Below are 42177 nucleotides of genomic sequence, written 5' to 3'. Positions count from 1 at the left end.
GCCCTTGTTCGCTGCCGCACAGGCAGCTCAGAAATTCTGCAGCTACAGCAGCACGACCCTGCGCAAGTTCGCTGCCGCACAGGCAGCTCAGAAACCATATTGGCCCACTTGCTATCGCTATTCGACGTTCGCTGCCGCACAGGCAGCTCAGAAAGCGCAGGAACGCCTTGCGCGGATCGAGATCGGGTTCGCTGCCGCACAGGCAGCTCAGAAAAGCTCGCTCGGCATCCTCGGAATCCAAACCATGTTCGCTGCCGCACAGGCAGCTCAGAAAGAAGGTAGGCAGCGGGTACACGTAGTGCGTCAGTTCGCTGCCGCACAGGCAGCTCAGAAACGCAGCGGCGATGCAGTTTGAGTTGTCTCATTGTTCGCTGCCGCACAGGCAGCTCAGAAACGCAGCGGCGATGCAGTTTGAGTTGTCTCATTGTTCGCTGCCGCACAGGCAGCTCAGAAATTCAACCCCCTGATGCTCATCGCCGCAAAGCAGTTCGCTGCCGCACAGGCAGCTCAGAAAACAGCCGGTCGCCGGGCTGGCCATAGGGGCTTGTTCGCTGCCGCACAGGCAGCTCAGAAAATGACCCCGCGCCGCCGCCTTTTCCACGCAGCGTTCGCTGCCGCACAGGCAGCTCAGAAAGTGTACACGTGGCCTGCGGTGACGACTTCCAAGTTCGCTGCCGCACAGGCAGCTCAGAAAAGCCGAAGTTCACGTTGGATACGCCGGTCGGTGTTCGCTGCCGCACAGGCAGCTCAGAAAAATGGCATGAAGTTCCAGATTTTCCACTTGCCGTTCGCTGCCGCACAGGCAGCTCAGAAAAGCAAAAGCTGCTGGTGAAGAAGCGGCCTGAGGTTCGCTGCCGCACAGGCAGCTCAGAAACACTGCAGGCCCAGCCAGGCACCAAACGGCTCGTTCGCTGCCGCACAGGCAGCTCAGAAAGATGAGCAAATCGGCCATCTGGCGCAGGCTGCGTTCGCTGCCGCACAGGCAGCTCAGAAATCGAAAGCAACGGTTTCGCCCGATGCGGGAAAGTTCGCTGCCGCACAGGCAGCGCAGAAATGCGGGTCCAGCTGGGTGACCTGCGAGAGCTGGTTCGCTGCCGCACAGGCAGCTCAGAAAGTCCTGTCCATGCCCAGCACCAATTTGTCGATGTTCGCTGCCGCACAGGCAGCTCAGAAACCAACAACACCCTCGAGCAAAACAAAGGGGCCATCGGCCCCTGTGTTTTTGTATTCCGGCAGGGTCAGTCCCCACCCGCCCTCAATGCGCTTGGGGCCACCTTGCTCACGATCAGGATCAGCGACAGGGTCAGCAGCATCAGCAGGCTGGAGATCGCGTTCACTTCCGGGTTGAGCTTCACTGGCACTTTCACACGGCTGTAGATTTCCAGCGGCAGCGTGTTGGAGCCGACGCCGGCGGTGAAGAAGGAGATCACGAAGTCGTCGATCGACAGCGTGAACGCCATCAGCGCACCGGCGATGATGCCCGGCATGATCAGCGGCAGGGTAATGCGGCGGAAGGCGGTGATCGGGCTGGCGCCCAGGTCGCGCGCGGCTTCGACCAGCGATTCGTCCATGCCCTGCAAGCGCGAGCGCACCACGATGGCGACGAAGCCGATGCAGAAGGCAATGTGCGACAAGGTGATCGATACCAGCCCCAGGGTCATGTTGAGCATGACGAAGAAGATCAGCAGCGATACGCCGGTAAGGATTTCCGGAATGGCAATCGGCGTGAGCACCAGCACCGGCAGCAGGCGCAGCCGGTACTTGTACATGGCATAGCCGGCCAGGGTGCCCAGCACGGTGGAAACCACGCAGGTGACAAAGCCGATGGCCAAGGTATGGCTGGCGGCTTCGATCATCACGTCGTCGTGGAACAGCTGCTTGTACCAGTCGAGGGTGAAGCCCACCCATTCGGCGTTGAGCGCCGAATCGTTGAACGAAAACACCACCACGATGGCCAGCGGCAGATAGAGGAAGGCGTAAACCAGAGAGGCCGCGCCCCATACCCAGCGGGAGACTTTCATGCGCGCTCCTTCTTGCGGCTGCCGGCCCAGCCAGCGATGGCAGCCATCAGCAATACGGCAAGGGTGAGCATGATGGACAGCGTCGAGCCGAACGGCCAGTCGCGGCTATCCAGGAATTGTTGCTTGATCAGATTGCCGATCATGCCGGTATCTGTGCCCCCCAAGAGATCGGGGATGGCAAACATGCCCAGCGCCGGAATGAATACCAGGGCGGTACCCGCCCATACGCCCGGCAGGCTGAGCGGCCAGGTGATGCGCCAGAAGCGCTGCCACGCGTTGGCGCCGAGGTCTTGCGCGGCATCGAGCAAGGCCATGTCGTGCTTTTCCAGATTGGCATACAGCGGCAACACCATGAAGGGCAGGTGCACGTAGACCAGACCGACAATGACGGCAAACTCCGAGAACAGCATGGTGACCGGCGCAATGCCGAACAGCGCCAGGAATTTGTTCAAGCCGATGCTGAAATAGCTCTGCGGGCCGAGGATGATCATCCACGCATACACGCGGATCAAAAAGTTGGACCAGAACGGCAGGATGACCAGCAACACCAGCAGATCGCGCGTCTTTTTGGCGCTGCGCGCGATCAGCCATGCCAGCGGGTAGGCCAGCACGATGCAGATGACGGTGGTCAGCCCGGCATACCAGAACGACTTCAGAAACAGCTGCGCGTAGATGCTGTCTTCAAAGAAGCGGCCGAAATTCTCGAAGGTAATGAAGTCATGCCAGTTACCGGCATTGATCAGCACCTGCGTATGGCCGGCATCATCGGTTTGCACCATGGGTACCAGGCCACCGTAATCACCGGGAATACGGAAGGCGGCAAACACCATGATCAACGACGGTGCGGCAAAGAAGATCAACAGGTACAACAGCGGCGGGCCGGAAATCAGCCAGCGGCTGAAACGGGTGGAGAGATTGCGCATCACGCCCCCCTTAGCCGAGCAGGAAGTGGCCGGCGTCGTAACGCCAGGCCAGCTCCACCGCATCGTTGTCGTCGAAGAAGCGCGCACGGCCCGGCGCCGAGTTGGGCAACATGGTTTCCACCAAGGTGCCGTTATCCAGCTCGACGATATAGATGGTCACGTCGCCCAGATACAGGCAATCGTGCACCTTGCCCGTGAAGTGCACTTCGTCGGCATCGTGCGCCACGCTGGCAGCCAGACGGATTTTCTCCGGGCGCAGGGTGAGCGTGCCGCTCTGGCCGACCTGTGCACCGTCCACCGGCAGCGTTTCGCACACACCCACGCCGGGGATTTCCACCTTCATGCGCTCGCCGCCTACCTCGACCACCTTGGCGTCGAGCAGGTTGCACTGGCCAATGAAGTCGGCCACGAAGCGATTCTTGGGGTAGCTGTATATCGTTTCCGGCGCATCAAGCTGCGCCACTTCGCCCTTGTTCATCACCGCAATGCGATGGCTGAGCGCCAGCGCTTCACCCTGATCGTGGGTCACATACACGAAAGTGATGCCCACTTCCTTCTGCAGGTTGATCAGCTCCAGCTGCATTTCTTCACGCAGCTTGGCGTCGAGCGCGGACAGCGGCTCGTCCAGCAACAGCAGACGCGGGCGGTTGACCAGTGCACGGGCAATGGCCACGCGCTGGCGCTGGCCACCGGACAACTCGTGCGGAAAGCGCTTGGCAAACTGCTGCAGGCGCACGTCTTCCAGCACCTCGGCCACGCGGGCCGGGATGTCGGCCTTGGCCACGCCGGCCATCTGCAGCGGAAAGGCGATGTTCTGCGCCACCGTCATGTGCGGGAACAGGGCATAGCTCTGGAACACGGTATGCACCGGGCGTTTTTCCGGCGGCACCTGGCTCATGTCCTTGCCGTCGAGCAGGATCTGGCCCGAGTTCGGCTGCTCGAAACCGGCCAGCATGCGCAACAGGGTGGTCTTGCCGCAGCCCGACGGGCCCAGCAGGGTAAAGAATTCGCCGGCTTCCACCGACAGGCTGACGTGGTTGACGGCAGTAAAATCGCCGAAAGTTTTCACCACGTCACGGATTTCGAGCAGCGCCATCGCAGCAATCGTCCCAAGTCTTGAAATTTTGCGGGCGATTCTAACAAAAACCACCCGGCCGGGCAGGCCCAAACGAGTGTTTTCCTGCCAGCCGGATCAAGGGCTTGCGTGTGCCCTGCCCCGTTTGCGCCCCGCCATGGCAATACGGCACGCAAACCCGTCGCGGCACGCGCATATAATCGATCCCTCTCACATGGCAGCGCGCGGAGTACCCCGGCTCATGATGGACTGGCAGCAACTGCTTTCGGCACACCGACTGGGCGCCGAGCCCGGCGACGACACCCCGCTGCAAAGCGGCCGCAGCAACTTCCACAAGGATCACGACCGCATCGTGTTCTGCTCGCCGTTCCGGCGCATGGGGCGCAAGACGCAAGTGCACCCGATGACCGAGAACGACCACGTGCACACGCGGCTGACGCACAGCATCGAGGTGGCCTGCGTGGGGCGCTCGCTGGGCGTACTGGTGGGCGAAGCACTGCGCGACAAGCTGCCGGCCGGCATCAACCCGTATGACCTCGGCGCCATCGTGCAGGCGGCCTGCCTGGCGCATGACATCGGCAACCCGCCGTTCGGCCATGCCGGCGAATACGCGATCCGCGACTGGTTCCGCCGCGACGAGCACGCCTATCTGCTGCAGCACCTGAACGCCGACGAACGTCGCGACCTGATGACCTTCGAGGGCAACGCGCAGGGCTTTCGCATCATCACCCAGCTGGAAAACCACCGTTTTGAAGGCGGGCTGCGGCTGACCTATGCCACGCTGGGCGCCACCTTGAAATACCCGTGGAGCAGCGATCATGCCGGCGAGAAAGGCAAATTCAGCTGCTACCAGAGCGAAACCCAGCAACTTGCACACGTGGCGCAGCGACTGGGCCTGCCCCAGCTGGAAGATGGCCGCTGGGCACGCCACCCGCTGTCTTACCTGATGGAAGCGGCCGACGACATCTGCTACGCCATACTCGATCTGGAAGACGGCATCGAGATCGGCATGTTGTCGTTCGAGACCGTTGAACCCATTTTGCTGAAGATCGTCGGTGGCGATGCCGCGCTGCTGGCGCTGGAAGTTGCCGCCGCGCCGTCGGTACGGCGCAAGATTTCGCTGCTACGCGGCAAGGCCATCGACCGCTGCGTGCGCGATGTGGCTGCCACCTTCATCGCCCAGTACGACAGACTGATGGATGGCCGCTATCAGGGCGACCTGCTGAACGACTGCCCGGCGGGCATGCGCCACGGCATCAACGAGGCCAAACAGCTGGCGCGCGACCGTATTTTCAACGAACGGCGCAAGATCGAAATCGAAGTCGGCTCATTCACCTGCCTCGACATCCTGCTGGATGCCTTTTGCAAGGCGGCCTACCAGCAGAAAGTCAGCAGCGAAATGCCGTTCCGCCTCAAGCGCGTGCTCGACCTGATGGAATACAACGCCCCCAGAAAGGAATGGCCCATGTACGAAACCTACCGCCGCGTGCTCGACTTCATCGGTGGCATGACCGACAACTACGCCACCTATCTGGCGCAACAAGTAGGGGGGATGGGGCGATGAAACTGCATATCGCAATCAGCGCACTCTTGCTGGGCAGCACGCTCAGCGGCTGCGCCGTGGTCAGCACGGCGGTGACTGTTGGCGCCACTGCCGTGAACGTGGCCACCACCGCAGTCAACGTCAGCACCACGGCAGCCGGCGTGGCATGGGACGTGGGCAAGGCTGGCGTGAATACCGCCGGCAAAGTGGTCGATCTGGCGGCGGATGCCGCACAGAACAGCCCGGCGCCCGCAGCCCCGGCTCGCGCCATCGGCGGCAATGCCAATACGCAGCAGCTCAAGCAAGATTGAGCTAGGGCCTGTTAACACTTATTTCGCGCTTGCGCTGGGCCGCAAAGAGGTCAGCTACAAGGCACGCAACGCGGCAATAACCGGTTATTGCCAAGGCGCGTAACGCCGTAGATGGCCTCTTTGCGGCCCAGCCCTGCGGGTTCGGGGTATTTCGGGCGGTTCGCTGCGTTGCAAACCGCTTGCGGTACCCGTACCGCGGCGCGTTCTGCGCCTTGCGCTCCATCCCGAACTACCCCGAACGCAAGCGTGAAATAAGTGTTAACAGGCCCTAATCACAACACCGGATGCCCACCGGCCACCTCCAGCGGTAAGTTGATCGTTGGTAGCCTCACCACAGAATATATCCATGACCACACCACTGAATGTTGCCCTGCTGGGCTACGGCTATGCCGGCAAGACCTTCCACGCCCCGCTGATCGCCGCCACGCCCGGCCTGCACCTGACCGCAGTGCTATCGTCCAGCCCGGCCAAGGTGCATGCCGATTTCCCGGCTGCGCAGGTGCATGCCGAAGCAGCGGCCATCCTGGCCGACCCGCTCATCCAGCTGGTGGTGATAGCCACGCCCAACGACACGCATCACCCCTTGGCCAAGACCGCATTGCTGGCAGGCAAGCATGTGGTGGTCGATAAACCCTTCACGCTGACCGTGGCCGAAGCGCGCGAGCTGGAGCAGATTGCCGGCGAACGGGGGCTGCTGCTGTCGGTGTTCCACAACCGCCGCTGGGATGCTGACTTTCTGACGGTGAAGCACCTGATCGAATCGGGCCAGCTGGGCCGTGTGGCGCAGTTTGAATCGCACTTCGACCGCTTCCGCCCAGAGGTACGCCAGCGCTGGCGCGAGGGTGCCGGGGCCGGCGCGGGGCTGTGGTATGACCTTGGCCCGCACGTGATCGACCAGGCGCTGCAGCTGTTTGGCAAGCCGCAAGCGGTATACGCCGATCTGGCGGTGCGCCGCGATGGCGGCCTGTCGGTGGACGATGCGCATGTGCTGCTGCGCTACGCCGACAAGCGGGTGATCCTGTCGGCCAGCATGCTGGTGGCCGGCGGCAGCCCGCGCTTTGTCGTGCACGGCACGCGGGCCAGCTTCGTCAAATACGGACTGGATACGCAGGAAGACATGCTCAAGGCCGGCCTGCAGCCCGGCTGCGCCGGTTGGGGCGACGACCCGCGCCACGGCGAACTGCTGATCGGCACCGCTGGTGAGCCACAGCGCGAAAGCGTGCCCACGCTGACTGGTGATTACCGCGCCTACTATGGCGGTGTTCATGCCGCCATCACACAAGGGGCCGCCAATCCGGTGCCGGCCGATCAGGCCATTGCGGTGATGGAGATACTGGAACTGGCGCTGCGCAGCAGTGAGGCGAAGCGCGAGCTCTCCCTGTAAAAGCAGGATTGCGCTGGTGCAATCGAAATGCCATTCGGTGCCACTCACGAGCGGCAGCGAGGCGCCCTCGCGGCGGCGAGGGCGGGGGCGTGGAGTCAAACAGTGTGAGCGCAGCTGTTTCGCCAGCCCCGACACGTGAGAACCCGGCTTGGCCGGGTTCTTGATGTCGCTTACTTCTCGGCAACGGGAGCCAGATCGCAGGCGCTCACAACACCACGCTACGCCCGCCATCCACTGGCAACACGACACCGGTCAGATAAGGCGCATTGAGTAAAAACTCGATCGCCTGTGCCAGATCATCCGGCGCGCCAATGCGCTGCAGCGGGATGGTGTCGAGGATGCGTTGCTGCTCGGTGGCGTCAAACGCCTTGCCGTGCTCGGGCCAGATATTGCTGCCGGGGGCGACGGCGTTCACACGCACGGTGGGTGCAAGCTCGCGCGCCAGGCCGCGTGTCATCGCCACCAGCCCGGCCTTGGCGGCCGTGTACAGCATGTATTGCGGATAGGGGCGCTCGGTGTGGATGTCGGCGATGCTGATGATGCAGCCATGGGTTTTGGTCAGCTCGGGCGCGGCGGCTTGCGCCAGGAACAGCGGTGCCTTGAGGTTGGAGCCGAGCAATTCATCCCACGCGGTTTCGCTGAACTGGCCAATGGGCGTGGCGTAGAAGGTCGAGGCATTGTTGATCAGCGCATCCAGCCGGCCAAAGTGTGCGATGGCGGCAGCCACCAGCTCGGGCAGGCGTGCGGTATCAAGCAGATCAAGCTGCACGGTGATGACCGAATCCGCGCGCTGTGCGTTCAACTCGGCCGCCAGCGCATCGGCATCCGCGCTGCTGGCGCGGTAATGCAGCACAATGCGCCAACCGGCCGCATGCAATCGCCGGACAATGCCGGCCCCCACCCGCCGTGCGCCACCCGTGATCAGCGCCACGCGCGCTGCGCTACCCTCTGCCTGCTCCGCCATCTCGCCCTCACGGTTTACAATTCGGTTAAACCAAGGATTTTCACGCGATGATGCAGACCCCGCAACTCCCCGCCCCCACACCCGAAGCGCTGGCCGCCAGCAACGTACTGCTTGAGCGCATCCGCAGCGCCATCGAAGCCGCGGGCGGCTGGCTGCCGTTCAGCGATTACATGCGCATGGCGCTGTATGAGCCGGGCCTCGGTTATTACTCGGGCGGCGCGACCAAATTTGGCGAAGCGGGCGATTTTGTGACCGCGCCCGAGCTCTCACCGCTGTTCGGCGCCTGCATTGCCGAGACCGCCGCCGCCGTGCTGCAGGCGCTGAAGGGCGGCGACGTGCTGGAGTTCGGCGCCGGCACTGGCGTGCTGGCGGCGCAAATCCTGGCCGGGCTGGAACGGCTTGATGGCCTGCCCGATCACTATTACATCGTCGATCTGTCTGCCGAACTCAAGCAACGCCAGCTGCAGACGCTGCAAGCGCGCGTGCCGCACCTGGCCGACCGTGTGGTATGGCTGAACGAGCTGCCCGATCATCTGCATGGCTTTATCGTCGCCAACGAGGTGCTTGATGCCATTCCCTGCAGCCTGATCCACACCAGCGATGCGGGCGTGAGCGAGCGCGGCGTGAGCTGGCAGGCCGGGCAACTGGCGTGGGCCGACCGGCCGGCCGGCATCGCACTGCAAGAAGCCGTGGACGAACTGGGCCTGCCGCCCGGCTATACCACCGAGGTCTCGCTCGAAGCGCGCGGCTTTACCGCCAGCCTGGCCACCGTGCTGGAGGCCGGCGCCGCGCTGCTGATCGATTACGGCTTTCCGGCGCGCGAGTATTACCACCCCGAGCGCCATATGGGCACCTTGATCGGCCATTACCGCCACCACAGCATTCATGACCCGTTCTTTTTGCCGGGGCTGACTGACCTGACCTGCCATGTCGATTTCTCGGCCATTTTCGAGGCCGGCAGCGATACCGGCCTGATGCTGGAAGGCTATGTGAACCAGGCGCAATACCTGCTTGATACCGGCATCCTGGCCAAGCTGGAAGGGCTGGGCGCTGATAACGCCAAGCTCTACCTGCCCGCTGTAGGCGCAGTGCAAAAGCTGACCAGCCCGGCCGAAATGGGCGAGTTGTTCAAGGTCATGGCGTTCTCGAAGAATCTGGCATTGCCGGCGCTGCTGCCGGGTTTCCGGCAGGCGGATGAATCGTATCGGCTCTGAGGGTCTTGACAGCTCATTTGAATTCAAAGAGAATCGCCGGCTCTCATGGCTATGTAGCTCAGTCGGTTAGAGCACAGCACTCATAATGCTGGGGTCGCAGGTTCGAGTCCCGCCATAGCCACCAAGATGTAAAGCCCGAGTCCAGCAGGACTCGGGCTTTTTGCGTTGACGGCCTGTGCGCATGCCGCGTGCTACCATCATGGAAAACACCTTCGTTTCCGGAGACGACCATGCGCAAGATATTGTGCCTGCTGTTCTGCCTGCCGCTGCTGTGCTTTGCCGCACGCCCGCTGCCGCTCAACGCCACGCTGGGCGACATGGCAAGCTACAGCCCGCAAAACATCAAGATAGACGGCAAGACTTATCAAGGCGGCGCCGGGCTGCGGGTGTACAACACCGATGGCCTGATCATCATGCCGGCTGCGGTACCGCAACGCAGTCCGGTACTGTTCCAGCTTGAGCCTGCCGGCTACGTGTGGAAAATCTGGCTGTTGACCGATGACGAAGCAAAGTCCGTCAAGCAAGCCCAACAAGCCGCCAAAGAGGCAGCAGCACAGCAATGAGCAAGAAAGTATTCATCAAGACCTTCGGTTGCCAGATGAACGAGTATGACTCGGACAAGATGGTTGACCTCCTCAACGCCACCGAAGGGCTGACCAAGACCGACAAGCCGGAAGAAGCCGACGTCATCCTGTTCAACACCTGTAGCGTGCGCGAAAAAGCGCAGGAAAAGGTGTTCTCGGACCTCGGCCGCATCAAGGAACTCAAGCTTGCCAACCCGAATCTGGTGATCGGCGTGGGCGGCTGCGTGGCCAGCCAGGAAGGCGAAGCCATCGTCAAACGCGCACCCTATGTGGACGTCGTGTTCGGCCCGCAAACGCTGCACCGCCTGCCGGAGCTGATCGCAAAGAAGCGCGCGTCGGGCGTGTCTCAGGTGGACATCAGCTTCCCGGAGATTGAAAAGTTCGACCACCTGCCACCTGCCAAGGTGGAAGGCGGCACAGCGTTCGTCTCGATCATGGAAGGTTGCTCCAAGTTCTGCTCGTTCTGCATCGTGCCGTATACGCGCGGGCAGGAAGTGTCGCGCCCGTTCGAGGACGTGCTGACCGAAGTGGCGCTGCTGGCGCAGCAAGGCGTAAAGGAAGTGACGCTGCTGGGCCAGAACGTGAATGCCTATCGCGGCAAGATCCTGGATGGCGAGGAAGGCGACATTGCCGACTTCGCCATGCTGCTCGAATACGTGCACGACATTCCGGGCATCGAGCGCATGCGCTACACCACCAGCCATCCGCGCGAGATGACCCAGCGCATCATCGACTGCTACCGCACCTTGCCCAAGCTGGTGTCGCACCTGCATCTGCCGGTGCAGGCCGGCTCGGACCGCACCCTGGTGAACATGAAGCGCGGCTATACCACGCTGGAATACAAGTCGCTGGTGCGCAAGCTCAAGGAAGCACGGCCGGGCATCTGCCTGTCGAGCGACTTCATCGTTGGCTTCCCCGGTGAAACCGAAGAAGACTTCGAAAAGACCATGAAGCTGATCGAGGACGTGCAGTTCGACGCCAGCTTCAGCTTCATCTACAGCATGCGCCCCGGCACGCCGGCAGCCGATCTGCCGGACGACGTACCGCCCGAGGTCAAGACCAAGCGCCTGATGCGCCTGCAAGCGCGCATCGAAGAGTTCGCCCAGCAGGTCAACCGTGACATGGTGGGCACCGTGCAGCGCGTGCTGGTGGAAGGCCATGCGCGCAAGAACGCCGACGAACTGGCTGGCCGTACCGACAACAACCGCATCGTGAACTTTGCCGGCAACCCGCGGCTGATCAACCACTTCACCGAAGTGCTGATCACCGAGGCGTATCCGCACAGCCTGCGCGGCGAGATCGTGACCAAGGAAAGCGTCGGCGCGTAATGGCCGGCGCGGGAGCCACCAGATGCGCCGCGCCACCATCCTCTATCTCAAGCGTCATCCACTGGCTGCCGTGCTGGTGATGGCGCTGGCTTTCGTTACGCTCACCGCCAGCTCGGTCAACCTGCTGATGCTGCTGCACGCCAACCTCGATTTCATCTGGCGCAGTGGCTGGTGGGCGCTACGCGAAGGCGCCCTGCTGCAGTTGCTGGGCCTGCTGCTCAGCGCGATCATTGCGCTACTGAGCTACCTCGTTTTCAAGACCTGCGAGAAACTGCTGGTCGAAAAAATCACCGACATCTCCGTGCCGCCAGCGGCGGCCGTTCCCGAAAAGCCCGCAAAGGACGCCACGCATGGCCAAAGACCTTGAACTGATTGCCCCGCTGACTGAAAACGAGCTCGACGAACTCGCTACCTTTCTGGAATCGGATGCCGCACCCGAGCAAGCCATGGACCTGTCCATGCTGCACGGTTTTCTGACCTCGCAACTGGTGGCACCGGAAGAGCCACTGCCCGATGCCTGGTTCGGCATGGTGTGGGGCGAACATGGCGAGAAACCACAGTGGGCGTCGGTGGCGCAACAGCAGCGCATCGAAGACCTGATCCTGCGCCTGTACAACCAGCTTTCCGACGAAATCCGCGCCGAGCCGCCCAGCTTCACCCCCATGGTGTATCTGGATGAAGAGCGCCAGCTCGATATCGTGCAGCAGTGGTGCTATGGCTTCATGCTGGGCACTTCGCTCGATCAGGCCGGCTGGCAAGCCATGCTGGACGACGATGACGGTGTCGAGCTGATCGCCCCCATCATCGACTGCGCCGACGAAGAGGCACGGGCCTCGCTGGAGGAAGCCGGCGACGATCTGGCCCAGTTCGAGCACGAGCTGGCCGCAGCGCTGCCGGAAATCGTGCCGGCCATCGCGCACTACTGGCAGGAACGCCGCGCACCGGCCAAGCGCCCGGGCCGTCGCAGGTGAGAGCCTTGCCCCTGTGGCACCCATGATTGGTGCAGAAACCGCATCAAGAACCCGGCCAAGCCGGGTTCCTGCCAGATTTTGCAGGTGATGCTGCGGCTCTCTCTTGATTGATTCCACGCCCCCCGCCCTCGCCGCCGCGAGGTAGCCTCGCCAAGGCTCGCCAGTGGCACGGGCTTGGCCTTGCTTGAATCAAGCACCGCAAGCATGGCGGACATCAGGAACCTGTTACGATCTGGCAGCGTCAGGTTCACGCTCACCAGCATCACAAACAAGCAACGAGGTTATCAACGCCATGGAAAGCTGGGTCATCTACGCACTGCTTTCCGCGCTGTTTGCCGGCATGGTCGCCGTATCGGCCAAGGTCGGGCTGGCGCACATCAGCGGTGATCTGGCGCTGGCCATCCGCACGGCGGTCATTTTCGTGCTGGTGGCAGTGCATACGCTGATCGGCCGCAGCTATGTCGATGCCGGCAAGCTCAGCCCGCGCGAATGGGGCTTTCTGATCTTCTCCGGCGCGGCCACCATGCTGTCGTGGCTGTGCTATTACCGCGCGGTCAAGCTTGGCCCGGTGTCGGGCGTGGCGCTGATCGACAAATCCAGCGTGCTGATCACCGTGCTGCTGGCCATCTGGCTGCTGGGCGAGCCGCTGACCTGGCGGCTGGCTGTCGGCGGTGCGCTGATGCTGGCCGGTTTTCTCGTCCTCTCGCTGCGCTGATTGCCTACCTTGACCACACGCCCGTTCCGCTCATTGCTCCCCGCCCTGCTCCAACTGCTGGCCGCCGTTGTCCTGATCGCCGTTGGTGCAGGTTGGGATCAAGTTGGCTGGGTGGCGTATCGCGCACCGTGGCTGCCCGTTGCCGCCATCGCCAGCGTGCTGCTGGCCATTCTCATCGTCGCGCTGCGGCGGCGCTACTGGCTGGCGCTACTGCTGCCGGCCCTGCTCGCCATCTGGCTGAATACCGGCTGGTGGGCCAGTCACGCATGGCAGCGTCAGCAGGTATTGCGTGCCGACCCGGCACTGGCACAATCCATAGGGCGGCATTTCATTGTGGGTTACACCGATGCGGCCGAGCTGGACTTGCTGATCGAGCGTGGACTGATTGGCGGTGTCTTTCTCACCAAACGCAATCTGGTCGGGCTGGATGCAGCCGGCATCACCCGGCTGACCACGCACTGGCAAACCCTCAGCCAGCAGCACGGCTACGGCCCGCTGTTGATCGCCACCGATCAGGAGGGCGGCATCGTGGCGCGGCTGTCGCCACCACTGCCCAAGCAACCGCCACTGGGCAGGTTGCTGGCTGCGGGTGGTGACACGGCGCTCATCGCCAACACCTATGGCAAAGAGCAAGGCAGCGGTTTGCAGGCGCTGGGCATCAACCTCAACTTCGCCCCGGTGGTCGATCTGGATCATGGTGTCGACAACCCGGATGACCGCTACTCGCGCATCAGCAGCCGCGCACTGGCCAGCGATCCGGCCACGGTGGTGCGTGCTGCTGATGCCTATTGCGCGGCGCTGGCCAGCTACCGGGTGCGCTGCACGCTCAAGCACTTTCCTGGCCTTGGCCGCGTATTCGAGGATACGCATGCCGACAGCGCCACCATCACCACGCCGCTGGCCGAGCTGCAGCGCAGTGACCTGCTGCCCTTCCAGACGCTGATGCAACGCCCCGACATCGCCGTGATGCTCACGCATGCGCGGCTGGCCGCGCTGGATGCCACTTATCCGGTATCCAGCTCCACCGCCGTGGTGCAGCAGCTGTTGCGCCAGCAATGGCATTTCAACGGTCTCTTGGTGACCGATGACCTGAGCATGGCCGCCGCGCGCGAACAAGCCGGCGGCCTGCCGCTGGCGGTGCGACGCTCGCTCAATGCCGGCGTGGATGTACAGCTGGTGTCATGGGACCCGGCCTTGTATTACCCGCTGCTGGCCGCATTGATTGAGGATGCCCGCAGCGGCAGGCTGGACACGGCAGCGCTGCAGCAAAGCACCCAGCGCCTGACCCGCATGGCCGGAGGCCGCCCGGTGGTACTGCCGGCCGCACGCTGATTTCTGGGATAATCCCGACCTACCGCACCACGAGCGCAAGAGAAGCCGCACTTTGATATCCGATACGATTTCTTTCCTCCCCGCCGACAACACCCGCCTGGCCAATCTGTGCGGGCCGCTGGATGAAAACCTCAAGCAGATCGAAACCGCGCTGGACGTGGGCATTGCGCGCCGCGACGCCAATTTCCGCATCAGCGGCAAGCCGCGCCAGATCAAGCTGGCGCTGGATGCACTTGAATACTTCTACAACGAGGCGTTGCTGCCGCTCGATATCGATTACATCCAGCTTGGCCTCGTCGAGCTGACCCGCTCGCCGGACGACATGGAAATCGACCCCGATGCGCCGGTGCTGAAAACCCGCCGCAGCGACCTGCGCGGCCGCACACCGCGCCAGACCGAGTACATCAAGGCGGTGCAGGCCCATGACATCACCTTCGGTATCGGCCCGGCCGGCACCGGCAAGACCTATCTGGCCGTAGCCTGTGCGGTCGATGCGCTGGAGCGCGATGTGGTGAAGCGGCTGGTGCTGGTGCGCCCGGCGGTGGAAGCCGGCGAGAAGCTGGGCTTTCTGCCTGGCGATCTGGTGCAGAAGGTCGACCCCTATCTGCGCCCGCTGTACGACGCGCTGTACGACCTGATGGGCGTGGACAAGGTCACCAAGCTGTTCGAGAAGGGCATCATCGAAATCGCCCCGCTGGCCTTCATGCGCGGCCGCACACTCAACCATGCCTTCGTGATTCTGGATGAAGCACAAAACACCTCGCCCGAACAGATGAAGATGTTCCTCACTCGGATCGGCTTTGGCTCCAAGGCCGTCATCACTGGCGACCCGACCCAGATCGACCTGCCCAAGCACCAGAAATCGGGCCTGATCGATGCGCAGGAAGTGCTGGACGGCATACGCGGCATTGCACTGCATTACTTCACCAGTGCCGACGTGGTGCGCCACCCGCTGGTGCAGAAAATCGTCGATGCCTACGACCGCAAGGGCAAGGAACGCGAAGCGCAAGCAGCGCAGAAGAAAGCCGAGCGTGATGCTGCACGCGCCGGCGAAGGGGAGCAAGCATGAGCAAGCGACTGAAACTGGCGCTGCAGATCGAATCACAAGCCGAAGGGCTGCCGGGCAAGCTGCAGCTCAAATGCTGGGCCGAGACCGCACTGCAGCCGGGTGTAAAGCGCGCCGAAATCACCGTGCGCCTCGTTGACGAGGAAGAAGGCCGCCAGCTCAACCGCGACTATCGCGGCAAAGACTACGCCACCAATGTGCTGAGCTTTACCTTCGACGAGGACCTGCCGGAGATCGAGGGCATGCCGCTGTTGGGTGATCTGGTGCTGTGCGCGCCGGTAGTGGCCCGCGAAGCCGCCGAGCAGGGCCTGTTGCTGGCCGCACACTACGCACACCTGATCGTGCACGGCATGCTGCACCTGCAAGGCTTTGACCATATCGACGATGTGGAAGCCGATGCAATGGAAGCGCTGGAAACACGCTTGCTGGCTGCGCTGGGCATCAATGACCCGTATGCAAGCGAGAAAGACGGCGCCATCGATGATTGATGGCTGACTGAGCGAGCAGCACCGCATGACAAAACGCCCGGCAAGCCGGGCGTTTTGCTTTTGCGATAACTAGGGCCTGTTAACACTTATTTCGCGCTTGCGCTGGGCCGCAAAGAGGTCAGCTACAAGGCACGCAACGCAGGCAAAACCGGTTTTGCCAAGGCGCGTAACGCCGTAGATGGCCTCTTTGCGGCCCAGCCCTGCGGGTTCGGGGTATTTCGGGCGGTTCGCTGCGTTGCAAACCGCTTGCGGTACCCGTACCGCGGCGCGTTCTGCGCCTTGCGCTCCATCCCGAACTACCCCGAACGCAAGCGTGAAATAAGTGTTAACAGGCCCTAGCTCCGTGCCACGAACGAGCGACAGCGAGGCTCCCTCGCGGCGGCGAGGGCGGGGGGCGTGGAATCAAACAGAGAGCGCTGCTGTTTCACCTGCCCGAACAAAAAAGAACCCGGCTATGCCGGGTTCTTGATGCCGGTTATCCGCAGACAACCGGCACGGGGCACATCAAGGCGCTCACTTCTGCGTGAAATCCAGCGCAGCAGTCAGGTCACCCATCGGCTTGAAGCCGTTGCTCACCAGCGCGGTATCACGGTCAACCAGACCTTGCAGCGGGGTCAGGCCGAAGCGGTGCGTGATGAAACGCAGTGTCGACGCGGTGTCGTACTGGGTGTGGTCGATGAAGCCCTTCTTGGCATACGGCGAGATCACGATGGCCGGGATACGTGTACCCGGGCCCCAGCGGTCAGCCTTGGGCACCTTGGCGTGGTCATAGAAGCCGCCGTTTTCGTCGTAGGTCACCACGATCAGCATGTTCTTCCACTGCGGGCTGGCCTGCAGCTTGGCGATCACGTCGGCAATATGGTTGTCGCCATCGGCCACGTTGGCATAACCGGCATGCTGGTTCAGGTTGCCCTGCGGCTTGTAGAACGTGACCGGCGGCAGCTTGCCCGCAGCAGCATCAGCCAGGAAGGATGCGTCGAAGTCCTTCAGGTGGGCAGTACGTTCCGCGGCACCAGCAGTGGTGTTCGGATCGAAGCGGTTGTAGTAGTTGAACGGCTGGTGGTGCGGCTGGAACTGCGTCTTGCCGGCATAGATCACCGAACGGGTTGCATTCGGCGCATCGGCGGTTGCCGCATTCCACGCACCGCTGTACCACGCCCAGTCGATCTTCTTGGCAGTCAGCAGGTCACCGATATTGGCCTGGCTCTGCGCCGGCATGGTGCTGGCCTTGCCCGGATCGGCATAGGCAGCCACGCCGCTGGCGGCAGCGGTATTGCCGCTGGGCTGGTACGGCGGCTGCATGGTGTTGACTGCGTAGAACTTGCCCGAGGCATCCTTCGGCGTCAGCGTGCTGTCGTTCTTGTAGGTCGGCGCGCCGTTCAGCACCGAATTCGTTGCAGTGGCAGCCGGCGTCAGGCGTACGAAGTTGCCGTTGGCATCCACATCGATGGCCGAGATGCTGTTCTTGGCCGGCGAGGTGTCGGCATCGGCATTCGGGTAGACCGGCGCACAGGCGCAGATCAGGTACTGGTGGTTCAGGAAGGAACCGCCGAACGCGCCCTGGAAGAAGTTGTCGGCCAGCGTGTATTGCTGTGCCACCTTCCACATGGCCATCTTGCTGCCGTCGTAGTAGCCCATCGACAGGCCGCCGGCGTCGGAGTACGCCGCGTACTTGTCGTTCTTGCCACCGTTGATCTGCATCTGGTTGTTGTAGAAGCGGTGCACCAGGTCACGCGTGGTCACCGATTGCGACACCACGATGCCGGTGCCGTTCACGCCAGCAGCGTTATCGATCTGGAAGGGCTTGTTGGCCCAGCCGGTGGTTTGCGCTTGCGTCACGGTCACGCTCTGGCCGGCGGCGGTCAGGCCACCCCAGGTCGGCGGCAGCACCGACAGCGTGCTGCCGTCGAAATCCTTCTGCGGCTCGGCAGCGGCGGTATCGGAAGTCGGATTCACGCCCGGCACGCCGTTGGCGCCCGGGAACAGGCCGTACAGGTTGTCGAAGCCACGGTTTTCGGCGTAGATCACCACCACGGTGTTGATCTTGTCCAGCGCCAGGCGGTTGCGCAGCGACTTGGTCACGTCACCGCTCTTGCCAGCTTCGTTCACGGCGTCGGCAATACGGGCCAGGGTCTGGTCGATTTCGGTCTTGATGACTTGCTTGGCAGTGGCATCGGTCAGCTTGTTGTGGTCGGTCACGAGCTGATCGGCGCTCACGCCCAGGCGGGCGGCCAGTGCGGTCTTGGCAGCGTTCAGGTCGCCGCCGTTGTCGTCCATGATGGCAGCCAGTTCGGTGCTGATGGCGCTGACCACGGTATTGGCCGAGGCCGGCGCGCGGAACACCAGCGGTGCGGTCACGACGGTGGCAACCTTGCTGTCCGGATCATAGCGGGTGGCGTCGGTGCCGATTTCGGCCACAACGGCGCCAGTGCCGCTCAGCGTGAAGGCGCCGTTGTCGTCGGTGTAAACACTGGTTTCGCCGCTGTCGCAACGACCGTTGTTGTTGGTGTCCAGGCAAACCTTGGCATGGCGGTAGTAGCTACCGGTGACCACGCCGCTGGTGCTTGCCGTCGTCGTGCCCGACGACGACGAATCACTGCTGCAGCCATAAAGGCCAGCCGCGATCGCCGCAGCGATCGGCAGCAAGGTGTATGCGCGTTTCATCTCTGTCATAACCTGTGTAGTTGTAGAAAAACGCGGCGATTATGTGAATGCGCTTGTTACGTTTCGGTTTTACGTACATTTCAGAGGGCAAATGAAATGTACGAAACTTACAACTACATTTCAGTCACAAATCCGTCATTTGCACTCCCTAGACTCGGCCGCTCACGACATCCCTGAGCGAAAGGTCGCCCCATGCGCGGACGCTTCTTCACCCCGGCCATGCCCTTGCGTACTCCGCTGCTGCTGGCCGCTGCACTGGCGCTGACCATGGCGCTGAGCGCCTGCAAGGGGCAGGATGCACAGCAGGCAACGGCCGCCAGTGCTCCACCATCGGCCAATGCCGACTACGCCCCCACCCTCAAGCATCAGCCGACTGCAGCCCAGCTCACCACCATGGGCCGCCAGCTGTTCTTCGACCGCACGCTGTCAGCCTCGGGCCAGATGTCGTGCGCCACCTGCCACGATCCCGGCCATGCTTTCGGCCCGGCCGGCAAGCAGGACGTGCAGATGGGTGGCGCCGACGGCAAGCTGGCCGGCACACGCGCCGTGCCGTCGCTGCGCTACCTGCAGACCGTGCCGCCGTTCAGCGAGCATTTCTTCGACAACGACGGCAACGACAGCGAAGACGCCGGCCCGACCGGTGGCCGCACTTGGGATGGCCGTGCCCGTTCGGCACACGAGCAGGCCCGCCTGCCGCTGCTGGCCAGGAACGAAATGGCCAATGCCAGCCCGGCGGACGTCGCCGACAAGATCATGCACGGCCCGAATGCCGCGCTGTTCAAGCAGACTTTTGGTGACGACATTTTCGACAACAAGGACAACGCCTTCCGCTGGGCGACCATGGCGCTGGAAGTGTTCCAGGAAAGCCCGGCCGATTTCTATCCCTACACCAGCAAGTACGACGCCTTCCTGCGCAACCAGGTGAAGCTCAGCGCGCAGGAAATGCACGGCCTGCAGCTGTTCAACGCCGACGACAAGGGCAACTGCGCGTCGTGCCACATCAGCCAGCCGACCGCCGACGGCGCCTTCCCGCAGTTTTCCGACTTCGGCCTGATCGCGCTGGGCGTGCCGCGCAACGGCAAGCTGCCGGCCAATGCCGACAAGAACTACTTCGACCTCGGCCTGTGCGGCCCCGAGCGCACCGACCTGAAGGATCACAAGGAATATTGCGGCCTGTTCCGCACCCCGTCGCTGCGCAACGTGGCGCTGCGCCAGACCTTCTTCCACAACGGCAGCTTCCACAGCCTGGAAGATGTGGTGCGCTTTTATGCCACGCGCGATACCAACCCGGAGCGCTGGTATCCCAAGGATGCGCACGGCAAGGTCATCAAGTACGACGACCTGCCGCAGCCCTACCAGGCCAACGTCAACAACGAAGCTCCGTTCGGCCGCAAACCCGGCGACCGCCCAGCGCTGACCGAGGCCGAGATCAGGGACGTAGTCGCCTTCATGAAAACGCTGACCGATGGCTACAAGGTCGAGCCGAGCAAGCAGCAGACTGCACAGCGCTGACTCCGCTGCTGCGCCCGGCAAAAAGCCCCGGTCAACCCGGGGCTTTTTCTTGATGCAACTGACTGATTAACCAGCCAGATAAACCTTGGCCTCACGCGGGTTCAACCACACGGCCTCGCCCACCTTCCAGTCGCCTTCGGCATAGCGTTCGCGCGTCAGCTCGACCTCGACCGCATCGTGCTCGGCCACCTCGACCTCCAGCCGCACGGTCGAGCCCAGCAGCCGGATGTGCGACACCACGCCGGCAATGCTGCTGCCCGCCGCGACGCGGCTCAGGTCGATTTCGTGCGGGCGCACATACAGCGTGGCGTTGGCCGCGTTGGGTTCATCGGTCTGCGTGATGCGCGCGCCAGCCACTTCGGCCCAGCCGTCGTGCACGCGCGAGTGGAACAGGTTGATGTCACCCAGGAACTGGTACACAAACGGCGAGGCCGGTGTGTCGTACACCTCGGCCGGTGTGCCCACCTGCTCGATTTTGCCCTTGTTCATCACCACCACGCGGTCGGCCACTTCCAGTGCTTCTTCCTGATCGTGGGTCACGAAAACCGAGGTGACATGGATTTCGTCGTGCAGGCGGCGCAGCCAGCGGCGCAGCTCCTTGCGCACCTTGGTGTCGAGCGCACCGAACGGCTCGTCCAGCAGCAGCACGCGCGGTTCTACCGCCAGCGCACGCGCCAGCGCGATGCGCTGGCGCTGGCCGCCGGACAGTTGTGCCGGAAAGCGGTCGGCCAGCCAGTCGAGCTGCACCAGCTCCAAGAGGCGATGCACGCGCTTCTTGATCTCGGCCTCGGACGGGCGGGTTTTCTTGGGGCGCACGCGCAGGCCGAAGGCGACGTTCTCGAACACGGTCATGTGGCGGAACAGCGCGTAGTGCTGGAACACGAAGCCGACCTGACGCTCGCGCACATGGGTGTCGGTGGCGTCTTCGCCGTGGAACAGGATCTGCCCGTCATCGGGTGTTTCCAGCCCGGCAATCACGCGCAGCAGGCTGGTCTTGCCGCAACCGGACGGGCCCAGCAGCGCCAGCAGTTCGCCCGACGCCACTTCGAGGTTGATGTTGTCCAGCGCCTTGAACTCGCCGAACTGCTTGGAAATATTCTTGATTTCGATACTCATGACTGTTCCTTATTCCACCGCATCTCGGCGGGCGGCGGCGGCTAATTGCTCGGTACGCCATTCCACCAGCGACTTGGCCGCCAGCGTCACCAGTGCCAGCAGCGCCAGCAGCGAGGCGCAGGCAAAAGCGCCGACGAAGTTGTATTCGTTGTACAGAATCTCGACATGCAGCGGCAGCGTGTTGGTCTCGCCACGGATATGACCGGACACCACCGATACCGCGCCGAACTCACCCATCGCCCGCGCATTGGCGAGGATCACGCCGTACAGCAGACCCCACTTGATGTTGGGCAAAGTGACGCGCCAGAAGGTTTGCCAGCCCGATGCGCCCAGGGTCATTGCTGCCTGTTCTTCCTCGCTGCCTTGCGCTTCCATCAGCGGAATCAGCTCGCGCGCCACGAAGGGGAAGGTGACGAACACGGTAGCCAGCACGATGCCGGGAATGGCGAAAATGACCTTGATGTCGTGATCCATCAGCCACGGCCCCCACCAGCCCTGCGCGCCGAACATCAGCACATAGATCAGGCCCGCCACCACCGGCGATACGGCAAACGGCAGATCGATCAAGGTGATCAGCACGCTCTTGCCACGGAAATCGAACTTGGCGATGGCCCATGCGGCCGCCACGCCGAACACGAGGTTGAGCGGCACGGCAATCGCGGCGGCGGTCAGGGTGAGCTTGATCGCCGACAGCGCATCGGGTTCGACCAGCGCGGTCAGATACAGGCCCCAGCCCTTTTTCAGTGCCTCGTAGAACACCGTGAACAGCGGCAGGACCAGGAACAGGCCGATCAGCAGCAGCGCCAGCGTAGTCAGCGTATAGCGCACCCACGGCACCTCAGTGGTGACGATGGAGCGTTGAGTCAGTGCAATCGTCGCCATCGTTTATCTCCGTCCCAGGCGTTTGGCCGACCACCACTGCAGGCCGTTGATCAGCAGCAGCAGCCCGAAGGACACCACCAGCATGACCACGGCAATCGCGGTAGCGCCGAGGTAATCGTATTGTTCGAGTTTGGAAATGATCATCAGCGGGGTGATTTCCGACACGTAGGGCATATTGCCCGCAATGAAGATCACCGAGCCGTATTCACCGATGGCACGTGCAAACGCCAGCGCAAAACCGGTCAGCAGCGCCGGCAACAGGGTCGGCAGGATCACTTTCCAGAATATCTGCAGACGAGTGGCGCCCAGGCTGGATGCAGCCTCTTCAAGCTCCACCTCCAGATCCTGCAGCACCGGCTGCACCGTGCGCACCACAAAGGGCAAGGTGATGAAGGTGAGCGCCAGCACGATACCCAGCGGGGTAAACGCCACCTTGATGCCCAGCGGCGCCAGCAGCTCGCCCATGGAGCCATTCGGCGCATAGATGGTGGCAAGTGCAATGCCGGCGACGGCGGTAGGCAGCGCGAACGGCAGATCAACCAGCGCATCGATGAAGCGCTTGGCCGGGAAGCTATAGCGCACCAGCACCCAGGCAATCAGCAGGCCGCTGAACAGGTTGATGAGCGCCGCCAGCAGCGATGCGCCAAAGGTCACGCGATAGCTAGCCAGCACGCGTGGTTCGGTCACGACGGCCCAGAAGGCATGTGCGGTCAGCCCGCTGCTCTTGAGCAACAGCGCCGACAGCGGCAGCAGCACGATGATGGTGAGATAGAGCAGCGTGTAGCCCAGCGACAAGTTGAAGCCGGGCAGCACGCTATGTTTCTTGAAAGCCATGACGGGCGTAATCCTTGTTTGCGCGCTTATTTCTTGGCGATGGCGGCGGCGATCTGGTCATAGATGCCACCATCATCGAAGTGCACTTTCTGCGCCTTGGCCAGGCCGCCGAACTCGTTCACGCCGAACAGCTTCACCGGCGGGAACTGCTTGGCATACTTGGCGGCAATGCCGGCGTCACGCGGGCGCAGATAGTTTTGCGCAGCGATCTCCTGGCCTTCCGGGCTCCACAGATACTTCAGGTATTCCTCGGCGGCCTTGCGGGTGCCCTTCTTGTCCACCACCTTGTCGACCACCGCCACCGGCAGGTCGGCATCGATGGACACGCTCGGGTACACCACCTCGAAACCGCCACGACCGAACTCACGCGCAATCATTTCGGCTTCGTTCTCGAAGGTCACCAGCACATCGCCGATCTGACGCTGCATGAAGGTGGTGGTGGCAGCACGGCCACCAGCATCCAGCACCGGCACATTCTTGAAGACATCAGTGACGAACTGGCGCGCCTTGGCGTCGTTGCCGCCCGCCTGCTTGAGCGCATAGCCCCACGCGGCCAGATAGGTGTAGCGGCCGTTACCGGATGTCTTGGGGTTGGGCACGATCACCTGCACGCCCGGCTTCACCAGATCGTTCCAGTCCTTGATGCCCTTGGGGTTGCCCTTGCGCACGATCAGCACCTGCAGACTGGAGAACGGCGCAGCCTCATTCGGCAGCTTCTTGTCCCAACCCGGATTGATCTGCTTGCCTTTCTCGACGATGGCGTCGATATCGGTGCTCTGGTTCATGGTCACCACGTCGGCTTCCAGCCCGTCGATCACCGCGCGCGCCTGCTTGCTCGAACCACCGTGCGATTGCTGGATGGTGAGCTTGTCCTTGAACCTGGCGTCGTAATACTTGGCGAAGGCCGGGTTGTAGTCCTTGTAGAAGTCGCGCATCACGTCGTAGCTGACGTTGAGCAGCGTGGTATCGGCCAGTACCGGGGTGGCCAGCGCGAGTGTCAGCAAAGCGGCGAGCAGGCGGGACATGGGTTTACTCCTGTAAGCAATGTACGGATTGTCGCCAAAGCGTTTAGAACCACAAAGACGATTGTGTTCTCATCACAAAGCGGAAAGGCATAAACAAACAGGGGCGCGGTTTGCGCCCCTGTTGTGCTGTTCAAAACCCAGCAAGCCTGACGACCATTTACAGATTGCCATGCGGAAAACACGCGATTTAACAACGACCTGCCGTCCGTGCCACCGGCACGGCAAGCAGCGCAGTTTCAGCCCCCGGACAAACAAGAACCCGGCATTGCCGGGTTCCGGGTACAGCGTGAAGCATGCAGGAATTACAGCGTGGCAATCGATACTTCGGTCGATTTCACGAAGGCGATCACTTCGCGGCCCGGCTTCAGGTCCAGCTCCTTGACCGAGCGGGTGGTGATGACCGAGGTCACGATGCCGGACGGGGTGGTGACATCGACTTCCGACAGCACCGGGCCTTCGATGATTTCCTTGATGGTGCCACGGAACTGGTTGCGTACATTGATCGATTGAATCGCCATGATGATGCTCCTGAATGAAAGTGATCGTTGAAGCTGCTTGGGCAGCAAGCTGCGTACGTTTCAACATTAACAACAAGCAAATATCTCTCAAAGTAATTTGATATTTGCTTGTTATTTCTTTTTGATATTAAACATTATTGCTGTGAGGCTGGTGCGCGCCCCACAAAACCCGGCACAACGCAGCCAGCAGGATTGACGCGGCTAGAGCGCCCAGCGCAGCGCCCCCAATGCCACCGGTTCCGGCTCAGGAATGGCCTCACGATCCGGCAAGGCGAGCACACGCGACAGCACGCGCTCTTCCAGCGCGGCAAAACCGGCCGAGCCACGCACCCGGCTGCGTGGCAGCGGCACCGGCAAATCAAGCCCCACCCGCCCCTCCTCGATCAGCAAGACGCGATCGCCCAGCGCCACCGCCTCTTCCACGTCATGCGTCACCAGCAGCACGGTAAAGCGGTGCTGTTGCCACAGGCGTTCGATCAACTGCTGCATCTCGATGCGCGTCAGCGCATCCAGTGCGCCCAGCGGCTCGTCCAGCAGCAGCAATTGCGGCTCGTGGATCAGCGCACGTGCCAGCGCCACACGCTGCCGCTGGCCGCCCGAGAGCTGGCTGGGCCATTTGTGTGCGTGCTCGGCCAGGCCGACCTCGGCCAGCACCGCACGCGCCTTGTCCTGCCACGCGCCACTCAGACCAAGGCCGACGTTCTGCAGTACGCTTTTCCACGGCAGCAGCCGCGCATCCTGAAACATCAACCGGGTATCGAAATGACCGGTGTCCAGCGGGCTGCCGTCGGCACGCACGTCGCCCGTCGAAGCGGACTCCAGCCCGGCAATCAAACGCAGCAAGGTGGATTTGCCGCAGCCTGAGCGGCCAACGACGGCAACGAATTCACCGGCACGGATATCCAGATCAAGCGCCTGCAGCACGGTCTGATCGCCAAAGCGCTTGGACAGATTGCGCAGGGTGAGCGCCACGCCGGCCGAGGGGGTTACGGTGGTTTGTGTCATGGTCATCCCCTTATTGGTAGGCCGGGTGCCAGCGCAACCACACACGCTCCAGCTGGCGTGCGCCGTAGTCGCTCAGTTTGCCGAGCAAGGCATACAGCAGGATGGCCAGCACCACCACGTCGGTCTGCAGGAATTCACGCGCGTTCATCGCCAGGTAGCCGATGCCTGAACTGGCCGAAATGGTTTCGGCCACGATCAGCAGAATCCATGCAAAACCCAGTGCAAAGCGCACGCCAACCAGGATGCTGGGCAGCGCCCCCGGCAGGATCACGTCGCGAAACAGCGGCCAGCCGCGCAGGCCGTAGCTGCGCGCCATCTCGACCAGGTCTTTATCGACCGAGCGAATGCCGTGATAAGTGTTGATGTAAACCGGGAACAAGGTGCCGAACGCCACCAGGAACAGCTTGGCGGCCTCGTCGATGCCGAACCAGAGGATGACCAGCGGAATCAGCGCCAGCGGCGGCACGTTGCGTATCATCTGCACCGTGGTATCGAGCAGCAGCTCGCCGCGCCGTGACATGCCGGTAATCAGCCCCAGCAGCAGGCCGATGCCGCCGCCGATGCCGAAACCGATGGCGGCACGCCAGAAGCTGATCTTCAGGTGCGCCCACAGCTCGCCGCTCTGCCACAGCCGGCTGCCGGCCTCCAGCACGGCCAGCGGCGCCGGCAGGATGCGGCTGGTCAGCACGCCGTGCGTGGCTGCCCATTGCCACAGCAGCACCAGCAGCGCTGGCACGATCCACGGTGCGCTGCGTCGCCAGACCGGCACGGCCAGAGTCGAAATCGCGCTCGCCATGGTCAGCTCGCGGCGGCCAGCACCGGGGCCGGTGTTGGCTCCAGGGCAGCATCCGGCTTGGGCAACGTACTGGGCAGGATGTCATTGGCAATGATCTCGCCAAACGGCCCGGTCAGGTTGACCTGGCCCGCCGGCTTGACGTGATCCAGCGGCAACAGCGGGAACAGCAGCTCGGCGGTGCGGTAGGCTTCTTCCAGATGCGGGTAGCCCGAGAAAATGAAGGTCTCGATGCCCAAGGCCGCATATTCCTTGATCCGGTCAGCCACTTCCTGCGGGCTGCCCACCAGGGCTGTACCTGCGCCACCGCGCACCAAGCCGACCCCGGCCCACAGATTGGGCGAGATTTCCAGGTTGTCGCGGCGGCCGCCATGCAGCTCGGCCATGCGGCGCTGGCCCACCGAGTCGAAACGGGCAAACGCCTGCTGTGCCTTGGCGATGGTTTCATCGGTGACGTGGCTGATCAGTTCGTCGGCCGCCTGCCAGGCTTGCTGGCTGGTTTCGCGCACGATCACGTGCAGGCGGATGCCGAAGCGTACTTTGCGACCCAAGGCATCGGCCTTGTCTTTCACCGCCTTGATCTTCTCGGCCACTGCCGCCGGGGGTTCACCCCAGGTGAGGTAGACATCGACCTGCTCGGCAGCCAGATCAACCGCCGCTTCGGACGAGCCACCGAAGAACAAGGGCGGATAGGGTTTCTGCACCGGCGGGTAGAGCGTCTTGGCGTTTTCCACCTTGAGGTGCTTGCCTTCGAAATTGACGCTCTCTCCGGCTGCGACACCACGCCAGATCTTGAGGAACTCGTCGGTGACTTCGTAACGTTCGGCATGGGTGAGGAAGCTGCCATCGCCATGCTGTTCATCCGGGTCACCGCCGGTCACCACATTGATCAGCAAGCGGCCATTGGAAATGCGGTCCAGTGTGGCCGCCATGCGCGCCGAGACGGTGGGCGAAATGATGCCGGGGCGGATGGCGACGAGGAATTTGAGTTTCTCGGTAAACGGCGCCAGGGATGAAGCCACCACCCACGAATCCTCGCATGAGCGACCGGTGGGGATCAGTACCCCTTCAAAACCCAGCTGGTCGGCAGCCTGGGCAATCTGCTTGAGGTAGGCGTGATCGACGGTGCGCGCACCGACCGAGGTACCCAGATAGCGACTGTCGCCATGCGTGGGCAGGAACCAGAACAGTTTCATGATTGTTTACTCCTGGGCTGCCGCAGCGTCATTGCGGCGGCAGCACGATGTCTTTGACGGTAATGGTCTTGGGTATGAGCTTGAGCTCGGCAAAGCGGTCGGCGATGCGCTGCTGGTCGGCGGCCACTTGCGGCGTCAGCCAGCTCACGCGGAAGCTGGGGCGGCGGCTCACCACGGTTTCGAAAGTAGGGACATCCAGCCCGATGGCCTTGCTGAGGATTTGCGCGGTTTCCCTGGGCTGCTTGTCGAGGAAGTCGTCGTTGTCGCTCAACGCATCGAACACCTGCTGCAGCTGCTTGCCCTGCTGGGCAGCAAACTGCCGCGAAGCCAGATAGAAGGTGTAGTTGGCACTCAGGCCCTCGCCGGTGGTCAGCACACGCGGCTTGAGCGCACGCTCGGCAGCGGCATAATACGGGTCCCAGATCGCCCACGCATCGACCGCCTTGCTCTCGTACGCGGCACGCGCATCGGCCGGGGCAAGAAAAACGGGCTGGATGTCGTCCCACTTCAGCCCGTTCTGGTCCAGCGCGCGCACCAGCAGCCAGTGCGCGCTTGATCCCTTCTGCAGCGCGATCTTCTTGCCCTTCAGGTCAGCCAGTTTCTTGATAGGTGAATCGGCCGGCACCAGGATGGCCGATGCCTGCGGCTTGGGCGGCTCGTAGCCAACGTAGACCAGTTGCGTGCCACCGGCCTGCGCAAAGATGGGCGGGGTATCGCCCGTCATGCCGAAGTCGATGCTGCCAACGTTGAGCGCCTCCAGCAGTTGCGGCCCGGCAGCGAACTCGGTCCACTTCACCGTGTTGCCCTGCGCCGCCAGCTTCTTTTCCAGCAGGCCACGGCTTTTGAGCACGATGAGGTTGAGCGAGCTTTTCTGGTAGCCGATATGGATTTCGGCCGCAGCAGCAGTACCGGCCAGCGCCAACGCCAGCAGTGCGGCGCCCAGTTGTTTGATCGATGGCATGACGTTCCCCCCGCCTGGCTGCGCTTACTTGCCGGCGACCAGTGCATCCTTGATCTGCACCGGTTTGGGGATCAGCCCCAGTTTGTGGAAGGCATCGGCGATCTTCTGCTGGGCTTCGGCGGTTTTGGCGTTGATCGGCTCGACGTTGTACGAGTAGCGCGACACGGCCAGCGCGACGATATCCGGCGACAGGCCCAGCAGCGGCGACAGTTCCTTTACCACTTCGGCCTGATTCTTGCTCGCCCAATCGTCGGTCTTGTCGAGTTCATCCAGCAGCGCGGCGATGACCTTGGGGTTTTTCTCGGCATACGGGCGGGCAGCGAGGAAGAATTGGGTGTTGGCCACCAGACCCTTGCCATCAACCACGATCTGCGCGCCCAGCTGTTTTTCGGCGGCAGCCAGGAACGGATCCCAGATCACCCAGGCATCGACCGAGCCACGCTCGAATGCGGCGCGCGCATCGGCCGGCGCCAGGTAAACCGTCTGGATATCGGTGTAGGCCACGCCGGCTTTTTCCAGCGCCTTCACCAGCAGGTAGTGCACGTTGGAACCCTTGTTCAGCGCGATCTTCTTGCCCTTCAGGTCGGCCACGCTCTTGATGGGCGAGCCCTTGGGCACAACGATGGCTTCGGCAGTCGGCGTGGGCGGCTCGTTGCCGACGTAAACGAGGTTGGCACCGGCAGCCTGGGCAAACACAGGTGGCGCTTCACCGGTCGTGCCGAAATCGATGGCGCCGACATTCAGCCCTTCCAGCAACTGCGGGCCAGCCGGGAACTCGGTCCACTTCACGTCCCAGCCCAGTGCCTTCAGGCGCGGTTCCAGCGTGCCGCGCGCCTTGAGGATGGTAAGCGTGCCGTATTTTTGATAACCGATGCGCAGGGTCTCGGCGTGTGCCGCAGTGGCTGCCAGCAGCCCGGCAGCAATCAGCAGCAGGGAAGCAATCGTTTTCTTCATGGTGGTTCTCGCTTTTGCAATTAATGTTGTTTTGAGTGGCCGGGCTGTACCGGCAGGCCCGGCACGACGCAGCCAGCAGGGTTGGTTGGCAATCGCTAAACGGAAATGCCGCCGATGCGGATCTGTGCATTCAGCGCGTGCGGGTCCAGCTGCACCACGCCGGGGTTGGGCAAGTGGGCAATGAAGCGGGCAACAGCCGTGTTGAGGCGTGCGGCAATGTCGTCGGCAACGACCAACTCGCCGTTGTCGCCCCACACCAGCTCTTTGTCGGTGGCATAAATACCGCCCAGGATGTGGCGCGCCTTGAGCGCGGTCAGCACCGGCTGCAGGGCATAATCGACGGCCAGCATGTGGGCCGGGCTGCCACCGGTGGCCAGCGGCAGTACTGCGTGCTGCGCCAACGAACGCTCGGGCAGCAGGTCGAGGATCACCTTGAGCGCACCGCTGTAGGCAGACTTGTAGACCGGCGTGGACACGATCAAGCCGTCAGCCTCGGCCACGGCCTGCTGCAGGCGCACAATGGAAGGGTGGTCGAAATGCGCGTAAAGCAATGATTCGGCGGGGAAATCGGCCAGAGAGAATGCCTTGATGGTCACCCCGAACGATTCAAGCAGATGGACAGCGCGGCGCAGCAGGCCATCCGAGCGGGAGCGGACGCTGGGACTGCCGGAAATGGTGACGACCGTGGGCATGGCTAATTCCTTTCAGAGCTGAATGTGTTATTTGATGTGCTCGGAAGGAATTTATGGGAACGCCTTTATTCCCACAAATACTTTTAAATTAATTCGAAATAACCATTGTTGATTATTAAACAGCGCTTGCCGACCGACGGCAGCGTGCGCTATTGAAATTAATAAACTGGATTATAATAATCATGGATATGAAAAAGCCGGACTTCACCCAGCGTTTTGGCTTTCTGGTCAACGACGTGGCGCGGCTGCATGGCCGCCGCTTTGACCAGCGGGTGCGGGAAATCGGCCTGACCCGCGCGCAGTGCCGTGTGCTGGGCACGCTGTACATGCGTGATGGCCAATCGCAGGCCGCACTGGCCGAGCTGCTGGAGCAGACGCCGATGGCGATCGCCCGCATGACCGACCGCATGGAAGCCGCCGGCTGGCTGCGGCGCGAACCGCACCCGGATGACCGCCGCATCAAGCTGCTGTTTCTGAACGACGCCGCCGAGGGGGCACTGCGCGAGGCCATGCGCATTGGTGACAGCGTGCAGGCCGAGGCGCTGGCCGGCCTGAGCGACGACGAAACCAGCCAGTTGCTTGCGCTGCTGCAAAAGGCGCGCACCAACCTGGCCCAACTGGAAAGGCCGGAGTACGTACCACCGGACGATTGAGCATCAATGAGCGAACAGCACCACTACAACGTTGCCCACAAGGGCATGATCACCCTGTCCATCATGCTGGCCACCATCATGCAGGCGCTGGACACCACCATTGCCAACGTGGCGCTGCCGCACATGCAGGGTGCGTTGCAGGCGTCGCAGGATCAGATCACCTGGGTGCTGACGTCGTATATCGTGGCAGCGGCCATTGCCACGCCGCTCACCGGCTGGCTGTGCGGGCGCTACGGCCGCAAGCAGGTCTTTTTGATGGCCGTAGTGGGCTTTACCGTGGCATCCGCGCTGTGCGGGCTGGCCGAATCACTGGTGCAGATCGTGCTGGCGCGCTTGCTGCAGGGCATATTCGGCGCTGCGCTGGTACCGCTGTCGCAGGCCGTTTTGCTGGACATCAATCCGCGCGAGAAAGTCGGCCAGGCCATGGCGCTATGGGGTGCCGGCATCATGGTCGGCCCCATCATGGGGCCCATGCTGGGCGGCTGGTTGACCGATGCGTATGACTGGCGCTGGGTGTTCTACATCAACCTGCCGGTGGGCCTGTTTGCCTTCTACGGCATCTGGCGCTATCTGCCCGACAGCCGGCCAGCCAGCAGCAAGCTCGACCTGTTCGGCTTTGCCATGCTCAGCCTGTCGGTCGGCTTCCTGCAGATGTTTCTGGATCGTGGCGAGCAGCTGGACTGGTTCAGCTCGGCGGAAATCTGCATCGAGGCCGTCGGCGCCGTGGTCTGTTTTACCTATTTCGTGCTGCATACGTGGACGGCCGGTGCGCAATCCTTCTTCAACCGCGCGCTGCTGCTGGACCGCAACTTCGTCACCGGGCTGGTTTTTGCCTTCATCGTCGGCGTGATCCTGTATGCCACCATGGCGCTGCTGCCCTCGTTGCTGCAGGGCTTGCTGGGCTATCCTGTGGTGGAAACCGGCATCATCACCGCGCCGTCCGGTGTGGGCACCATGCTGGCGATGATGATCGTGGGGCGGTTGATCCACCGTTTCGACATCCGCGCCATCATGGCCTTCGGCTTTGCGCTCACCGCGTTCTCGCTGTGGCAGATGGCGCAGATGACGCTGGACATGGGCGTGAGCCTGGTGGTGTGGTCGGGCTTCATCCGCGGGCTGGGCATCGGCTTCGTGTTCGTGCCACTCTCGACCGCCACCTTTGCCACCCTGGCACCGCAACTGCGCAACGAGGGCACCCCCATCTACAGCCTGCTGCGCAATCTGGGCAGCAGCGTGGGCATCTCCATCGTGCAGACCATGCTCACCCAGGGCAGCAACCGCGCGCACGCCAATCTGGCCGAGGCGGTCAACCTGTCCAACCCCAATCTGGCCGGCCTGCCGGCCATGCTGGACTCGCACAGCGCCGCCGGGCTGGCCATGCTCAACAACGAAGTGACCCGGCAGGCGGCGATGATCGGCTATCTCGACGACTTCCACGTGATGATGTGGGTCACCTTGCTGGCCATGCCGCTGCTGCTGCTGATACGCATGCCGGGCAAGCAACCGGCCAAACAGGATGACGAGGCCGAACTGGCGCACGCGGTGCTGGAGTAGCCAGCCCCTACCCGGCCACCTTGGGCCGCAGGAAATCAATCAGCGCCCGCACCTTGGCGGGCAGATATTGCGCAGCCGGGTAAACTGCATAGATGCCCCCCTTGGGCAGCGACCATGCCGGCAGCAACTGGATGAGCTGCCCGGCAGCCAGCGCATCGGCCACCATGAAATCGGGCAGCACCGACGCCCCCACGCCGGCACGTACCATGTGCAGCACCAGGCTGGCGCTGTTGGCACGCATGACCGGCCGCATGCGGACATGCGCCTGTTCGCTACCCGCGGTAAATGACCAGTTCAGCGGTGACTTGAGTTGCGACAGCACCACCCATGGCAGCGTGGCCAGATCAGATGGCTGTTGCAATGGCGCATGCCGGTCGAGCAAGGCCGGCGCTGCGATCGGCAGCTGGGCAAAATCACCCAGCTTGAGTGCATGCAGGCTGGAATCGTGCAATGCCCCCATGCGGATCGCCAGGTCCAGCCCCTCGCCCACCATGTCGAGCACGTGATCGCTGACGATGACCTCGACCTCCAGCGCCGGGTGCAGCAAGGCAAACTCGGCCAGCCACGGCCCGAGTGCGCCGCAGGCATAGTCCACCGGCGCAGTCAGCCGCAAGCGGCCCTCCAGCGCGGCGCGCGTTTCGCCGGCACGTGCCACCACCTGGCCCAGCGCGGCCAGCAGCGGCGTGCAATCGCGGTAAAGTGCCTCACCGGCCTCGGTCGGCGCCACACGGCGCGTGCTGCGCGTGAACAGCGCCACGCCCAGCTCGGCCTCCAGCCGGGCTACCTGCTGGCTGACCAATGACTTGGCCACGCCCAGCCGGTCGGCCGCCGCACTGAAGCCACCGGCCTCGTACACGGCAATGAAGAGTTCGAGTCGATTGAGATCGGGTAGCGCCATGATTTCTCGTGCTCTCAGCCCAAGGCCAGCCCGGCCACGCCAGCGGCAATGAGCGCGGCGCCCGCCAGCCGCCGCGCCACATCCCCCTCGCCCAGCAGCCGTGCGCCAAAGAACGCCCCCAGCAGCATCGACATCTCGCGCGCGGGCGCCACATAGCTGATCGGCGCGGTCTGCATCGCCGTCAGCACCAGGATGTAGGATAGCGGCGCCAGCGCACCGATACCCAGCATGTGGGGCCATTTGCTGCGGAAGGTGGCCAGCAGATCCTCCCTGTCACCCAGCGCATGAGGCGCCATGATGAGCAGACGCAGCGCGCTGCCGAAGTAACACAGCAGCAAGGGCGCTATCTGCAGGTGCTGCACGGCATAGCCATCGCTCAGCGTATAACAGGCAATGAAGGCGCCAGTGGCAAGGCCGTAGCCCAGCCCTGCACGCAAGCGTGCGTCCGGCCATCTGAACATGGCCGGCCCGCCGGCCAGCATGAACACGCCCCCCACCACCAGCAGCGCGCCGACGGCGGCCAGCCAGCTTGGCCGCTCGCCCAGCAGCAGGATCGCGCCGGAAACCGACAGCAGCGGGCCGCTGCCGCGCGCCAGCGGATAAACCACCGACATGTCGGCCAGCCGGTAACCTCGCTGCAGGCAGATGGCATAGCCGATATTGAAGAAGGTGCTGGCCAGCACCAGTGCCCATTGCAGGGCAGACCAGTGCAGTCCGTCACGCTGTATCAGCCAGGCCGCCATGGGCAGATACACGATGGTGGAGAACAGGCTATAGCCCCAGATCAATCGACCGCCGCCCTGCGCACGCTTGGCCAGCAGATTCCAGCAGGCGTGGATGACGGCAGCGGCAATCACCAGCAGAAGATCGGTCAGCGACATGGGTTGAGCGAGATTGCAAAGGGGCAACCCTAGCATATTGCCCGGCCCTGCCGCCCGTCGCCTGAGCGCGTTTTGCGGCGCTGTCACACTGATTTCAGTGAACTTTTGGTATCATCGACCCATCTTGGTAACCGGATGTACATCCCCCAATGGACGACCCTGCGCAGGCGACCAGCAAACCCAGCTGGCTGGAGCGCCTGACCCACTTCCTGCTGCGCGAACCCGAAGACCGCGGCGAACTCGTAGAAATTCTCCACTCCGCCTTCGAGCGTCATCTGCTCGATGCCGACGCGCTCGGCATGATCGAGGGCGTGCTCAATGTCGGCGACATGCAGGTGCGCGATGTGATGGTGCCGCGCAGCCAGATGGACGTGATCGACATCAGCCAGTCGCCCGAGCAGTTCATTCCCTTCGTGATGCAGACTGCGCACTCGCGCTTTCCGGTCATCGATGGCAACAAGGACGATGTGCTGGGCGTGCTGCTGGCCAAAGACCTGCTGCGCTACTACGCCGAGGGTGCAGACAACTTCAGCGTGCGCGACATGCTGCGCCCGGCGGTATACATCCCCGAATCCAAGCGGCTGAACGTGCTGCTCAAGGACTTCCGCAACAACCGCAACCACATGGCCATCGTGGTGGATGAATACGGTGGCGTGGCCGGCCTGATCACCATCGAGGACGTGATGGAACAGATCGTCGGCGATATCGAAGACGAATACGACTACGACGAAACCGAAGACAACATCGTCATCGACCGGCGCGGCCACTGGCGCGTCAAGGGCCTGACCGAGATTGCCGACCTGAACGAAGCGCTGAAGTCCGCATTCTCCGATGACGAATTCGATACCGTCGCCGGCCTGATCACCCGCCAGTTCGGCCATGTGCCCAAGCGCGGTGAAAAAATCGCCTTTGACGGCTTCCAGTTCCAGATCGTGCGTGCCGACAGCCGCCGCGTGCATTCGGTGCTGATAGAAAAGCTGCCGGACGACGAGGACGCGGCTTGATCCGCGCCATTGCGCTGCATCTGCTGCTGGCCGCCTGCGGGGCGGCCAGTGTTTTTGCATATGCGCCCGTGGACTGGATGCCGCTGCTGCCGCTGTCGCTGGCAGCACTGTTTTTTGCCGTCGAAACCGCACCCACCAAGCGCCGCGCAGCGCTGGCCGCCTTTGCCTGGGGGCTGGGCTATTTCACCGGCAATGTGCACTGGATTTTCATCAGCCTGCACAACTTCGGTGGCATGCCGGTATGGATGGCGGCGGGCTGCGTGCTGTTGTTCTCGGCCTATCTGGCCCTCTTTCCTGCGCTGGCTGCCTGGCTGGCGCGCCGCCTGCCCTGTCCGCCGCGCTGGCGGCTGGGCCTGCTACTGCCCACTGTCTATATCGCCACTGAATGGCTGCGCGGCTGGCTGTTCACCGGCTTCCCGTGGGCGGTAATTGGCAATAGCCAGACCGTGGCGCTGGCCGGTTTCTTTCCGCTGCTGGGCGTGTATGGCGCCGGCTGGCTGGCCGCGCTGGCAACGGCGCAATGGCTGGTGCACTGGAAACGCGGGCTGATCTTCACCGCAGCGCTGGGCGTAATCGGATTTGGCCTGCAGCAGATTGCCTGGACCACGCCGGCGGGCCGGCCGGTCACGGTGAGCATTCCGCAGGGCAATATCCGCCAGGACGAGAAATGGGACAGCGCGCTTTACATCAACGCGCTGCGCATCAATCTGGGCCAGGTGGCACAGGCACGCGGCGAGGTGATCGTGCTGCCGGAAACGGCCATCCCCTCGCTGTATCAGGACACGCCGACCGAATATGTCACGCGCCTGCAGGACAGCGTGCATGGCAAGAAAGCAGCGCTGCTGATGGGCTTTGCACTGTATGGCAACAGCCCCGATGTGTATTACAACGGCGCAATGAACCTGGACACGCCCACGCAGTTTTATGCCAAGGCGCATCTGGTGCCGTTTGGTGAATACGTGCCGGTGCCGTGGCTGTTCGGCTGGATGTACCGCTATCTGAACATGCCGCTGTCGGGCTTCACCCCCGGCAAGGAACAACAGGTGCCGCTGCAGGCCGGGCCACTCAGGGTGGCAGCCAACATCTGCTATGAAGATGCGTTTGGCGACGAGCTGCGCCGCAACAGCGGCGATGCTGACGTGATGGCCAATTTCTCCAATATGGCGTGGTTCGATGGCTCGTGGGCGGCCGAGCAGCAGGCGCAGATGAGCGCGGCACGCGCACTGGAAAACGGCCGCTGGATGCTGCGCGCCACCAATACCGGCGTCACCGCCGTGATCGACCAGCGCGGCCGGCGCGTGGCCGAACTGGCACCGCGCACCCGCGCGGTGCTGGAAACCACCGTGCAAGGGCGGCGCGGCTACACGCCTTACATGCGCTGGGGCAACTGGCCGGTGCTACTGGCGATGCTGGCCACCGTGCTGGGCTGCGCCTGGCGATCCCGCCGCCGATCCTGAACGGCTTTGCATTTGCCGTGGACGTTGTAAGCTGAAACGAGGGCCAAGCCGGCCCTCGTGCAGCAATGAGAGCGGACACCCGGTGCAACGATGCTGGCAAGCGCGTACAGCCAGCAGGATAGCCGCTCCAGACACGCCGGATGCTGCCGGCAGCACCAGCCGGCAGCGGGAGACAGCATGGACGCCCGCCGCTTTTTCGACATGCTCTGGCAGGACTACACCCGCCTTGCACCGCAGGCCGAATCGATACGCGCGCGCTTTGGCGGCGCCGCCGTCATCAACGATCATGTGGCCTTCCGCACCTTTGCCGACAGCCCGATCGGGATCGCGCAACTCGAACCCGTGCTGTTTGCGCTCGGCTACCGTCGCCACGCCCCTTATGATTTTCCGGACAAGCATCTGCATGCCTGGGGCTATGTACATGACGATGCCGACCTGCCGCTGGTTTTCCTGTCCGAATTGCAGGTGCAGCTGCTGCCCATGATCAGCCGCAGCATCGTGCAGCGCGCGATTGCCGCCATTCCGGCCGATATCGAGGCAACGCCCCGGCTGTTCTGCGCCGGCCGGCTCTGGCCGGCGGTCAGCGCGGCCGAATACCAGCAGGTGGCCGATGACAGCGAATACGCCGGCTGGCTGCTGGCACACGGGCTGCATGCCAATCACTTCACCATTGCCGTACACAGGCTGCAGCCGCCGCAGTCGCTGGTGGACGTGGTCGCGCAGGTCGAGGCCGCAGGCCATGCCATCAATACCGCCGGCGGGCGCATCAAGGGCACGCCGGCCGAGCTGCTGGAGCAAGCCAGCACGCTGGCCGACCGTATCCCGGTTGCATTTGCCGACGGCACGCTGGTGGTGCCATCGTGCTATTACGAGTTCGCGCTGCGCCACCAGGATGCCAATGGTCAGCTGTACCAGGGCTTTGTGGCGGCCAGCGCCAGCCGCATTTTCGAATCGACCGACCGGCCAGGGCTGCTGTCATGAAGCCGCTGCTGCTGGGCATGATGCTGACTGTCAGCCAGGGCTGTGCCAGCGTCACGCACGCGCAAGAGCTGCCGCAAATCAACTGGGTGCTGCTCGACTGGCAGCCGGTCTTCCTGCTGCACGAGGGACAAACGCCCGGCAGCCCGCAGGAGCTGGGCAGCGGCATGGCCGACAAGGCGCTGAAACTGCTCGCCGCGCGCCTGCCGCAATACCGGCACCAGTACCGTCGGGGCGACTCGCAACGCGCCTTCGGCGAAATGGCGCGCGGCCAGCCGGTCTGTTTCTTCCCCTCGTTCCAGACCGAGGAACGACGCAAGTTTGCCTACCAGCTACCGGCGATGATGACGGTGCCGCATCAGCTGGTCATCGATCAGGCACAGCAGGCGCGCTTTCGCACCGATGCCGACGGCGTATCGCTGGCCGGCCTGCGCAAGCAAGCGGTACTGCGCGGCTATGTGGAAAAAGGACGCTCTTATACCTCGGCACTTGATGTGCTGATTGACGCCCCCGGCAGCGCGATACGGCGCATTGCCCAACCGGAAAAAAGCCATCTGCTGCGCCTGCTGGACAGCGGGCAGATCGATTACACGATTGAATACCCCTACGTGGTGTCGTTCCAGACACAAAACGGGGTGTTCAACCACACGCTGGTCACACTGCCGATCAACGAGCTGACCACACCGCTGGTGTGGCACATCTCGTGCACGCGCAATGAATGGGGCAAGGTGGTCAGCCGTGATCTGGCACAGGCGCTGCGCGATCTGGCCGGGGAGGCCGACTGGCGGCAGATTTCCGAGCAGGGCTTGTCAGCGGCTACGACTCAGCGCTATCACGCCCGCTTCAAGGCTTTCTACGATGCACTCAAACTCAACGGCAATACGCCGCCGTAAACACGGCGGCCAAAACCTGCGCCCGGCGGGAGGATGGCAATGAAATGGCTTGTGGCGGTACTCATCTGCTTGAGCACGGCCTGCCATGCGGCAGCTCCGGCGCAGGTGATTACCTGGATGCTGTACGACTGGCCGCCGATCTACATCATCCCCACCTGGGCGCCGCCCCGCACGGTCAACGAGCTGGGTAACGGCATCGGCGATCATGTGCTGACGGCCTTGATCCAGGAACTGCCGCAGTACGAGCACCGCTTCCAGCGCGCCAACCTCACCCGCATCTTCAGCGAAATGCAGCAGGGCAACCCGGTGTGCTATGCCACGGCACTGCGCACGCCGGAGCGCGAGCGCTTTGCCTATTTCTCGCCAGTGCAAGCGATGCCGCCGATCCATGTGGTGCTGCGTGAGGACACCGCGCGCAAGCTTGCAGGTACGGGGGGCAGCATTGCGCTGGCGCAATTGCAAAGCGCCGGGCTGCGCGGCCTGTACGAACTCAAACGCAGCTATGGCAAGGTGCTGGATGGCTTCATCCAGCAGCAGCAAGGCAAGATACAAGCGCAACAATCCGAGGGCGTGCGGCAGCTGTTGCTGATGGTCGAGTCTGGCCAGAGCGACTATGCGTTTGAGTACCCCTTCGTGGTGGAGTACCTGCGCCGCCAGTCGGCATTCCGTAGCGGTGTATCGATGCTGGCCATCAACGATAACAACCAGGCGCTGCTGATGAGCAATGTGGCGTGCACGCGCAGCCCGTGGGGGCGCAAGGTGATCGCGGATATCGACGGTGCCATCCGCCGCGGCGCGCTCAAACCGCTGTTGCGGCAAGCCACGTCGGGCTGGCTGGCGCCGGAAATCCAGCAACGCTACCAGACCCGCTTTGATGCTTTTTACGACGCGCGGGTGCGCGCACCCGACATTTCACCACCATAGCGACAGCGATGCCGACAAGGCACGCGAAACACAGGCAGGACAAGCCGTACGACGAGTGAGCATCCGCTGCCAGCAGGGGTTTGCTGGCGGCTCCAAGCACCCGGAGGCCGCATGCGCAAGATCGTGGTCATCGGCGCCGGCAAGATCGGCGCCAGCATTGCCAAGCTGCTGGTACACAGTGGCGACTATGACGTGACCGTGGCCGACCGCGACGAGGCTGCGCTGGGCAGGCTGACCGAGCGCGCGCCGGTGCGCGCCAGCCGGCTCGACAGCAAACAGGCCGGCGCACTGGCGCAACTGCTGGCCGGGCAGGATGCCGTGGTGTCGGCCACCAGCTTCGACGTCAACCCGCAGATTGCCCGCGCTGCGCTCGCGGCCGGCTGCAGCTACTTCGACCTGACCGAGGACGTGGCCACCACGCGCGCGGTGCGGCGCGTGGCCGGCGCAGCGCTGCCGGGGCAGATTTTCATGCCGCAATGCGGGCTGGCCCCCGGCTTCATCGGCATTCTGGCTGCCGCGCTGAGCCAGCGTTTCGATGTGCTCGATACCGTCAAGATGCGCGTCGGCGCGCTGCCGCAGTACCCGAGCAATACCGTCAAATACAACCTGACCTGGTCGACCGACGGGCTGATCAACGAATACTGCAACCCGTGCGAGGCCATCCACGAAGGCCACCGCATCGACGTACTGGCGCTCGAAGGGCTGGAGCATTTCGCGCTGGACGGACTGGAATACGAAGCCTTCAACACCTCGGGCGGGCTGGGCACCTTGTGCGAAACACTGGCCGGCCGCGTGCATACGCTCAACTACAAGACGGTCCGCTACGCCGGCCACCAGTACCTGATGGATTTTCTGGTCAACGGCCTGCGCCTGGGCGCCAGCCGCAGCGGGCGCCGCCAGCTCAAGCAGATGCTGGAAGCCGCGATACCCATCACCTTGCAGGATGTGGTGCTGATCTTCGTCTCGGTATCCGGGCAGCTGCACGGGCAATTCCGCCAGATCACCGATGCACGCAAGCTGTATCACCGCGAGCTGTTCGGCGAGAACTGGAGCGCCATCCAGCTCACCACCGCAGCCAGCGCGGCGGCCGTGCTCGACCTGCACTTTGCCGGCCGGCTGCCCGAATGCGGCTTTGTGCGGCAGGAAGACGTGCAGCTGCACGATTTTCTGGACAACCGCTTTGGCCGTTATTACGCCACCGATCGTTACGCCGAGGAAATACCGGTCTGAGCCCGGGTGATACCAGGCAAGGAGTTCACCATGCACACCCTGGCAACACTGGCCCCGGCGCTGGGCCTGACCGCACTGCAACGCGGCGAGCAGTGGCCCGCTGCCAGCATTGCGGGGCAGGCGCACTACCCGGCGCATATCCCGCTCCCCCTGGTCAGCCCCATCGATTGCGCCGGCCACGGCGAGCTGCTGCCTGCCGGCCCTGCGGAAACCGAACTGGCACTCGCCACGGCGCAGCAGGCATTCACGCAATGGCGGCTGGTGCCGGCACCGCAGCGCGGTGAGCTGGTACGCCGCATCGGTGACCGGGTGCGCACCCACAAGCATGAACTCGCCGCACTGATCACGCTGGAAGCCGGCAAGATCATCAGCGAGGCCGAGGGCGAGGTGCAGGAGTGGATAGACATCTGCGACTTCGCCGTTGGCCTGTCGCGCCAGCTGTGCGGACTGACCATGGCCAGCGAACGCGCGCAACACCGGCTGCAGGAGCAATGGCATCCGCTCGGCGTGGTCGGGGTGATCAGCGCGTTCAACTTTCCCGTCGCGGTCTGGGCGTGGAATGCCATGCTGGCGCTGGTGTGCGGCAACAGCGTGGTGTGGAAACCATCGGAGAAAACGCCGCTGTGCGCGCTGGCAGCAACACGGCTGGTGCAAGACGTGGTGGCAGGCTTCGATGCCGCGCCGGCGGGCCTGCTCGGCCTGCTGCAAGGCGGCACCGAGGCCGGCCGGCAACTGGCGGCAGACCGCCGCGTGGCCTTGCTGTCGGCCACCGGCTCGGTACGCATGGGGCGGGCAGTAGCACAAACGGTGGCTGCGCGGCTGGGGCGATCATTGCTGGAGCTGGGCGGCAACAACGCCGCCATCGTCACGCCCAGTGCCGATCTTGATCTGGCCTTGCGCGGCATCGTATTTGGGGCAGCCGGCACTTGCGGGCAACGCTGCACCACCTTGCGCCGGCTGATCGTGCATGAATCGGTGGCTGATGCACTACTGGCCAGACTGCAGGCCGCCTACGCCAGCCTGCGCATCGGCGATCCGCGCCTGCCCGATACACTGATCGGCCCGCTGATCGACCACGCTGCCCTGCAGCAGATGCAGCTGGCACTGACAGCCGCAGAGGCACAGGGCGGCACGGTGCGGCAAGGCGGCGGCGGCATCACGCAAGGCGTGCCGAATACAGGCGCTTATGTGGCGCCCGCCCTGGTCAGCATGCCGGCACAGACGGCCATCGTGCACGAGGAAACCTTTGCCCCCATCCTCTACATCCTGCGCTACCGTGATCTTGATGAAGCGATTGCCATGCAGAACGCGGTATCACAAGGACTGTCGAGCGCCATCTTCAGCAACGACGTGCGCGAGGTGGAGCAATTCATCGGTCCGGCCGGTTCGGACTGCGGGTTGGCCAATGTGAATGCGGGGACGTCGGGGGCCGAGATCGGCGGCGCGTTCGGCGGCGAGAAGGACACCGGCGGCGGGCGGGAATCGGGATCGGATGCGTGGCGCGCCTATATGCGGCGCGCCACCAACACCATCAACTACGGCAGCACGCTGCCGCTGGCACAGGGCGTGAAGTTCTAGGGCCTGTTAACACTTATTTCGCGCTTGCGCTGGGCTGCAAAAAGGTCAGATACAAG

General features: G+C 63.2%; 40 protein-coding genes, 1 tRNA gene and 1 CRISPR repeat array. Of the genes, 23 read left to right on the top strand and 18 right to left on the bottom strand.

Annotation, left to right across the window (positions count from 1 at the left end; genetic code table 11):
* Nucleotides 1-6 precede the first annotated feature (6 nt).
* A CRISPR array of direct repeats spans nt 7-1174; the repeat unit is 28 nt; unit sequence GTTCGCTGCCGCACAGGCAGCTCAGAAA.
* A gap of 64 nt (nt 1175-1238) precedes the next feature.
* The 3 genes from B9A19_RS02030 to B9A19_RS02020 are packed head-to-tail and all read right to left on the bottom strand — an operon-like array spanning nt 1239 to nt 4040.
* Nucleotides 1239-2021, bottom strand: a complete 783-nt coding sequence (locus B9A19_RS02030) for an ABC transporter permease (protein WP_084088880.1) — start codon at nt 2019-2021, stop codon at nt 1239-1241.
* Nucleotides 2018-2944: an ABC transporter permease gene (locus B9A19_RS02025; protein WP_084088879.1), complete on the bottom strand. Its 927-nt coding sequence runs from the start codon at nt 2942-2944 to the stop codon at nt 2018-2020. Before B9A19_RS02025 ends, B9A19_RS02030 begins: the two co-directional genes overlap by 4 nt.
* A 10-nt stretch (nt 2945-2954) precedes the next feature.
* Nucleotides 2955-4040, bottom strand: coding sequence for an ABC transporter ATP-binding protein (locus B9A19_RS02020; RefSeq protein ID WP_084088878.1), 1086 nt, complete (start codon nt 4038-4040; stop codon nt 2955-2957).
* Nucleotides 4041-4260: 220 nt separating this feature from the next.
* Between B9A19_RS02020 and B9A19_RS02015 the strand changes: the two genes are divergently transcribed.
* From B9A19_RS02015 to B9A19_RS02005, 3 genes are all read left to right on the top strand, one after another.
* A complete protein-coding gene (locus B9A19_RS02015) occupies nt 4261-5583 on the top strand; it encodes a deoxyguanosinetriphosphate triphosphohydrolase (RefSeq protein ID WP_084088877.1) in 1323 nt (440 codons plus the stop codon).
* Nucleotides 5580-5873, top strand: coding sequence for a hypothetical protein (locus tag B9A19_RS02010; RefSeq protein ID WP_084088876.1), 294 nt, complete (start codon nt 5580-5582; stop codon nt 5871-5873). Before B9A19_RS02015 ends, B9A19_RS02010 begins: the two co-directional genes overlap by 4 nt.
* A 346-nt stretch (nt 5874-6219) precedes the next feature.
* Nucleotides 6220-7257 carry an oxidoreductase gene (locus B9A19_RS02005; protein WP_084088875.1) on the top strand — a complete coding sequence of 346 codons (1038 nt, stop codon included), beginning with the start codon at nt 6220-6222 and terminating at the stop codon, nt 7255-7257.
* A gap of 205 nt (nt 7258-7462) precedes the next feature.
* Here B9A19_RS02005 and B9A19_RS02000 read toward each other — a convergent pair whose 3' ends face one another.
* Entirely contained in the window at nt 7463-8221 is a 759-nt protein-coding gene (locus B9A19_RS02000; RefSeq protein ID WP_084088874.1) for a pteridine reductase, read from the bottom strand.
* Between the two features lie 47 nt (nt 8222-8268).
* On the opposite strand from B9A19_RS02000, the gene B9A19_RS01995 reads away from it, so the two are divergent.
* From B9A19_RS01995 to ybeY, 10 genes are all read left to right on the top strand, one after another.
* Nucleotides 8269-9435, top strand: coding sequence for a class I SAM-dependent methyltransferase (locus tag B9A19_RS01995; RefSeq protein ID WP_084088873.1), 1167 nt, complete (start codon nt 8269-8271; stop codon nt 9433-9435).
* A gap of 47 nt (nt 9436-9482) precedes the next feature.
* A tRNA-Met gene (locus B9A19_RS01990) sits at nt 9483-9559 on the top strand.
* 106 nt (nt 9560-9665) lie between these two features.
* Nucleotides 9666-9998 (top strand): hypothetical protein, encoded by a 333-nt coding sequence (locus B9A19_RS01985; RefSeq protein ID WP_084088872.1) that lies wholly within the window; start codon nt 9666-9668, stop codon nt 9996-9998.
* On the top strand, nt 9995-11347 hold the full coding sequence (miaB, locus tag B9A19_RS01980; protein ID WP_084088871.1) for a tRNA (N6-isopentenyl adenosine(37)-C2)-methylthiotransferase MiaB: 1353 nt from the start codon (nt 9995-9997) through the stop codon (nt 11345-11347). Before B9A19_RS01985 ends, miaB begins: the two co-directional genes overlap by 4 nt.
* Nucleotides 11348-11369: 22 nt before the next feature.
* The gene (locus tag B9A19_RS01975; RefSeq protein ID WP_084088870.1) at nt 11370-11714 is read left to right on the top strand and encodes a hypothetical protein; all 345 of its coding nucleotides are present in this window, start codon (nt 11370-11372) and stop codon (nt 11712-11714) included.
* A complete protein-coding gene (locus B9A19_RS01970; RefSeq protein ID WP_084088869.1) occupies nt 11698-12318 on the top strand; it encodes a UPF0149 family protein in 621 nt (206 codons plus the stop codon). Before B9A19_RS01975 ends, B9A19_RS01970 begins: the two co-directional genes overlap by 17 nt.
* Nucleotides 12319-12610: 292 nt before the next feature.
* Nucleotides 12611-13033, top strand: a complete 423-nt coding sequence (locus tag B9A19_RS01965; RefSeq protein ID WP_084088868.1) for an EamA family transporter — start codon at nt 12611-12613, stop codon at nt 13031-13033.
* Nucleotides 13034-13042: 9 nt separating this feature from the next.
* A complete protein-coding gene (locus B9A19_RS01960) occupies nt 13043-14365 on the top strand; it encodes a glycoside hydrolase family 3 N-terminal domain-containing protein (RefSeq protein ID WP_176216735.1) in 1323 nt (440 codons plus the stop codon).
* Between the two features lie 52 nt (nt 14366-14417).
* Nucleotides 14418-15434, top strand: coding sequence for a PhoH family protein (locus tag B9A19_RS01955; RefSeq protein WP_084088866.1), 1017 nt, complete (start codon nt 14418-14420; stop codon nt 15432-15434).
* On the top strand, nt 15431-15919 hold the full coding sequence (gene ybeY / locus B9A19_RS01950; protein ID WP_084088865.1) for an rRNA maturation RNase YbeY: 489 nt from the start codon (nt 15431-15433) through the stop codon (nt 15917-15919). Before B9A19_RS01955 ends, ybeY begins: the two co-directional genes overlap by 4 nt.
* A 513-nt stretch (nt 15920-16432) precedes the next feature.
* Here ybeY and acpA read toward each other — a convergent pair.
* Entirely contained in the window at nt 16433-18583 is a 2151-nt protein-coding gene (acpA, locus tag B9A19_RS01945; protein WP_084088864.1) for an acid phosphatase, read from the bottom strand.
* Nucleotides 18584-18775: 192 nt separating this feature from the next.
* Between acpA and B9A19_RS01940 the strand changes: the two genes are divergently transcribed.
* Nucleotides 18776-20095, top strand: a complete 1320-nt coding sequence (locus tag B9A19_RS01940; RefSeq protein WP_245804241.1) for a cytochrome-c peroxidase — start codon at nt 18776-18778, stop codon at nt 20093-20095.
* A 66-nt stretch (nt 20096-20161) separates the two neighbouring features.
* On the opposite strand, the gene B9A19_RS01935 is transcribed toward B9A19_RS01940, so the two are convergent.
* The 11 genes from B9A19_RS01935 to ssuE all read right to left on the bottom strand — a co-directional run bounded on the left by B9A19_RS01935 (nt 20162) and on the right by ssuE (nt 30071).
* Entirely contained in the window at nt 20162-21211 is a 1050-nt protein-coding gene (locus B9A19_RS01935) for a sulfate/molybdate ABC transporter ATP-binding protein (protein ID WP_084088863.1), read from the bottom strand.
* Between the two features lie 9 nt (nt 21212-21220).
* Nucleotides 21221-22093, bottom strand: coding sequence for a sulfate ABC transporter permease subunit CysW (gene cysW, locus B9A19_RS01930; RefSeq protein WP_084088862.1), 873 nt, complete (start codon nt 22091-22093; stop codon nt 21221-21223).
* A 3-nt stretch (nt 22094-22096) separates the two neighbouring features.
* Entirely contained in the window at nt 22097-22927 is an 831-nt protein-coding gene (gene cysT, locus B9A19_RS01925; protein WP_084088861.1) for a sulfate ABC transporter permease subunit CysT, read from the bottom strand.
* A gap of 26 nt (nt 22928-22953) precedes the next feature.
* Nucleotides 22954-23952, bottom strand: coding sequence for a sulfate ABC transporter substrate-binding protein (locus tag B9A19_RS01920; protein ID WP_084088860.1), 999 nt, complete (start codon nt 23950-23952; stop codon nt 22954-22956).
* Nucleotides 23953-24254: 302 nt separating this feature from the next.
* On the bottom strand, nt 24255-24470 hold the full coding sequence (locus B9A19_RS01915) for a TOBE domain-containing protein (protein WP_035060534.1): 216 nt from the start codon (nt 24468-24470) through the stop codon (nt 24255-24257).
* Nucleotides 24471-24671: 201 nt separating this feature from the next.
* The gene (gene ssuB / locus B9A19_RS01910; RefSeq protein ID WP_084089068.1) at nt 24672-25475 is read right to left on the bottom strand and encodes an aliphatic sulfonates ABC transporter ATP-binding protein; all 804 of its coding nucleotides are present in this window, start codon (nt 25473-25475) and stop codon (nt 24672-24674) included.
* Between the two features lie 10 nt (nt 25476-25485).
* Nucleotides 25486-26271 carry an aliphatic sulfonate ABC transporter permease SsuC gene (ssuC, locus tag B9A19_RS01905; protein WP_084088859.1) on the bottom strand — a complete coding sequence of 262 codons (786 nt, stop codon included), beginning with the start codon at nt 26269-26271 and terminating at the stop codon, nt 25486-25488.
* 2 nt (nt 26272-26273) lie between these two features.
* On the bottom strand, nt 26274-27464 hold the full coding sequence (gene ssuD, locus B9A19_RS01900) for an FMNH2-dependent alkanesulfonate monooxygenase (protein WP_084088858.1): 1191 nt from the start codon (nt 27462-27464) through the stop codon (nt 26274-26276).
* 28 nt (nt 27465-27492) lie between these two features.
* The gene (locus tag B9A19_RS01895; RefSeq protein WP_084088857.1) at nt 27493-28425 is read right to left on the bottom strand and encodes a sulfonate ABC transporter substrate-binding protein; all 933 of its coding nucleotides are present in this window, start codon (nt 28423-28425) and stop codon (nt 27493-27495) included.
* Nucleotides 28426-28449: 24 nt separating this feature from the next.
* Nucleotides 28450-29379 carry a sulfonate ABC transporter substrate-binding protein gene (locus tag B9A19_RS01890; RefSeq protein WP_084088856.1) on the bottom strand — a complete coding sequence of 310 codons (930 nt, stop codon included), beginning with the start codon at nt 29377-29379 and terminating at the stop codon, nt 28450-28452.
* Nucleotides 29380-29474: 95 nt separating this feature from the next.
* A complete protein-coding gene (gene ssuE, locus B9A19_RS01885; protein WP_084088855.1) occupies nt 29475-30071 on the bottom strand; it encodes an NADPH-dependent FMN reductase in 597 nt (198 codons plus the stop codon).
* Between the two features lie 182 nt (nt 30072-30253).
* On the opposite strand from ssuE, the gene B9A19_RS01880 reads away from it, so the two are divergent.
* Both B9A19_RS01880 and B9A19_RS01875 read left to right on the top strand, forming a co-directional pair.
* Nucleotides 30254-30724 carry a MarR family winged helix-turn-helix transcriptional regulator gene (locus tag B9A19_RS01880; RefSeq protein WP_217806954.1) on the top strand — a complete coding sequence of 157 codons (471 nt, stop codon included), beginning with the start codon at nt 30254-30256 and terminating at the stop codon, nt 30722-30724.
* A gap of 6 nt (nt 30725-30730) precedes the next feature.
* Nucleotides 30731-32278: a DHA2 family efflux MFS transporter permease subunit gene (locus tag B9A19_RS01875; RefSeq protein ID WP_084088854.1), complete on the top strand. Its 1548-nt coding sequence runs from the start codon at nt 30731-30733 to the stop codon at nt 32276-32278.
* 7 nt (nt 32279-32285) lie between these two features.
* On the opposite strand, the gene B9A19_RS01870 is transcribed toward B9A19_RS01875, so the two are convergent.
* Both B9A19_RS01870 and B9A19_RS01865 read right to left on the bottom strand, forming a co-directional pair.
* The gene (locus B9A19_RS01870) at nt 32286-33176 is read right to left on the bottom strand and encodes a LysR family transcriptional regulator (protein ID WP_084088853.1); all 891 of its coding nucleotides are present in this window, start codon (nt 33174-33176) and stop codon (nt 32286-32288) included.
* A 14-nt stretch (nt 33177-33190) separates the two neighbouring features.
* Nucleotides 33191-34057 carry an EamA family transporter gene (locus B9A19_RS01865; RefSeq protein WP_084088852.1) on the bottom strand — a complete coding sequence of 289 codons (867 nt, stop codon included), beginning with the start codon at nt 34055-34057 and terminating at the stop codon, nt 33191-33193.
* 149 nt (nt 34058-34206) lie between these two features.
* Here B9A19_RS01865 and B9A19_RS01860 point away from each other — a divergent pair, with 149 nt between their 5' ends.
* The 7 genes from B9A19_RS01860 (at nt 34207) to amaB (ending at nt 42121) form a co-directional block, all read left to right on the top strand.
* Nucleotides 34207-35061 carry a CorC family transporter gene (locus tag B9A19_RS01860; RefSeq protein ID WP_084088851.1) on the top strand — a complete coding sequence of 285 codons (855 nt, stop codon included), beginning with the start codon at nt 34207-34209 and terminating at the stop codon, nt 35059-35061.
* The gene (lnt, locus tag B9A19_RS01855) at nt 35058-36518 is read left to right on the top strand and encodes an apolipoprotein N-acyltransferase (protein ID WP_084088850.1); all 1461 of its coding nucleotides are present in this window, start codon (nt 35058-35060) and stop codon (nt 36516-36518) included. The genes B9A19_RS01860 and lnt overlap by 4 nt, the downstream gene beginning before the upstream one ends.
* Before the next feature lie 177 nt (nt 36519-36695).
* The gene (locus B9A19_RS01850; RefSeq protein WP_084088849.1) at nt 36696-37499 is read left to right on the top strand and encodes a DUF1338 domain-containing protein; all 804 of its coding nucleotides are present in this window, start codon (nt 36696-36698) and stop codon (nt 37497-37499) included.
* Nucleotides 37496-38389: a TIGR02285 family protein gene (locus tag B9A19_RS01845; RefSeq protein WP_084088848.1), complete on the top strand. Its 894-nt coding sequence runs from the start codon at nt 37496-37498 to the stop codon at nt 38387-38389. Before B9A19_RS01850 ends, B9A19_RS01845 begins: the two co-directional genes overlap by 4 nt.
* Before the next feature lie 39 nt (nt 38390-38428).
* Nucleotides 38429-39313 (top strand): TIGR02285 family protein, encoded by an 885-nt coding sequence (locus B9A19_RS01840; RefSeq protein ID WP_176216734.1) that lies wholly within the window; start codon nt 38429-38431, stop codon nt 39311-39313.
* A 111-nt stretch (nt 39314-39424) separates the two neighbouring features.
* Nucleotides 39425-40543 carry a saccharopine dehydrogenase family protein gene (locus B9A19_RS01835; RefSeq protein WP_084088846.1) on the top strand — a complete coding sequence of 373 codons (1119 nt, stop codon included), beginning with the start codon at nt 39425-39427 and terminating at the stop codon, nt 40541-40543.
* A 30-nt stretch (nt 40544-40573) separates the two neighbouring features.
* A complete protein-coding gene (gene amaB, locus B9A19_RS01830; RefSeq protein WP_084088845.1) occupies nt 40574-42121 on the top strand; it encodes an L-piperidine-6-carboxylate dehydrogenase in 1548 nt (515 codons plus the stop codon).
* The last annotated feature ends 56 nt before the right edge of the window (nt 42122-42177 follow it).

This window comes from Andreprevotia lacus DSM 23236 (assembly GCF_900176275.1).
Taxonomy (GTDB): domain Bacteria; phylum Pseudomonadota; class Gammaproteobacteria; order Burkholderiales; family Chitinibacteraceae; genus Andreprevotia; species Andreprevotia lacus.
This window is presented reverse-complemented; position numbering and strand designations above follow the sequence as displayed.

What these genes read in the sequence shown, in the direction of transcription:
- B9A19_RS01920 (WP_084088860.1), bottom strand. Translation starts at nt 23,952, where the DNA reads ATGTCCCGCCTGCTCGCCGCTTTGCTGACACTCGCGCTGGCCACCCCG.
- B9A19_RS02000 (WP_084088874.1), bottom strand. Translation starts at nt 8,221, where the DNA reads ATGGCGGAGCAGGCAGAGGGTAGCGCAGCGCGCGTGGCGCTGATCACG.
- B9A19_RS01840 (WP_176216734.1), top strand. Translation starts at nt 38,429, where the DNA reads ATGAAATGGCTTGTGGCGGTACTCATCTGCTTGAGCACGGCCTGCCAT.
- B9A19_RS01835 (WP_084088846.1), top strand. Translation starts at nt 39,425, where the DNA reads ATGCGCAAGATCGTGGTCATCGGCGCCGGCAAGATCGGCGCCAGCATT.
- B9A19_RS02015 (WP_084088877.1), top strand. Translation starts at nt 4,261, where the DNA reads ATGATGGACTGGCAGCAACTGCTTTCGGCACACCGACTGGGCGCCGAG.
- acpA (WP_084088864.1), bottom strand. Translation starts at nt 18,583, where the DNA reads ATGAAACGCGCATACACCTTGCTGCCGATCGCTGCGGCGATCGCGGCT.
- B9A19_RS02025 (WP_084088879.1), bottom strand. Translation starts at nt 2,944, where the DNA reads ATGCGCAATCTCTCCACCCGTTTCAGCCGCTGGCTGATTTCCGGCCCG.
- ssuB (WP_084089068.1), bottom strand. Translation starts at nt 25,475, where the DNA reads ATGACACAAACCACCGTAACCCCCTCGGCCGGCGTGGCGCTCACCCTG.
- B9A19_RS01870 (WP_084088853.1), bottom strand. Translation starts at nt 33,176, where the DNA reads ATGGCGCTACCCGATCTCAATCGACTCGAACTCTTCATTGCCGTGTAC.
- ssuE (WP_084088855.1), bottom strand. Translation starts at nt 30,071, where the DNA reads ATGCCCACGGTCGTCACCATTTCCGGCAGTCCCAGCGTCCGCTCCCGC.
- B9A19_RS01915 (WP_035060534.1), bottom strand. Translation starts at nt 24,470, where the DNA reads ATGGCGATTCAATCGATCAATGTACGCAACCAGTTCCGTGGCACCATC.
- B9A19_RS01850 (WP_084088849.1), top strand. Translation starts at nt 36,696, where the DNA reads ATGGACGCCCGCCGCTTTTTCGACATGCTCTGGCAGGACTACACCCGC.
- B9A19_RS01975 (WP_084088870.1), top strand. Translation starts at nt 11,370, where the DNA reads ATGCGCCGCGCCACCATCCTCTATCTCAAGCGTCATCCACTGGCTGCC.
- cysT (WP_084088861.1), bottom strand. Translation starts at nt 22,927, where the DNA reads ATGGCTTTCAAGAAACATAGCGTGCTGCCCGGCTTCAACTTGTCGCTG.
- ybeY (WP_084088865.1), top strand. Translation starts at nt 15,431, where the DNA reads ATGAGCAAGCGACTGAAACTGGCGCTGCAGATCGAATCACAAGCCGAA.
- amaB (WP_084088845.1), top strand. Translation starts at nt 40,574, where the DNA reads ATGCACACCCTGGCAACACTGGCCCCGGCGCTGGGCCTGACCGCACTG.
- B9A19_RS01970 (WP_084088869.1), top strand. Translation starts at nt 11,698, where the DNA reads ATGGCCAAAGACCTTGAACTGATTGCCCCGCTGACTGAAAACGAGCTC.
- B9A19_RS01895 (WP_084088857.1), bottom strand. Translation starts at nt 28,425, where the DNA reads ATGCCATCGATCAAACAACTGGGCGCCGCACTGCTGGCGTTGGCGCTG.
- cysW (WP_084088862.1), bottom strand. Translation starts at nt 22,093, where the DNA reads ATGGCGACGATTGCACTGACTCAACGCTCCATCGTCACCACTGAGGTG.
- B9A19_RS01940 (WP_245804241.1), top strand. Translation starts at nt 18,776, where the DNA reads ATGCGCGGACGCTTCTTCACCCCGGCCATGCCCTTGCGTACTCCGCTG.
- miaB (WP_084088871.1), top strand. Translation starts at nt 9,995, where the DNA reads ATGAGCAAGAAAGTATTCATCAAGACCTTCGGTTGCCAGATGAACGAG.
- B9A19_RS02020 (WP_084088878.1), bottom strand. Translation starts at nt 4,040, where the DNA reads ATGGCGCTGCTCGAAATCCGTGACGTGGTGAAAACTTTCGGCGATTTT.
- B9A19_RS01875 (WP_084088854.1), top strand. Translation starts at nt 30,731, where the DNA reads ATGAGCGAACAGCACCACTACAACGTTGCCCACAAGGGCATGATCACC.
- B9A19_RS01935 (WP_084088863.1), bottom strand. Translation starts at nt 21,211, where the DNA reads ATGAGTATCGAAATCAAGAATATTTCCAAGCAGTTCGGCGAGTTCAAG.
- B9A19_RS02010 (WP_084088876.1), top strand. Translation starts at nt 5,580, where the DNA reads ATGAAACTGCATATCGCAATCAGCGCACTCTTGCTGGGCAGCACGCTC.
- B9A19_RS01995 (WP_084088873.1), top strand. Translation starts at nt 8,269, where the DNA reads ATGATGCAGACCCCGCAACTCCCCGCCCCCACACCCGAAGCGCTGGCC.
- B9A19_RS01880 (WP_217806954.1), top strand. Translation starts at nt 30,254, where the DNA reads ATGGATATGAAAAAGCCGGACTTCACCCAGCGTTTTGGCTTTCTGGTC.
- B9A19_RS01860 (WP_084088851.1), top strand. Translation starts at nt 34,207, where the DNA reads ATGGACGACCCTGCGCAGGCGACCAGCAAACCCAGCTGGCTGGAGCGC.
- B9A19_RS01965 (WP_084088868.1), top strand. Translation starts at nt 12,611, where the DNA reads ATGGAAAGCTGGGTCATCTACGCACTGCTTTCCGCGCTGTTTGCCGGC.
- B9A19_RS01890 (WP_084088856.1), bottom strand. Translation starts at nt 29,379, where the DNA reads ATGAAGAAAACGATTGCTTCCCTGCTGCTGATTGCTGCCGGGCTGCTG.
- B9A19_RS01865 (WP_084088852.1), bottom strand. Translation starts at nt 34,057, where the DNA reads ATGTCGCTGACCGATCTTCTGCTGGTGATTGCCGCTGCCGTCATCCAC.
- B9A19_RS01985 (WP_084088872.1), top strand. Translation starts at nt 9,666, where the DNA reads ATGCGCAAGATATTGTGCCTGCTGTTCTGCCTGCCGCTGCTGTGCTTT.
- B9A19_RS01845 (WP_084088848.1), top strand. Translation starts at nt 37,496, where the DNA reads ATGAAGCCGCTGCTGCTGGGCATGATGCTGACTGTCAGCCAGGGCTGT.
- B9A19_RS02030 (WP_084088880.1), bottom strand. Translation starts at nt 2,021, where the DNA reads ATGAAAGTCTCCCGCTGGGTATGGGGCGCGGCCTCTCTGGTTTACGCC.
- B9A19_RS02005 (WP_084088875.1), top strand. Translation starts at nt 6,220, where the DNA reads ATGACCACACCACTGAATGTTGCCCTGCTGGGCTACGGCTATGCCGGC.
- ssuC (WP_084088859.1), bottom strand. Translation starts at nt 26,271, where the DNA reads ATGGCGAGCGCGATTTCGACTCTGGCCGTGCCGGTCTGGCGACGCAGC.
- ssuD (WP_084088858.1), bottom strand. Translation starts at nt 27,464, where the DNA reads ATGAAACTGTTCTGGTTCCTGCCCACGCATGGCGACAGTCGCTATCTG.